The sequence below is a fragment of the Legionella genomosp. 1 genome (assembly GCF_900640215.1).
Taxonomy (GTDB): Bacteria; Pseudomonadota; Gammaproteobacteria; order Legionellales; family Legionellaceae; genus Legionella_C; species Legionella_C quinlivanii_A.
The window spans coordinates 57672-115342 of the sequence record NZ_CAAAJH010000008.1 but is presented as its reverse complement, the minus strand read 5'-3'; the positions used below and the strand labels follow the sequence as shown (position 1 = coordinate 115342).

Here is a 57671-nt window from a genome sequence, read left to right as displayed (position 1 = left end):
TAAAGATGGAGATATTGATCTGGAGGAACTGCGCAGCAAAGTGGGTCCAAAAACAGCGGGTATTATGCTGACGAATCCCTCCACCCTCGGGCTGTTCATGAAGCAGATTAAGGAAATTGCAGCCATTGTTCACCAGGCCGGTGGTTTACTCTATTATGATGGCGCAAATTTAAACGCCATTCTGGGTCGTGTCAGACCGGGCGATATGGGATTCGACGTTATGCATTTAAACCTGCATAAAACCTTTGCCACGCCCCATGGCGGCGGCGGCCCTGGCTCTGGTCCTATTGCCGTCAACAAACGGCTTCTGCCCTATATGCCTATTCCTGTGGTTGTAAAATCCGATGATAAGTATCGCTGGGCTACCCGGGAAGACTATCCTCAGAGCATTGGCCGCCTTTCCTGTTTCATGGGCAATGCCGGCATCCTTCTGCGAGCGTATTTCTATATTTGTGTTCTGGGTAAAGAAGGCCTTTTACGTGTTTCAGAGTTTGCAAGTCTTAATGCCAACTATCTGTTGAGCGTGTTAAGTAAAGCCGGGTTTACCGCCGCTTATCCAGAACGTCGGGCAAGCCATGAGTTTATTCTGACGCTTAGTCAGGAAAAGAAAAACTTCGGCGTCACGGCAATGGATTTGGCAAAACGCCTGCTCGACTATGGTTTCCATGCACCGACTACCTATTTTCCCTTATTGATTCCTGAATGTTTATTGATTGAGCCCACCGAAACAGAATCCAAGGAAGATCTGGACAGCCTGGCAGCTGCCATGCATGCTATACGCGACGAAGCCCAGAAAAACCCGGAATTACTGAAAGGAGCACCTCATAATTTACCAGTCAAACGTTTGGATGATGTGCGGGCCGCCCGCGAACTTGATTTAAATTATTTCAAATATCATCAGGATAATGAATAAACTCCAGGTTCATAAGCACGTTATGGGAAATACCAAGGGGAGTTTGAGTCTCCCCTTGACCAGGTAAATTCATTATTTAACCTGATCGATTTGATCAGCGCTGTGGACTGCTGATTCAATGCTCATAAAGTATCTTCTTGCTTTCGCGACTTGCCCATTCACATAGCGAAGATGAGCTTTTAAAGAAGGTGGACTTATGTCAAAAATACAACTTATCTTGGCTTCTATAACTGCTCTCCTGTGTAAATCAGGATTTGCCCATGAGCAGTGGCTATTAACGGCTAGCGAAATAGAACAACTAAAAAAGATGCCTCCACCTTCTCTATTTACCCAGCTTACTTCAGTAAATATGGCTCTGAGTGGTTTGGCATTAATTTGCCTGACGGCATGGGTTATTTTTAATTATCGCTATCCCAAGCCATATAAAAAGGGATTTCCAAACACTCTGGGATTGGCCTTGTTAAGTTTGCGCTTCTGGACCGGACTAATGCTTTGCCTGTGCGCATTAGGGTTGATGCCAAAAATAGGACTTCCCTATTTCGATTCACCGACCTTGCTAGCTCCTGACCTCTTAATTTCGGCTGATTTGAATTTTGTCCGATGGTTAGAGTTAATTCTTGGTATTTCATTCATCGTTGGCTTTTACACCCGTTTAAGTTCAGTTTTATTCTTGGGCTTGCAAGTGTTTGCGGCTTGTTATTTTGGTAAAGACTATTTTCAATATCTTGGCTTTTATCTGGCAATAGCGCTGTTTTTACTTATTCATGGTGGGGGTAAGTATTCATTGGATAAAACAACTATTCAGATTTCATACCCCGCTTTATTTATCGCCCAACTTTTTACTGGATTAAATTTCATTTATTCTGCGATTTCTATCAAACTATTCGCGCCTAATCTGGATATTGCTATTATTGAAAACAGGAATGCCTTCACTTTTGGTATTCCTGTGCCCGAATTTGTTTTTATCATGCTTATTGTGGAATTGTTATTTGGCTTGTGCTTTCTGCTTGGATGGCGTCTACCGCTACTCTCAAGTCTGCTTTTGGGCCTCTTTATATTCCTGGGAATCAGCTTATCGGAAAATTTACTGGCGCATAGCTTTATATATGGGCTGCTGACACTTTTCTTTCTGCTTGGAGGAACTCCTCTGCAGAGCCGACAACTTAGATAAACGATATCTGTCAACACCTTATCTCAATGAATAACATCTATGAGAGATCATCTGCTTCAACTATTTGATAGGATGAATAGCTAAAGTGAAACACATTGAGTTTTTCTTTTTGACAAGGCTTTCGGTTCTTCTTCACATTCGCCCCGCCTAAAGTCTGGCTTGGAAATTTTTGAAGCATAACTATCTGTTTTTAAAAACAAAAGAAAATACTTTTCGGAGTGAGCAAAATGAGTTATAACAGAATGGGTGGTATTAATTCCAAAGGCTGGATATTCCCGGATAGAATCTCCAAAGCTCATCTTCCTTAATGGAAGCGAACAATGGATTTAGACTACCTTATGTTCTGTAACAGGGATTGGCAGGACATGTTTGTATATGGGGAACTATTAACTAATAAAAATAGCCCTGAGTAATTAGAAATTTCATGGAGTGAAAAATGAATAGTAAGGTATTTTCACAGCGTTTTAATTCGGAGTTAGCTGTTTTAGGTTTCCCCGAAGAACTCGCTGAAAAAATAAAAGCAGTATCAAAAGTGTTTGGCGTTACCCGCCATTTAGCAAATGCGATGATTTTCGGTCATCTGCTTCCTTCCAGTGAGCAGTTGGATAAAATTGCGCAGATTCTTGAAATTTGTCCTCAGTGGTTGAGTGGGGCAACCGATAGAAAAAAACCTTATCCAGTCAGGAAAGAAACTGAGACTGCATAAAAAAAGCAAATCGTATATAATTCAATTATTAGTTGACTGATGCCGTTAGCAACGGGTTTTAAAACAGGTTTCATCGATGGAATGCCTTAGTTATTGTGTAGCCAATAGTATTGATTTAACACGTCTTGATCACTATTTTAAAGCAAGCGTGAAAGGCTTTTCTGCGATTAAATCACGTGATGTGCTCAAACTGACGCCCTTCACAGGCGAACAGTATGTGATTTTCATATTTAAAAATGGAACCGTAGTTTCCTGGGGGATCAAACGGCATCAGATTGACAATTATATTGAATTGTTTAAATTATACGCCGATAAACCTGTCTCGTTTTTGGTCCGCGACGAGTTCAGCTATCGGATCAGCGACAAAATCGCCATCGAACCGCATGATTATTTTGATGTTGACTGCATCAGCATTGATGACAACAGTGATGACTTGAAATTAAGCTTGTCTTACGGTTTTTCACAATCGGTTAAGCTGCAGTATTTTGAAACTAAAATTGATGCACTCATTGAAAAGTACAACCCTCTGATTCAAAGCCTGTCGCATAAAGGGCAAATGCCAATCAGCCGTAATCAGATCCGCCAGGTCATAGGTGAAATCCTGGGCGCTAAAAGCGAAATGAATTTAATCAGTAATTTTCTTTATCACCCTAAATATTTCTGGCAACACCCGACACTGGAGGAGTATTACACGATGCTGGAGCGGTATTTACACATCCCACGCCGGGTGAATGCCTTAAATCATCGTCTCGATACAATCAATGAAATCTTTGATATGTTTAATGGCTATCTCGAAAACCGTCATTCGCACAGTCTGGAGATCATCATTATCTTCCTAATCGCGATAGAAATAATCTTCGGCGTTTTAAATATTCATTTCTAAATTTACTCATTGCAAATTTTTCTGGATTGGATAGCATTGTGCTTTCAATGCCCTCCCTTAATTCCAGCATTTATGAATACTATTCAAACCGCTCAAAACAATCCGGTCCGATTTTCCACCGAAGTCCTCGCGGGGATTACCAGCTTTTTAACAATGGTGTATATCGTATTTGTAAACCCCGTGGTTTTACATGATGCTGGAATGGATCAGGGCGCGGTATTTACAGCCACCTGCCTGGTGACTGCAATAACCACCTTGCTGACCGGAATACTAGCCAATGCGCCTATCGGGGTCGCACCCGGTATGGCACTGAATATTTATTTTTCCTACAGTGTCGTTCTGGGCATGGGGATCCCCTGGCAACAGGCACTGGCCATGGTTTTTGTATCCGGATTTTTGTTTTTGTTACTAAGTCTTACCCCATTACGAAAAATACTGGTTGATTCAATTCCGGATAATCTGCAGCTAGCTATTCTTATTGGGATTAGCTTTCTGATAGCACTTATTGCGCTGCAATCCAATCAGATTATCATCAGTAATGCGCATACTCTTTTACAGATGGGAAATCTGGCAAGACCTGAAGCCGGACTCTTCTTTCTCGGTTTTATTCTTATTTTAATCTTTGACTATTTTAAAATATCTGGTGCCATTATTTTGAGTATCCTCTCGATTAGCCTCATTTCATTACTTACAGGGATGGTGACCTGGCAAGGGCTCTTTGCGCTCCCTCCTTCTTTAGCACCTACTTTTATGAAACTTGATTTTTCTTCATTCAGCTCTACAACTACTTTAAAGGCAACCTTTACGTTTTTCCTAATCGCTTTGTTTGATGCAACGGGAACCTTAATTGGTCTTTTGAATCAATCCCTGTTTAAAGATCAGAAGGATCATCAGCAACGAATCGCCAATAGTTTGTCAGCGGATGCCGCAGGCTCGATGCTGGCTGGATTATTGGGCTCAGCCAGTACCTCTCCTTTTATCGAATCCGCCGCTGGTATTGAAGCAGGCGGGCGTACAGGATGGACAGCTGCGGTCATTGCCGCCGGTTTTTTATTAATGCTTTTTTTCTTTCCACTGGCCAGGATGATCCCGGTTTATGCGGTAGGTCCGGCTTTACTTTATGTTGCCTGCTGCATGATGAAGCATATGGTGGATCTGAAACTGACGGATATGACGGAAATTGCTCCCTGCATGCTCACAATTATTATGATCCCTCTGACTTCGTCAATTGCAGACGGGATTGGGGCGGGAATTATTTTATATACTCTGCTAAAGTTGCTTTCGAGACAAGCTATAAAACCTTTTTTAATCATTTTAAGTCTCACTTTTATGGTATTTTTTCTCCTGAGTTAGTCTGGGTCCCGCATAAAGCGGGGACGAGGAGCAGGAAGTATGACATAGAAGCATAAGGTATTAAGAGTGTCTTAATAATTCTGCTATATAGTTATATACAAGGACACACCTCGTAACGGATTATCATGAACAGACCTGTCGCTCTTCTCGATATCGATAAAACACTGCTTTTTAATGCAAATGATTTAAACGAAAACCTGCTGAATGCTTTAAATCGAAACGGCATTAAGGACATTTATTTGTTCTCAGATATGAGGTTTCGTGTCCTGGAAACCGAGGAGCGAATTGAATTAATAAAAAAACTGGAAGCCAAAGGATTTACTGTACATGGCATTATTACGCCCTGTGATCTGGTTTGGAATCAAATGACAAAGGAAAATGCTCATCGGTTTGATCAGCTGCTGGTTAAAGCCAGGGAGACTGGTGAAAAAGAATATCTTTATACCGATAATGAATTTGATGATTTTATCAGCAAGCTGCGGGAAGATAATCCTTTTCTTGACAACTTATTGAAATACCAGCCCGATAAAAATATTCCAGGGGCGGCGTTTCAGGCAGCAAGAAAAGATTTTGAAGAATTAACTGCCAAAGATGGTTCAGTTCCTATGCCTAACGGACTCTTGGAAAGAAGTACATTTGCCAAGGGGTTTGCTGATCGCCTTGCTAACCGAATGAACTATAAGCACACCAAAGCCTTAATGCTGGACTTATTTTTAAAATATAAACCGGACTGGGTAAGCGACATTTTTATTGCTGATGATTTAACCGCAGTGATTGAATCCATTAAGGAGTACAGGGAGCAGCAATCACCTGATTTGGCAATTGCCACCTTACTTGTAACCAACAAATTAAACAACCGCGATTTATATCCGGATCAATCCGCGGAAGAATACGATAATGCATTAGCGGCAATTGCGCTTCTCACAAGGATTGCCGCGCAAATAGACACGCTTGAGCAATCCAGTATTTTCTTAAGAAACCCGGAATTGAAGATAAAAGCATTCCAAAATCTTCGTAGTGAATTAGTAAACGCTTTCAATGGAAATACCGAAGCCATAGTGGGAGACCTTATCGAAAATTGGGAACACTCGCCACCGATCGCCGGGAACCAATTTAAAAATTTAACGGCCTCAGAGATTATGGCGCAACATAGAAACTTTTTTTTCTCGACTGATCGAAAAAATACGGAAACCAGTACCCAGATTTTTATTACTGACTTAAAAAAGGATTTTGGTTCAACCACCTTTAATAAAGACGCGGACAGCAGTTTATCTCATTGCCAGGGCGCTTAAGGGCAGGAGTAAGCCAACAGTAAAGGGCACATACAACTGTCTTTGCGAGCGTCAGCGAAGCAATCTACTTCCTGACTTTATTTTAGTTGATCTGGCGTCGCTGACGCTCGCAAAGACGTACAGATTTTATTTTTTCTTTTTAATCAAGTCATAGAAATGCAGGCTCAAAGTTCGTGCCTCACTGTGATCGACTATCGGGCAAGGATAATCCTCACCAATACGAAATCCTTTTTCCTTCGTTGCCTGCCAGGGTTTGTGGATTAATGCCGCTGGCAGCTTGTTCAATTCAGGCACCCAGGTTTTGATATACTCGCCTTGGGGATCAAATTTTTCACTCTGCAATATTGGATTAAAAATACGAAAATAAGGAGCGGCATCCGCCCCGCTGCCAGCCACCCATTGCCAGCTAGCTGAATTGCTAGCTAAATCAGCATCTAACAAAGTATCCTGAAACCAGTCAGCCCCCTTTCGCCAGTCAACCAGCAAATCCTTAACCAGAAAGGAAGCCACGACCATTCGTACGCGGTTATGCATGTAGCCTGTGTGCCAGAGCTCTCGCATGCCGGCATCCACTAAAGGATATCCAGTTTGGCCTTTCTGCCAGGCATGCAGTAAAGAGAGATCATCCTGCCAGGGAAATTCATCAAATGCTGGCTGAAAGTTTTGCTCCGGGAGCTTTGGGAAATGATAAAGCAGATAATAGGAAAATTCCCGCCAACCTATCTCGGCTAAAAACTGATTCACTGAGGCTGAGGGCAACGTTTGAGATTCCTGCATCTGCAGCACTTGTCTGTAAATCATCGTCGGACTAATTTCGCCAAAATGCAAGTGCGGTGACAAGCGCGAGGTTCCAATACGCGCCGGGCAATCTCTTTGCTCTTTATAAGTTGAAAGCCCCTCATCAAGAAAATCGTTCAAACGCGCCTGTGCGCCCATCTCTCCAGGTTGCCAGTAATCGGAAAACCCGGCAGCCCAATTGGGTTTGTCAGGAAGTAAATCCCAATCCTCAATAATTTCAGAAGCAACTTTGGGACAAGATGGGAATTGAGTAATGGCAATGTTATCGGGTAAATCCAGCTGCTTTTGAGCTTGCTTCCAATAGGCAGTGAATACCTTGAAATACCCTCCTTGCGTAGTCTGCAAAGTCCAGGGTTCAGCTAATAAACTGCCGTTACAGGAATGAACCTTAATGCCCCTGTCTTTCAGAATGGCTTTTATTTTCCGATCGCGCTCAATAGTGGCAGGCTCATAGCAACGATTCCAGTAAACAGCCTCCACCTGATGTTCCTCAATCAATTGCAATAGAATATCTAATGAGGTGCCGGTTTTGAGACATAATTTCAAATTTCTTTTTTCCAGCTCTTTCTGATGCGCCAGCAAGCTATGATGCAGCCACCAGTTTTGCGCACTACCCAAGACGACAGACGTTTCCTCATCCCGAATATATAGCGGAATTAAGCGGGCATTTTCACAGGCGGCGGCAAAGGCAGGATTGTCTTCGCAGCGTAAATCGGCACGAAACCACATGATAGCAGTTGTCATAATTTTCCTTGTTCATCATTGCTGGATATTTTAACTGTATTGCCCTACGCTTTGTAATAGTGATGTTTTTAATAGCATTATTTTTCTGCCTGGCCTATACAAGATAGCATTTTGGTCCTTGGAATAAATAGTATCTACACATCAGTGCTGGCTCAAGGGAATACAATGAACAAATTAATTTGCTTTATTTTCCTGATAGGTAGCAGTATGTCTGTTTTTGCAAAACCCGCTGAAGCAATTTTTGCTGGCGGCTGTTTTTGGTTTATGGAGGCGGATTTTTATCAACAGAAAGGAGTCCTTGCCACTGTCACTGGTTTTGATGGCGGCACAACACCAGAGCCGACATATGACGATGTCACCGCTGGACGTACTAATTATACTGAAGCTGTGCGTATCATTTATAATCCCGATCAGATAAGCTATAAGCAACTACTGGATTATTTCTGGCGCCATATTGATCCAACAACAAAAGACGCGCAATTCTGTGAACGCGGGCGTCAATACCGTGCAGCTATTTTTTACCTGAATGACAACCAAAAACGAATAGCCCTGCAAAGTAAAAAAGAGTTGGAAAAAAAATTTCCAAAAATTTACACTGAGATACTGCCTTCAACAACCTTCTATGCCGCAGAGGATTATCATCAGAATTATTCTCAGAAAAACCCGCTGCGATACCGCTACTATCGCTACCGCTGCGGCCGTGACAGCCGGCTGGAAGAAGTTTGGGGTAACCGCTAATTTTTATTAGAGCTTAACGATTAAGCGCACAGAGAATCTATGCAATGGAGATGTATGACAACACACAAGACCAGTTCCAAAATACGTAATTTTTTTAAAAAGCTCGGTCCAGGTCTGATTACTGGCGCCAGCGACGATGACCCCTCCGGCATCGCGACCTATTCTCAGGCGGGAGCCCAATTTGGTTTAAGCACTTTATGGACGGCCTTATTTACCTTTCCACTGATGACCGTCATTCAGGAAATGTGCGCCCGCATTGGCAAAGTCACTTGCAAGGGCTTGGCCAGTAACATTAAAGAGCAGTATCCCCGCCCACTTATATATTTTATTGCTCTGCTTACTGTGCCGGCAATTATTTTAAATATAAGTGCTGACATCGCGGGTATGGGGGCAGTCAGCCATCTGGTTATACCTCAAATCCCCGCTGCCATTTTTTCAATATTGTTTACTTTTCTTCTGGCCATAGGAATGGTTTTTTGTTCCTACCAGAAGATTGTCGCAGTTTTAAAATACTTGTGCTTATCGCTTTTCCTTTATTTGATTATTCCTTTTCTGGTAAATCCCAATGCCTGGCAGGTAATAAAGAATACCCTGATCCCTCATATTCAGTTTAACAAGCAATATCTGGGCATTCTGGTTGCGATATTAGGAACCACTATTTCACCTTATTTATTTTTTTGGCAAGCCACGATGGAGGCGGAGGAAAGCAGTAAAAAACAGTCTTCATTCATAACACGCTCATCGCTTACTGCTATGACCGGGGATGTCAGTTTTGGGATGTTCAGCTCCAATCTGGTGATGTATTTTATAATTCTAACCACGGGTACTGTACTGTACAAAGCCGGTATTAATGACATACAAACCGTGGAGCAGGCAGCCAAAGCGCTGGAACCCTTAGCCGGTGAATTATCCTACTTCCTGTTTGCGCTCGGCATCATTGGAACGGGGCTTTTAGCAATTCCGGTATTAAGCGGCTGTTTGTCCTATATGCTGACTACCCTTTTTGATTTGAAAAGCGGACTGGATAACTCCTTTTCCTCGGCAAAAGAATTTTATCTGATTATTATTGTTTCTTTAATCATCGCATTGCTTATCAATTTTACAGGTTTTAACCCCATCGAAGCCTTGTTAATGACCGCCATTCTGTATGGTTTAACAGCACCGGTACTCATACTGATTATTCTGCATATCGCTAATAACAAGAAGATAATGGGAAAATTTACCAATGGCTGGTTATCAAACCTGATTGGCATTTTGGCGTTTTTACTGATGTCGGCAGCCGCTTTATTATTGCTTTATCTGGAGTTTTTTAATTTATAATTAATAGTAACTCCCCCACGTCATCCCAAGCGCAGCGAGGGATCCCCCTGCAGTTGCACACACTAAAATATTGTCTGGTCGCGAGAAAAGAAGCATGGTTTGATTAATGAGTTGAATCCCGATGGTATAATTTATACCGATCGATATGCTAAAGACCGTGCCATTGCCGGGAGATCCCTCGCTGCGCTCGGGATGACGTAAAGCTAATATCTTCAGTCAGCCCTGTTTCCAGTCGGTTTTCTGCTGATTCTAGCGGGGTTAAGGTTATTGGTAATTCGAGAGACAATTCTGTCGACCCGTCGTTGCAGCATGATTTCAATCATGACAGTTTCATTCGGGTGAAGAATTTTGTGAATGTCGGCAATCCAGCAGCCTGTAATAGGCGAGCGCCTGATTACTGGCCTCCGGATGAGCCTTGATACGAAACCCGAGCTTACCTTGCATTTTTGGCGTATTAATACCGGCTTCCATGATATCGTAATCGAGAAAATAGGTTAATTTTCCCCGAGCATACTGGTTTCGTTGGCGATCTGCGAAAAAACCCGCAGGAAGTGCGTTTTCGCAATATTGAGGGCCGGCAGTCAGATAAAGATCATAATCGTCCAAATGATTGCCCCGATCGTCAATCAATCGAAATATAATCATGGAATAGCGATTGGTAATATACTCACGCTTATAAAGGGGCGTTCTCACCACCTCTCTGTGTTCACTTTCCTGAGTTTCTTTAGTTAATTTATCAAGCTCTTTTGCCAATGCATTATAAGAGTCACGACTTTTCACCTGAAGACATCGTAAAACCCAAATCGCCGTGGGATGCGTGGCAGCATTGGCCATCGTAATACTGCGGATGATGCCCATTTTTTTACCGGAATGCGAACATCCAGGGAGTATTCCCATTGCCATTGGCTGTGTGCGTCTCATTTTGGCGACGACAAGATTCTCGCCATTATTTCCCTCCTGATGCACTTTTAACAGACTATAATTCATGTTTGCAGCAGCGACACGAATAATGCCATCCGATCCGGCTTCTCCGGTATAAGAATTAACCGCATCATAGAGCTGGCGGTCAATACTTTGTCCTGTAAGCACAAAGGAATAAATGCCGTTTGCAGTGCAATCATAGTCAAGCCAGCTTTCATTAAGCTGCCAGCTCATCTCGCTTCCAAGTTCAAGCCAATCCAGTATATGCCGTCCCGGTTCAATTCCCTCAAAAAAGCTCTTTATACGGCCCAGACGCGATTTACCAAGTTGCGCCAGTGCCGAACCATGATTCGCGGGCGCCAGCATGATAAGATGACTTAGCGGGCATTTGGAAAGATTGTTTTTGTAGTATAAGTCCATCCATTTGCGAACCACAGGACCGCCTGTGGAGTGGGTGATACAGGCAAAACGCCCTCCATTGCGAAGTTTCTCAGCAACTTCATCACGCACGGCCTGATCAAAGGCGCGCGCAATATCGTCAACGGTCACCGTATCATCAAAACTAATATACTGTCCCAGATAAATATTCCCAACCTGAAGGCCCAGTTTTCCGTCTTTACTCTGACTTTCAAGCCATTGAGGAAGCTCTCCATAGGTATTGGTATGCGTAACACTCCAGCCGTGGAGAAAGATAACAACCATAACTTTCCTTAACTTATTGATCCTGAAAACACGCCTAGACTTTATGGCTGGCAATTATATAAATCATTTGTGGACGCAACAAGTTATTACTTGATTAACCATCACACCAGTAAGAGATTACTATGTGATCTTTAGTATGCAATGATGTATCATTCATTGTCATTTTGTATTGAAAAAATCATGCGCGAAATTTATCTACAACGCCTTGGGGTTTTTCTCGAGCGCATTAACCGTCTAAAGCTTGATGAGCCCTCACTATTAGCACAGATATCTATTTTTCAGAATCAACTTGCCAGTCCTGAGTTTCACAGTGAGGGCCTGGAACAACGTTTGCAGGAAATTGAACAGTTAACAAATAATCTATGCATCGCTAAAGAAGCATGTGACTATGTAAACCGCAGAATGAGGGCTGCAAACAAGCCCTTGTCTCCTGCTGGCATGCGTATCCTTGAGGACTTTCGTACAAAGATGAATGATACGCAGTTACGGCAAGTATTTAACCGCTTTAAAGAACGACGCGAACAAATAGAATATCCTGAGTTTGAGCAAACGGCATTTAGAAAGGGAACTGGCTATAACATGAGCATGTGGTATTACCATGCTCATAGCCGAAGCCCTGTCTTTGGGAATTGTTCTGAACAGGCAAACTGCGCTTTTGTTTTCCTGTATAGTCTGGCGCGGGAAGCAGCCAGTAATCATGTTGCTTCGCCAGTGCATAGCCTTTATCGTATTGACATTAAAAATGAGCGCGGCGGACATACCCTCCTGTTAATGAATCTTGAGCATGCCGGCTTATTTCCAAAAACCGCAGAAGAATTAATATCCTATTGTGCAAGCCTTCCAGCAACAGTAATTGTTATCGATCCCTGGAATAAAAAACGTCCTTATTATCCTGCGATTGAGATGAAACAATATATGCCCTCTTGCGGCCAAACGGGCCTGGTAAATATAGAATTCGGTTTGAAATTTAGCGCATTGGAAGAAGCAGAAATCAAGCCTCGTTTATAAAAACTGTTAATTGCTTGAGTCCACCAATGACATGCGAGATATTGCCTTAACATTAGCTTAATATTGCTCTGGTATTATTCAGTCGAAAATTGTAGCTGAATGGAACGCAATATGAAATCAGAAAAGCTCCTGGAAATTCTCAACAAAATACATGCCCCTTTCCAAATTCTAACCACCCTTTCTCAGGAAAATTTCACAGTGAATGAGTTAACTGAAGAAGGCGATTCTATTTTTCATCTATTGCTGCGAACAAAACATGCAAAACAATATGATTTTTATCAATTTCTTGAGCAACTGATTTCAGCAGGGGGAAATCCAAATGTTGTTGATCAGCAAGGGCGATCTTTTCTAACTTGTTATTTGGAAATTGGCTCGACTTATTCAGATGATACCTTGAAACATCTGCTTGAATCTGAATGCCTTGATATTCAGCAAAAAGTTGGCAGTGACGGCTATAGTCTTTTTGAGCTTGTTTGTAATTCAAGCTCTTACTCAATACGCGATTTATATAAGGTTTTATTAAGACATGAAAAGTTTGATCTTAATCAAAGAACCTCTAAGCATAACTCTGTATTGCTCCATCTGATTTGTGAACTGAAATTATCGAATGTGCAGCAGTTGGAAGCTATAGTGACTAACACAAAAACTGATATTAATGTTCAAAATCCAGATGGAAAAACAGCCCTCGCCTGCATTTTAACGGATGGGTCGTTCAAAGATATAGAGCTGCTAAAGCAATTCATTAAGCACCCCGCATTCAATATCAACATGCTGGATAATCAAGGTAATAACTATCTGCAGCTCGTCGTTCTTCATTGCAATGTACAGGCTGATGGCATTGCAAAATTACTGGTTCAGAGCGGAATTGATGTCACACATAAAAATAACGAGGGCAAATCAGTATTTGATCTGATTATTGAAAACAAAGCCAGGCGTTCAGAGTATGCCAATAATCAGTTGCTGCTTGAAACCCTTAAACTTCATCCCTCCTCCTTACTCGAAAGCTATAAAAACGGTAAAACAATATTGGCGGAGTTAATGAAAAGCTACGATTACAGCATTCAATCGCAGTTGAATACTTTATTAGATCGCTGCATTAACCTGCCGGCATTTAATATAAACACCCTGGATAATGAGGGGAATAATTATCTGCAACTGCTGGTTCGTTACAATAATAATCCCGGTGATGGTGCAAGACAATTGATTCAAAAAGGGGTTAATCCAGAGCATAAAAATCATGAGGGAAAAACAGTATTTGATTTGATTAAACTTAAAATCAGACGTGCAGAATTCATAATTGAAATTCTTAAGCTTAAGCCTTCTACACTGCTTGCCAGATATCTTAACGGCGAATCAATATTGGGAAGGCTGCTTAGAAAGCGGGATAATGCCGTCAGAGACGAATTCGCTGGTTTACTTGAGCTATGCAAGGGTCAGCCTGGCAGTAGTGAATTTATTAACAAACTAATCATAGACTGCATCGATGACTTCCAGAAGTTTCGGATATCTACTGAGGAAATGGATATCTTATTTGAGGGAATTCTGCGCGCAAAAATTGATATTGACATTGAATATATTCTCGTAATGACAGCGACTGGTTCTTCGAATATTCACAAGCAGGATATCGCAAATTATCTTAAAAAAATAAAACCTGATTTTGATTTTAATCAAATCTTCCGCTATATAGAAAACCTGACTGAAGAAGACTCGATAAAACGGCAACGAGGATTAGAGGTCTTTGAACTACTCGGCATATCAATTGATTGTTTTGACCCGACAGTTCTAGCCTGGGAAGAGCGATTTCTTCGCAGTAAAAAAGCAGATAAACTCGAAGCCGACTCAACAATGTTTGGTCATTTATTTTCACTGAATGGTTCTATACCAGTTAATAATAAACTTAAAAAATTAACTGGCTCGTTCACTTCTGAGACGACTCCTTTCATGGTTCATTTAATGAATGCCTATGTGTCACATTGTGAGAGCAGTGGAGCACATCATGAGCAGTTGGAAGCGATTAGGCAAGTAAGAAACATGACCGTCAAAGCGATGCGATATTTTTTTGCCGCTAACCCCTTTTTTGGCTATTCGCCAAAAGCAGGCCATTTTACAGACTCGATTTTATCAGATATTCAGAGTGGAGGGGTGGAAATAGTCACTGGATGGAAAGGGCATGCAATAGACCTCATCATTAAGCAAGATGACCTGTATCGCAATAACGCTGGCGGCTGCAGTACTGATGCCACCACAGAAGAATATAAAATAACCAGGCCCGATCAATTAACTGACACATTATTCAAAAGGCTTTTTCAGTATAATAGCAGAAAAGAAAATAAAACCTATATTCAACAGGATTTACATGAAATCCTCGGTTTGGAGTTCTCTCAGAGTCATGGTGATCATTTTCAAACAGTTGGAAATTGCGGACTCTACAGCCAGTTAATTGCTTTAAAAACCAAATATCGCCTGTTTTTACCCCAGGAGATTGCAGATCGAATTTATGAAGACAGTATCGAGTTTTTTGAACAGTTCTTTCTGAAAGAATATCTTTCATATTATGCTAAAAATGCAGCTCTGCCACATATTTTAATGCGTTTAATCAATCAGAAACTATTAGCTGAGAATAAGCTGGAACTGATAGAAACACTGATAAACAAGCATTTTACCTCTGCAACCAGCCAGGATATCCTGCAAACTGAATTCATGATTAAACGATGGCTATTGATTATCAATGACGAATCCACCGAACAATTCGACGAGCAACTGCAGCGCCTTTCCATTGTTCTTGACCCTGGCTCGAACCGGCGCCGACAAATTCTGGATCGCTTTCTTAAAAATCAGATCACTGCAGATGATTTGGATGAAATAAAATCATGGTCTTCTGAGGAACAAACGTTTCAGGGCTATCATCTGTTACATATTGCTGTATTGAATGACAATATATCCCTTGCCTCCTCTTTGCTGGCGCTATTCCCGAAAGCAGTGAATTTAAAAAACTGGTTTGATGATGAACCTCTGTGTCTGGTGAAGTCTGTGGAGATGATTAATCTTCTGGTAAATGCTGGAGCACGTGTGGACGAAGCCAAGCCTGATAATCCCCTGGACAATGCAGTAAGAAAGAATCGGCTGGATCTGGTTCTTGCCTTGCTTAAACATGGGGCAAAGTTCAGTAAACATACGGCATATTATGCCGCTACAAAAGATCCGAAGATTGTGGAAGCGATAATGGAGCATCATCCAGAGGCAATAAAAAAATGCACCCACAGCGGCCGCTCGGCTGTGCATGCGGCTGCAAATGGGGGCCATAACGAAAACCTGCGTTCCCTGATCTATTACGGTGGTGCACATCCTGCTGCAAGAGATGTTAATGGCATAACCCCCTTGTATCTGGCGCTTAAAAAAGACCGTAAGGACACTGCCGAATTGTTATTGAGTTATCCAGGCACCCTGTTCAAACCATATCGCGGCGATTCACTGACTAAAATGGTGAAAGAGGATGAGCCGTTAAGAGAGAAAATTAAGGCTGAGAAAAAACAACGTAAAACCGATGTTGAGCATTTCAAGCAATTTCAAAGCCCAAATCCAGAGATTGCGGAAGAAAAAATTGCTGAAGAAGACATTGCAGAAAAAAACATAAACTCTCTGATTATTGCAATTCGTAACCATGACCTGCATGCTATTCGCGGCGCTTTACATAGTTACCGGGAGATAAACGTATTTCAATCCAGCAATCTTTTTTGTACAAGCCCACTTGTGGAAGCCATGCACAATCTGGCTGGTACAAAAGGCGAGGAATACAATAAGAGATTTGAGCTGATCAAACTCCTGTTGAATACGCCAGGCATTGATATGAATAGCACTACATCCTCTACTGAGCCCCATTTGTTTTGGGCGACCTCTATCAATGATGTGAGGCTTCTTGAACTCTTTCTAAAAGACAAGAAACTTAACCCTAACCAACAGGACAATATTGGATACACCGCTCTCCATGATGCAGTAGAACGCGGCCATCTCGAGTGCGTTAAACGCCTGCTGCAAGATTCCAGAGTTGATAGCAGCATCGTGAACCATCAGGGCAAGACTGCTGCAGAATTACAAGGCTTCGGCGATTACAGGAAAGAGGATAGAATCAGAGAATGCCGCGAAGAGGTTGTCAGGCATCAGCAAGAGAATGCATTATCAACACGGTGTGGACCAGGAGGCTAGAATTATTTTTTAATAAGGGATTTAAAAATTAATCTGGCTATTACTTCCCTGATTTATAAAATGAGCCTAATTGATTTATCATTGCTGCTTTATTAGAAACATCCAAAGCATCCATCCAGGGCATGTAATTGTTACTTGTATCTAAATAAGTGACCGTTCTTTGCCCCATCAATGCTTTTAATTCTTTCAATAAATTGGAGCCAATCCCTTTAAATCGATGTACAGGATTTACAAACAGACAATTAATAAATACTTCCGATTCAAAATCCGTAAATAAGACAACGCCTGCAATGTTACTTTTTATTCTGGCAATAATCGCATATTTATAATTTTCCGGCTTAAGGATATACGCGGCTAAGTCGGCAGGTGTTATTAAAATTCGATTAGCCTTGATGAACGCAGCTATTTCATCAAAATCTTCAATGCGAGACAAGGAGTAACTTACTCTTGCTTTATAATTCAAATACGTGTCATCAAAAAACATAAATTGCAAAATAATCGCCCAGATGCATATATTTAAATGCATCGCTTGCCAAATGTACAGAACAATGATTCAACAGATCGCATATCATAAGCGATATAAAAATTAAAATTTTGGCAAAACAATAAACAATGCCTCCCTTGCCAAATTAAATTAATTTTCATTGAATTACCTTCAAGCTAATATATTGGCTATAAATTTGATAACAGAATCTATCCGCAGTTATCAAATACCGATTAAGTAAAATCCCTATCTTGAGCAGCTCAGTTATTAATGAATTCCATAAGATCCAAATAAACACCATTAGTCCATCCAAACCCAATTTCATTGCTAGTATAACTATATTTAATTGTATTAATGGTCTGAATATCTTGCGTTTCGACATTATATTTCTCAAACAGGGTTTGGTTTTTCTGATAACACTTATGGATGGTATCAACAAATCTTTTAGCGAGATCTCTAGCGTCTTTTTTGAATCCGTAACGCTTTAAGCCATGCACGGCAAAATAATGAAGTGGAGCCCAGCCAAATGGAGCATCCCATTGAGTTCCCACATCTCTAGTACTTGTTCTTAATCCTCCTTTGGCCAATAATAGAGGTAAATTTCTATGAACTGCAGACGCCTGCTTTTCCGAGGAAACCCCTGCCCATAGAGGATAAAAAGTAGTAGCGTAAACATAGTGACTAAATGTTTTCGATTTAAAATTATAATCGAAATATAATCCTTTTTCATCATCCCATAAATATTGATTAATTAATTGAGCACGTTTCTTCGCTCGATTTTTCCAAATTTCAGCTCTTTTTTTCTTATTTAGAATAGAATAAATAAGGCTTGCATCTTCCTCCATTTTATAGAGCAGTGTATTCAAATCAACCGGAACAAAATCTAAAATACCTGCGCCAAAAGGGCCAAACTTTGCTGTAATATCAAAACCTGACTCTCTCAGAGAACGATCTGAAACATAGAATAAATCCGTTAATGCATGTTTCTCTTGATCATAATAAAGAAAACGATCGGGTAAAGAATTAGTTTTAAAAAAATCCAGGACTTTCTGATAGTACTCTTCAGACTCCTCTGGACAGGCGCCTATACCGCTGGCATAGAATCTTGACAAACCTATTTCAGGGAGGAGATGTGGCGGCGTCACCCAATACCGATGAAGTTTTTCAATAGCAGGCAGTGTAGTTGCAAGCCATTTTTTGTCTTTTGTAGTCTGGTAATAAGCCAGAATCATTTCAGTAAGCAATGGAGGATTTGAACGCTCTAAATAATAGGTTCTATTCGCGTTTAAAATAGTTCCATAATGATTTATTTCATAAATCAGATTATTAACCATATTGCCAGCAAGCTGTATTTGCTTATCATGCAATAATCCTAATACTATAAAAAACTGTCCCATCCATACATTTCATTAAACCGCCCACCCGGCACTACATACGCATAGGGCAAATAAAGCAGGCCATGATCGCGAATTAATTTCGGATCCTCTGGCAAATATCTGATTTCGATTAAATTATTGTCTGCCAGTCCAGGTTTGATTGCCTGCGTGATCGTGTCAATATTTTCGTCTTTTGGAATATAGAGTATTATTTTTTGTGCTGTTAACTTGGTATCGTATACTGAATCATGAAGATTTTGGCTATTTCGTGCTAAAATTTGCCAACTACTGTTGATATAATGTTCAATTGAAAGTACCGAAGAACTTGCTCCAAGCCAACTGGAAACCAATTGACATCCTAATAAAACTAATGATATTGACATCACTTTTACTAGTCTCATTTTTTTCCTTTTTATTATTTATTTGAGATTTCTACTCCTAAAGAAAATTCTGGTGCGCAATTCGATATTGTAATTATTAATATCTTTGGGTACCAACATATTATTTTGCATTAGTTTTTCAGGCAGATGCAACCCACATTATACGATTGGACCAGGAATTTAAACCACCATGCTTATTTCGTTTCGTAAACTTGACGAGCTATAGATTAATCCCACATCATAACAACAGAAAACACTGCAATTGACAGGAGGTCAGAGATGCATGCTTTTTGGAAAAGTCGGTTCAGCGATAAGCACCATGAACCTGATGAGGAATTATTTATTGTCAATAATGTACCTTGCAAAAGAGAGAGTTGTGCCACATTAGTTAAAAGGCTATTACGCGCCAATGACACCATCGAGCTGGAAAAAAAGAAATTTATCAAAGAATCTGCAGGAGAAATCGAAAGAGGCAAATACTCTTTTAGTCTTAATATCTCAAGTAATTTAATCAATAAAACTTTGAACAGCCAGCAGTATCCGGAATTAATCAGATTGACAGTGGAAGCATTAGACAGCGGGCTCAGCGCCGAACTGGATTATGGTAATAATTTTGAACAGTTTAATGATCATATCAAAGCGTTTTATGACTTTACAGTAAGTCATCAGCTAGAGAAAGACTGTGTACTTTCTGATGAAATCAAGAGTTTTGTGGTGGCTTATTGCTGCCTGCAAGCTGACAGCATGGTTTTTACTCTCTCAAGAGCAATACCAAAAGAAGGAGACGTTTATTTTCAAAAATATGGCGATCGATGCTTTCCTCGATTATGTTCAAGGCGCTCTTTTGATAAGGAAGTGAGCAATCTGGAGGATGCTAAAGACTTTGCTCATTTCCTTTTACAGGAAATTCCTTTGTGGAAAAAAAACATTGAAACCAATAACCATCTGATACCAGACGCTGCTAGAAATGCCTTAACGACTGCGAACGACATGGAGAAGTTGGCAAAAAAATATTCAGTGATATTTTCTGATCAAATGATGAAAGAAGAAGAGCATAATGCAGGCATGAAGCTCGACTGATAAAAATGAAGACAGCACTCCTCTTTTTATGATTCACTCAAGCTGAAATCTTTTCAAGGGAAGGCTTGTCTTCTTTTCAAGCAGCACTGCGCCATCTGCAAATCATTTAGAAACTCATTACTCATCAAATAATTATATTCATGAATACGTGATTGGAACAGAGGATCTTCTGGATCTGTGGAAACCATTCCAGGATGGCACATAATTAGCCCCTGACAAGTGCTTTGCCGCAAGAATTGTTGGAAATAATGCCGATAATGTTTTGCTTTCGAAAAGTTATAACTGCCAGAAAAACTGGTATGAGTCGCAATTTGTTGAATTTGTAATTGCTTGTAAAAATACTGCCCCCCAAATAAAGTAATTATTTGCTGTTTAATAAAATGTGGTGCAATAAAAGCAGCCTGCCAGTTCACATGGCTATGCCGGCAATAACTGGATAGCTTTCGCTTGCGGTAGACAGCAAGAAAGGCATCTCTCACCAGGGGAAATTGCTGACAATGCTGATGTCCATCAATAAAATCGGGCTGCCTCCCTATCGTTTCAATAAAGCAATCCAGCTGCGCATTGATTTCCGCCTGCACCCGGTTAATATCAAGCTTTCTCATATAGCTCTGAAGAAAAAGCCAGCCCAAGCCTCTAAAATTATGGCCATATTGATGGCGCCATGTCTGACTTAAGGCATGACCAAAGCTAAGATTCAGATGCAAACCCAGATACACTTCATTGCAGCTCTGCTTTAAAGAAGCCGCAGAATGCGTCCAGTGCCCGGAATTGACCATACAGCTAATGACATTAATTCTCCCGCTGGCAGCCAATCGCCTAATCCCTTCAGAAATAGCCTCATTTTGTCCATAATCATCGGCACATAAGAGTATTTCCCTAAAACCCATGCTCAATTGTCTCCTGGGTTATTTCCTCTTTGATGTAATAAAGCGGCCGATTTTTAGTTTCCACCAAAATGCGGCTGATATATTCGGAAATTATCGCCAGAAACAGGAACAATACGGAAAACAAAATCGATATAAAGAAAAGGATGGAAACAAGCCCTTCGCTGCCGGAAGGATTGAATAATTTGCCTATTAATGTAAATCCTGCATAAACCATCATGGCAAGACTAATCAGAAAAGACAAAACCGACATGGCACGCAAGGGACGTGCAGAGAAAGAAATAATGGAGTCTAAAGATAAATTGATTAATTTCTTTAAGTTGTATTTACTGGTTCCTCCCTGCCGTGGCGGACAGTGGAAAGGAATCGTTGCCGTTTTAAATCCGACATAGGCAAAAAGCATCAGTAAGTGACGATTACTTTCCTTCATTTTTTTCAGGGAGTCGACCACTTTACGGCTTAGCAGACGAAAATTTCCAGTGTCCTCCTGCATATCAAAACCGGTCATTTTACTGGTGAGCCGATAAAATATTTTCGCCAGAAAACGCTTTAAGCGAGGTTCATGTGCTCGATTGACACGCCGGGCACAGACTACATCGTAACCTTCAGCTGCTTTCGCCATCATCTCAGGTATCAACTCGGGTGGATGCTGGAGATCAGTATCCATTAAAATCACATAGTCGCCAACGGCATGATCCAGACCAGCTGTTGAGGCTATTTCATGCCCATAATTGCGCGAAAATGCAAGCAGACGAATATTTTTATTGCTTTTGATAAAGGGAGCGCAACAGGCCAAACTGCGATCAGTTGACCCATCGTCAACCAGAATGACTTCATAGTCAGTAAAATGGCGTTGTAACACAGCCAGCGTTTTTTTAAGGAATCTCTCAATGATTGCTTCTTCATTATACATCGGAGCAATCACAGAAATTTTGTCATGAAAAATCATAGTACTAACAGCCGCCGACTCTATACTAAATCAACCCAGAGTGACTTTATAATGGTCAGCGCAATTTGAGATTGCGCTTCATCGCCCTGTGTTTGCCATAATACTCCAAGGTAGACAAAGCAAACAAGGCTGGCCACAGCCACTGAAAGAAGAACACGATGGTGACTTTCCGCCTTTTTCTCAGGACGCAGTAAAAGAGCTAAAACCAGCATCATGGCCAATAATAATGCAGTCAGTAATATAATTCCTGAAACACTTTGAGGCAGCCAATGGAAAAAGGAGAATACTGACAGAGGAAAATACCCATCCCTGAACATTGGAAATACCAGCTCAAACAGAGCGTTATGGATAAAATCAGGAATGTAGTCAATAAAACTCAGCAAACCAGTAACCAACATGGAGATGATACACAAGCCGCTGGCAACTCCCAAATAGAAGAGTCTCTGCCTGTCCCTTAAATCTTGCAGTAACTGGGCAATCGGCAATAGCATAAAGATCACCAGCGGCGTAATATGGCGTGGTCCCGTGGACCATCCCCAGCCATCGTAAGAAAAAGACGCCGTAAAATAGCTGTAACTAAGAAATGTGATAATGGTGAACCCAAAAAGAGCACGGTCATTAGCGGGCATTCGTTTGATTTGTTTCCACTGAATATAAAGTCCCGGGAATGCCAGAAGAAGAAAAGGCGCTAAAACAAATAAGCCACGCAACGGCGAAAAGAATGAATTCAGAAGCGCCTCGCCATTAGGAAGAAAAACGCCGCCCACACCACTGCCATGAACCGAGCGATAAGCCGGTTCGACAATGTGGCTATAGCCGCTCTCGAATGGGCTGCCAAAGCAAAACCAGTGATAAGCCATTAACATCGCCAAAAATGGAGCAGCTCCCAGACTTACCAGCACCGCGATGTGAAACAACTTATAGAAACCTTCCTTTACTGTATTCATACTCGTCAGGCAACTGAGTGTTGCATAAAACAAAATCGCCACCAGGCCAAACCCCGCAGGATACTCCGCCATCAGCGCCGCCCCGCCCGCCATTCCTGCAATCAGAACTCCTTTAAGCGGCCATTCATTGCGTAAATAACGCCATAAAGCGTAAAAAGCCAGGAAAAGCAGATTGGCTGCAGTCTGATGGCTCATAAATTGTAAAGAGTAGCTAAAGGCCAGTGTGCCCAAAGCGTAAGTGGCCACTACTGCGCTAGTCACGGGCGCAGACACATAGCTTAGAAGAAAGCGGTAAAGTAAAATCAATATACCAAGCGTTGGTAAAATAGTAACAAACAAACGGGCCCAGTAAACCAGCACTGAGAAGTCCATCTCCTGCTCTGCAAAGTAGATTTTTTTTAACACTTCATAGACAGGAACCGCAGCGATTCCCAGCAGAGGAGCCTTGGTTGAGTAATAATGGCCATCATGAAAAGACAAATCGCCTACCGTTCCATACTGCTTTATCACCTCATTGATGCTCAGCTTATGATGATCAACAATGGCAATTGTTTCGGCGAGGCGGGATATCTCATTAGGCGGAGCCCATTTAGGTAAATAGGGAAATGTAAAAAGGTACAGCCCGCAAACCAGAACAAACAACATCCGAATTTGTAACGACATTTATTCTTCCTGATAATGGATAGTTTCTGCTAACTATTTAGCCCACAACGTGCTGATATAATATACCATTTTTTGATTTTCCTGCTCATTAAATTGTAATAGCCAGAGTCCCGTAAAATATATAAAACCCAGAAGACCAATGATCATCATCGTTGTTTTTAAGTCCACCTCAGATCCCTTCAAAAAGCAGCGAATCACCGAGTAAGCGGCGAGAACCAGTAAAAAAAACAATAAAATCCCTGATAGGGGATTGGATAAAATCCCAATCCAGTCAAGCACATTGGGTGGCAGATAACCGCTAGTAAACAAGGGAATAACTAAACCAAATAAAGCATTATCCCCAATTAAAGGGATGTAATTGATAAAACTTAGCATTCCTACGTTCAGAATCGATAACGCACATAAAGCAATTGCTATTGCGAACCATCGGGAGCCGGACTGCCGTAAGTGCTCTAAAAACATAGCAACCGGCAATAGAAGAAATACAACCAGGGGCGTCAGATGACGCGGTCCTGTAGCCATTTGCCAGGATTCATAAGAAAAAGAGGAGGTGAAATAGGTATACAAAAATAATAACAGGACCGTAAACCATAGCAGTGCCTGCTCTTTTGTACCGTTCACTTGCCGTCTTAGTAGCAGGATTCCCGGCAGTGCTAACAAAAGAAAAGGCGACAGGGTGAACAATCCACAAAGGGGCGAAAAAAACGAGCCTGCAAAGGCTGTCAGGTCCGGCAATCGGATTCCCAGAAATCCGCCCCTGTGAAATTCCCGAGATGCGATATCGACAAGATGCTGATATCCGGAGTCAAACGGTCCAGCGAAACACGTTGCATGATAGATCATCAGCCCTGCCAGGAGGGGGAATGAACCGATCACAATACAGCCGAACCTTTTTAATTCGTTCATCCAGCATAAATCAGTTGCCTTTAAGCGAGCGAACATTAAATAACCCGCTATTCCAAGAATACCTAAAACGCTTGTATATTCTGTCATCAGTGCGGCACCGCAAGCTAACCCACTTAGCAGCAAAGCTTTCATTGAACCTGAGCGCAAGTGATACCAGATGCAGTAGAAAGCCAGAAAAAGAAAAGTGGCAGCCAATTGATGGCTCATAAACAATAGGGAATAACTAAAAGCGAGAGATCCCAAGGCATAAGTCGTGACCACCCCTTCTGCAATAACAGCGGATACATAATGCAGTAGAAAGCGTCGCAGGAGCAATATCAATCCTAACGTAGGTAAAAGCGTTACAAAAACACGAGCCCAGTACACCAGAGTCACTTCATCATCACTGGAGCTGATGGATTTGAGAGCCCCGTAAACAGGAACCGCAGCAAAAGATAGGAATGGTGCCTTGCTGGGATAATAAAATCCCTCATAAAAAGACAGATCGCCGAGCATCCCATGAGTTTTAAGGACTTCATTCACGCTCAGCTTGTGATTATCCACAATTGCGATGGCTTGCCAGAGCCGGCATAGTTCATTGGGTGAGCGCATATTGGGGTGATAGGAAAACGGCAGGAAGTAAAGCAGGACAATAAAAAAATACAAAACACGAAATCCTGTCAGACTTGATTCATGCAACACGCCGCCACCCAGGCACTTCTTCTCGAACGCCTTCAATGGTTCTGCAATCAACTCCGGTGAACAACCCATTCAACCATCTTCCTGCACAGAATAGCCTTCAGTCCGGACGAACACCTAAGCCGCGCCCTGAATATTGACTCCAATACTACCAGCCGGTATTTGCGGAGGAATGGCCGCAGCAATCCAGCTAATACCTCCATCAACTGTATGATAAGCCAGAGCAGTATTGTTGCCATTAGTTCCCAGCGCAACACAATGTATTCCGTCGGCATAGCAAGCTACATCATTCAGTACTGATAGTGAGACTACATTTCCTCCGAAAAAGCTTGAAGCTGTCCAGCTAGCACCGCCATTGGAGGTGGTAAAGCCTACAGGAATGGAGGATGATCCGGATATTGTTTGTGTGCCCACCGTACTACATAATTGACCTGTAACATCACAGGAAACCCCATTTAATACAATGCCTGCTATTAGAGGAAGCGTCAAACTGTTCCAGGAAGTTCCACCGTCAACAGTCAGGAATGCCATTGGGAAATTATCAGTCCCCATTCCGGAGGGTTGAATACTAAAGCCCGCGGCTATGCAGCGCATGGCACTGGTATCACAGGCAATGCTGTTAAGCTGTCCGTTAGATGGAAATATATTGGCGCTGCTCCATGTTGCAGCGCCGTCCAGCGTAACATAACTCACCGGACTTATCGTCGTGCTGGGAGTCACCGCCTGCGAACTACCCACCGCAATACAGTGGAGCCCGGTGGCCGCGTCGCAGGCAACGCCATTTAAACCATCCAGATTATTGCTTGCAATCGCCTGAGTGGCCGTTTGATTCCAGTCATCTCCCCCATTGATCGAGCTTAAGCTCAAAGGCGCTGTGGTCAGGGGATTAATCTGGGGAGCGTATTTACCCACTGTCAGACAATCAATGATCTGACCATCGCAGGCCGGGCTTGAGAGAATGTACCCCGTCCCGGGCGGCGTAGTATTAAATGCTGAGGGTTGCCATATATCGGCAGTGGCTGGAGAAACATAGTAGCCCATCGAGGCACTGCTAGTATTCATCGAATTACCTATCTGACCTACGGCGACACAAGTCTGCCCAGGCAGATCACAGGCGACATCCTCCAGAGAAGTGAGCAGTAAAACAGAATCATTCACCGGTATCAGTCCTCCCCCTGTCCAGGTATTTCCATTGTCGGAGGAACTGTAGGCAACGGGTGCAGCTATACCTCCCACAAGCCGTCGTCCAACAGCTCTGAAGGTCTTTACAAAACTGCTGCAGCTTACCACTACATTAGTGACCGCCGTGTTGCTAATTGTACCTATGCCATTGCTGACTGTACAAATCTGTGTCGCAGGCTGCGCTCGCACTGTAACCGCATAGGGAGTTCCTGCCGACAATACCGCCGGGAAGGTAAACAGGCCATTGGCATTAATGAACAATGGGTCGCTGCCATTGTTTTGCAATACCAGCGAGCTGCCGCTAGCCAAACCATTCACGTTCCCGCCCACAGTCAGTGCTTGCGGGGGAACTGGAGGTGGCGGAGGAGGCGGTGTGTTATTATTTTTCAGGGTAATTCTTACCGGATTCAGGTTACTCACGGAAAAAATACAATATCCATTCGCTATGAGGCGACACTCCAGACCCAGATTGGCAAGGCTAAATCCGGGGGTATTAATTTTAATACCGGCAGAAGGATACAGATGATTAGGAACGGTCGTGGCGATACTCAGACTCAAAGCCGAAACATTATAATTCTGGCAAGACAAAGGAGCGACGCCATTTAGACAAAGAGTAATATTAACAGTGGCAGTTTCGCCACTGGCCGCTATATTAAAAAATAACCCGGGAATTGCCAGGCAGCTCTGGCTACACAAACCTGCTATTAGAAAACCAATCAGCGTCAATACTTTCTTCATTTCATAGTCCTGATGAGATTAAAGAGTCACTGCACAAACGATCGCATTGGCATGGCCATGACCCGTATTTAAGGTATTTAATAATTGATCAGTTAGTCGGTTGAATCGTCCCTGCCCGAGATAAAAATACCGATATCCGCATTCCAGAGGCAGCTGACCAAACACGTTATTCCATTTGATACCAACTCCCGCCATTGCACTCAACACTGTACTGGTTCGTCCTGAGAAAGCATAATCAGGCAAGGTGATACCACCATCAAGAGAGGTCTCGTTAAAACGGCTGGTTTTGTTGAAATTTGGCCCTACTCCGGCATCAAGGGTGAGTGCATAGTTGTCGCTAAAACTGGTAATATCCGTTTTGGCAGCCAGATAGACAGGCCAATTACTGACTGAATAACGATAGGCCAGATTCGTAAATAATTGCTCCTGTGTGACAATCCCGCTCACTGAAGTACGCGAAAAGTAAACTGTATTCACACCCACAGAAACATTGAACTGTTCGCGCTCAAGCGCGTTGAAGTAGATACCAAGACCGGCAAGCCCTTTAAAGCGGGAATGATCGCTTACCGAAAAATGATCCCCCACCAGATCGACAATGTTAATATCCTGCGCACGCCCGAATGAGGGCCAGAAACCGCCAGCCTGAATTATTACCTTAGGATGGTAAGAGGAAGAAGGAGGTACTGAACTGCCCATATTGCCGGCAATTGCGCCATGAAAGGAACTCATCAGGCAAATGCTCAATAAGCAATGAAAAATTTTTTTTACAGCCATTCATGATCTCCCTATACTCAGCAAACAGCAATATATCAAAGCAATCTCCGATATTGAAGAGAAATAATATTAATTCTGTTTTGTATTCCGAATAGAATGAGGAAGCTTGAATAAATAACGAAAATAATTAAGAAATGCCAAACCTGTATACGTTACCGGAATATATTTGAATCCCCTTTTTATCAAAAAGAGGGTAACCCTGGCGGCAAAATCAGCACTCATAAAACCTCTTCCCATAGACGAAGTAAAGCGGGAATAAATCATATGCCGATACAAAATATCCTGTTCATGGAAATAAACGCGAGCCGCCCTGGCAAAATTTCGTTTGGAGCTCGCATAGTCTTTTATCTTTTTTCTTCCAAAGCAAGGCTGTATTTCAATCTCTGAACCAACCGCCCATACTTCCGCAGGGTAAAGCGCAGGCAATTTTACCTGTTTATACAGTTCAATTATTGCAATAAATGAATCACAGTTTGCTTGCTGGGCAAATTGATATTTTGAGCCATGACAAAGCACCAGGATATCAGCAGTCTTTAGCAGAGGCACTATTTTTTCATAATCTTCATAGTGGTAGTCGACTCCAAAACGCGGTGTAGTCACTAATGCCCCGGCTTTCTCGAGCTGCTGTTTAAGTGCGCTCCCCAAAGCACCACTGGCCCCGGTTAACATAATTTTTTTTCTGGCAATCTGACAGCCGCTTCCCAGAAAATAATCGATTAACCGGCTCACTGAACCGAAATATTTCTCCGGAAAAACATGGTGCAAGGCATGATACTCAGGTGTTACCAATAAACCATTTGAACAGGCAGGCAGACGCTTTACCGGCGAATGATTTCTATCCACCCCTCTCCTGTATACGGACAAAAGAAAAAACCATGCTTCAATAACTATGGTGCTAAAAACAGCCGAGGCTGAAAAAAAGAAGAGGCAAAATAAGCAAGCGATAATCTGAATGAGAAACTCAGGTATTGCATGATAAATTAAATTGTCAGGCCATAAATTGGCATTGATTTCCAGTCGCGAATTTAAAAACTGATGATGTACAAGATGCCATCGCCCTATTCGCCTCAATACGCTGTTAGTGGATTTCAGGCATAAATGAAAGACTACATGGATAAAATCAAAAAAAAGCGTGCTCAGACCGACGATAATCAGCACTTGAATAGCATATTCGAGCAAAAGCAGACCTTTAAGCATTTTGATGGTCAGGTATGGAGAAAGACGCGGCTAATATAGTATAAATACTGTTTTGCAGAAACTATTAAAGCTACACAATAATTATGAGCATTCGATCGGCCGTAATCATCATTCCGACGTTCAATGAATCCGCAACCATTGAAAAAACACTCCATCAGGTTTTCCAGTCAGTATCAAGCTCTGCGCTGATTTTTTATGTTTTGGTTTTTGACAGTGGCTCGATAGACCAAACCAGGGAAATCGTGCTGCGACTGCAAAGCATTTATCCTCGCCTTTATTTGAAGACAGAACCCTGCAAAACAGGACTGGGCTCAGCGTATATGCAAGCAATGCGTTATGCACTGAGCGACATAGGGGCGGACATAATAATTGAGTTTGATGCCGATCTTTCTCACCAGCCTCATTATTTGCTGCCTATGATTGAGCAGTTAGCGGTTTATGATGTAGTTGTAGGAAGCCGCTATGTTGCCGGCGGCAGTATTCCGTCTGGCTGGAGCTGGTACAGACGACTCTTATCCAAAGCAGGAAACTGGTTATGTCAGACCGTATTGACCAGCAAATACAAAGACTTTACCAGTGGCTTTCGGGTTAGCCGCTCGCATGTATTAAACAAGGCTCTGCCCAGGCAATTTATCTCCAATAATTTTGCCTATAAGCTGGAATTATTTTGGTCCCTGCATAAAACGCAGGCCAAAATCATGGAGTATCCTATTGATTTTATTGATAGGTCAAAGGGAAGAAGCAAGCTCCCTGCTAACAGTATTCTCGACAGTTTGCGGGTTTTATTCATCCTGCTGGTCACCCCTCGATGAATGATATCCTTGGTAAAAACCAAATAATACTTTAAACAATTACCAGGAAAATTGTCGCTTTAGATACACACTTTTCAGCGGCAATGTTTATAATTTATAAATTAGAATCTGAACACGGAGTACCGTATGCTTCTCAGAACCTATCAGCTCACTGAAATGCAAATGGATGCATTGACTGATCTCAAAAACAGATGCAAGGCCATTGATGGCGGACTGCCAAGTTTCTACCCGCATATCCTGAGGCAGAAACGAGAAACAGCCAATAATATCCTGTATTATGTCGATAACCGACTGGTTGCTTTTTTAAGCACCTACTTTTTTTATGAGGATGCTTGCGAAGTGAGTGTACTGGTAGAGCCAGATTCTCGCCGCCAGGGCTTGGCCAGCAAATTGCTTTTTAATATTTTGCCGCTTCTCCAGTCAAAAAAAATGAAGCGTCTTATTTTTTCAATGGGGCATAAGTTCAATGACTCATGGCTTGGTCCTCTGGGATTTAACTATCAGCAGAGCGATTATCACATGCTAAGACAAAGTTATGAGCCCATCCTTGTAAACCATTCCACGCTTTCTTTTAGAAAAGCGGTTTTTGATGACGCCGAATTATTGTGCGAAATTGACAATTCCGCCTTTAAAATGGATGTTCCCAGTAATGTTGAGCGCTTTATTCAGATAATGAATGATCCGGATTACAGCATCTATCTGGCAATAAAGGACGAGCAGCCAATCGGCAAAGCGCATATTCACTGGCAAAATGAAAAAGCCACTTTTTCGGACATTGCCATTTTACCGGAATTCCAGGGACAGGGGCTCGGAAGCACCCTTCTGGCTTATTGCATTAACAAGGCGTTGATGCAGGAAATATACAAACTAACGCTTGACGTTGAAACCACTAATCAAAACGCATTAAATCTCTATCTGCGGCATGATTTTAAAATCGCCAGCGTTTTTGATTATTGGGTCATTAATATAGAAAAGATACAGACTTTACTGGAAAGAGGTCATTTCAGCGACGATTCCTGCTGATTTCGAGAATTCAGCTTGACAGATTTTCAACGGCCACTTTAGTATTGCCTTTTACGCTTATGGATAGCGCCTAAGGGTGTGGCATGAAAAAACGTGTGGTCATTACGGGGATGGATCTTGTCTCCTCTATAGGTTGTGGTTTAGACGCTTTTTGGGAGGCTGCAGTGGCAGGCCGCTGTGGTATTCGGCGGATTCAGCATTACGATCCCAGCCCATACCCCACCCAGATTGGGGGAGAAGTGACTGATTTGTCACTGGATCATCTGCCCCAGTTTGACAAAAGCAAACGTTATCCACGCGCAGCGCAGTATGCCCTCTATTGCGCTCACCATGCTATTGAGCGCGCAGGGCTCACGCCTGAGGAATTATCTCTTGCCGGTACATTTATAGGCACCAGTGTAGGCGGTACGCCGGAATTGGAAAGCGCTTATGAAGCCTTTTATAAAGAAAGCTGGAGAAAAATACCTGCTTTGAGCGTTATTCGCGGCATGCCCAATTCCATTGCCAATTTTGTGGCAATCGCTTTTGGTCTTGGCGGCCCAAATTCCACTATTTCCAATGCCTGTGTGTCCTCGGCGGAAGCCATTGGCACTGCTTATCAGCACATTGCACATGGCAGGCTTGCGCTTGCTTTGTGTGGCGGAACCGAATCGCTGTTATGGGAATCGATTATGGCAGCCTGGTGCAAGCTGCGAGTCATGTCAACCCAAAATGACCAACCTCATTTATCATGCCGGCCTTTTGATAAAGACCGGGATGGCATGGTGATGGCCGATGGCGCCGGTATTCTGGTTCTCGAAGAATTGCAACACGCCAAGGCACGAGGCGCCACCATCTATGCGGAAATTATTGGTTTTGGCGCCAGTTGTGATGCCTACCATGTAACTGCTCCGCATACAAAAGGGCAAACCCGGGCGATTGAAACAGCACTTGCCGATGCCAGATTATCAGTAGGTGATGTGCAATATATCAATGCACATGGCACAGGAACCCAGTTAAATGACCTGACCGAAACTGAAACCATCAAAGCAGTTTTTGGTGAACGAGCCTATGAAATCCCTATCACTGCCCAAAAGGCAATGACGGGACACGCCATCGGTGCAGCCGGAGCAATGGAAATTATCGCAACCACCCTGAGCCTGCAGCAGGATATTCTTTTGCCCACTATTAACCTTCACAATACGGACCCGGCCTGTGATTTGGATTATGTGGCAAACCAGGCGCGTCCCAAACGCATTGATATCGCCCTCTCGAACCATTTTGCGTTTGGTGGAGCCAATGCAGCCCTCTTGTTAAGAAGAGCCTATTGATGTCCTTAGCCTCTACAGCTTAGAGGCTAATCTCAAACAATCCACCAGAGCCATGTCTGCCGCCAAATTCGGTCACTCCGTAAAGCTTGTCGGCAGCCAGGCATAATCCCGAGCCAGGATTCATTGGTTGTCCATTAGCGCCTGTAAAAACATGCAGTACTTCAAACCGTGATTTGGGCTCTTCCAGGTCTAATTTGAAGATGGTTCCATAATTGGACTTGGTCGAACCAAAATAATTGGTCGCGCCAAAAAGTGTTTTACCATCCGGGCTAAGAATTAAAGCTTGCGGATGGATCCCGTCATGAACGCTAAACTCATGCAAAACGCTGGACGAACAGGATTCATCGGATAAATCAATCTTGAAAATGATTCCTGAATTATTCCAGTGGCTGGTCTTATAAGCAATCCCATAAATAGCCTGCGTTTTTTCATTTAAGATAATTTTTTCAGGAATACCGCCATTTCGAGAGCCTGCTTCATTGTTGCAATCAAACGAATGTAAATGCTTAAAATGGGGTTCACTTGAATCAGCATTCTCTATCTTAAACAGACTGCCGCATTTTTTACTGCCGCCCAAGCTGGTAATTCCATATAAGTCATGGCCATTCTGACTTAGTGCCAGGCTTGCAGCCGGTGCCGAACCGTTTTCATCTTCCTGACCTTTGAAGGCATGAATGACTTCATAGGCAGGCTGCAAGGAATTATCAAGACTGATTCGATAAATAACACCGGAAGTAGAGCGTGGCTCATTCGCAAGCCCTCCAGATTCAGCGGCACCGTAAAGAAACTGCTCATCAGGGCTTAAGACTAACCCGCCTTTCAAATCATAGCCTTCTGCATAGCGTGTTTCGATGTCGGCCTCATGGAGAACTTGAAAGAAATGCCCATCGGTGCTCATTTTAAAAACATCGCCCTGTAAAAAGCCATTGCGCACTCCATAAAGAAATTGCTGTTGCTTATCCAGCGTCAATTCCCCGGTGAAGTTTAAACGCGCCCCGTCGCGCTGTTTACCTGCTTCCTGCAATATCCCCAGTTCATCCTTCGCAGATTTCAGTTTGAATTGATAGATAAAGGAATCTGTATGACCATACAAGGTTTGATCCTTGCTGATGATTAAGGCATTTTGCGGGGCGCTGCCCAGGTAATAGTCAAAAGAATACAACATCGAGAACGGATATTCCTGACTAATCGCACTACCCCCGTGTAAAAACAAAAATAAACTAGCCCATTGAATCACAGCACATCTCATAAGAATTCCTGGAATACAGTGAAGAATCTAAGTCATAGATCCTAAACATTTTTTTTTTCAAGATATAGAGCTTATAAGATATTTAGACAAGATCTTTGAATTCCGACCTGTTCAGTAAAAAAACCCTCTCTCTAACTCTCTCCCAGGGGGAGAGAGGACTTTAAGGAAGATTCCTTTTAAGAGAAAATCCCCTCTCCCAAGTTGTGAGAGAGGGCCACTGCCATTAAGTTAAGCTCAATTGTATATTAAAGTGTCATCCCCGCGAAAGGCGGGGATCCATCTCTGAGCTTGCCACAATGCCGACTGAGGAATAGATTCCCGCCTTTCGCGGGAATGACAGAAGTCCTTAACTATGGCAGTGAGGGCCAGGGTGAGGGTTAATTATAAACCCCCTTCTGCCTGGCTATTTTTGAATAGTAATGCTTTCAATCACCACAGGAGTGACCGGTTTATCCTGTGAATCGGTCGCCGTCTGACTGATCTTGTCAGCGACGTCTTGTCCTGCTGTGACCTGGCCGAATACATTGTAACCGCCTTGCAGAGTGGGAGTTGGTGCAACGGTAATAAAAAATTGACTGCCATTCGTATTTGGGCCGGCATTAGCCATTGCCAGTACACCTGGCTTGTCAAAACTGGCATTGGTGTTTTCATTATCAAACTGATAGCCAGGCCCACCGGTGCCGTTGCCAAGGGGATCACCACCCTGGATCATAAAACCGGCAATCACGCGATGGAAGGTTAATCCATCATAAAAAGGTCGTTTGACCATTTCACCGGTTTTGGGATCTTTAAATTCTTTTGTACCGGTTGCCAATCCTACAAAATTAGCGACGGTGTTGGGTGCCTGTTCTGAAAATAATTCGCAGGTAATGGTTCCCTGAGAGGTTTTAATAATCGCAGTTTCTGCATGTGCGGATAGTATGCCTGCCATTAAAGTCAATCCGGCAAATAAGGACACGGTGTTCTTCATAAAAAATCTCCCTGTGTTGCATGTGTTTTAAGATGCAGGGTTTAAATCAACCCGCTCTGTTTCGATTAGCAAATATTGTTTCGATAAATCACTCAAAACCTTACTCCCATTCTCGCTGATAAAACAATTGAGTCAACGGCTTTCTTTGGCGCAGCCTTTTTTCTTGCTCCATATCTCCCGTTCAACTAATTAAAATTTGTGCAGACTAGCCAGTTCTACAGCCAAAAAATGAGAAGTCAGCAGAACTTAAAATCTAAACCACGACAAAACTCTGCAATAGCGTTATAATTCCAAACATTTTGCGTGATTGGTAGAATAATCAATGAATGTTACGTTGTCAGAGTTAGCTCAAAAGCTGAATGGTACTGTTTTGGGTGATATGACTATTCCAATATCTCAGCTATCACCTATTGATAATATCATCCCTGGCGCTCTGGTTTTTGCTGAAGGAAAAGACAACCTCTATCTTGCCGAGCAATCGGAAGCTGCTGCCGTTTTAGTTAACCGGCAGACCAGCAGTGCATCCAAGACATTGCTGCAGGTCGATAATCCGTTAAAAGCCTTTATTGAGCTAATCCATTTGTTTTATCCTGCGCCCAGATTACAAGCCAGTATCCACTCAAGCGCTGTCATTGATAAAACAGCGGTTATCGGGAAAGATGTGGTGATTGGGCCGTTTGTAGTAGTAGGCGCGGGCTCAGTGATTGGCGATCGCTCTATCCTTAAAAGCCATGTTCATGTAGGGCAATCAGTAAAAATAGGTACTGATACCGTAATTCATCCTCAAGTCACTATTTACGATCACTCCGTAGTGGGCAATCGAGTAAGCATCCATGCTTCAACAGTGATTGGGTCTGATGGTTTCGGCTATACTTTTACAGATGGCGAGCACCTTAAGATTCCCCATGTCGGCAATGTAATTATTGAAGACGATGTCGAAATTGGCGCCAACTCGGTGGTTGACAGAGCGACACTTGGCTCGACGGTAGTGGGTAAAGGAAGCAAAATTGATAATTTGGTTCAGGTTGCCCATTCAGTTAAACTTGGAAAAAACAATATCCTTTGTGCGTTTACTGGCATTGCCGGCAGCACTATCAGCGGAAATAATGTAATTTTTGCGGCTAACGTCGGCGTTAGCGATCACGTGCGCATTGACGATGGGGTAATCCTTGCCGCCAGAGCAGGCGTTCCACCGCGAAAACATTTAAAGCAGGGTAATATATATCTTGGTAATCCTGCCCGTCCCAAGGATAAAGCCATTGAGCAGGAACTGTCGGTCACTCGAATACCAATCATGCGTAAAAATCTTAAGGCGCTTAGTGAAAAAGTAAATGCATTAGATGAGCGGCTTAACCAATATGAGAACAACGATGAATGATCCTTTAATTCTTGTCGATGGATCTTCCTATTTTTTTCGAGCATTCCATGCTCTTCCACCTTTGACAAATTCCAAAGGCCTGCCCACCGGCGCGGTTTACGGTGTGGCGAATATGATTAAGCGTTTGTTGAAAGACTATCCCAGTTCGCAGTTTGCGGTAGTCTTTGACGCCAAAGGCAAAACATTTCGCGATGACTGGTATCCGGAATATAAGGCGCACCGAGCGCCGATGCCTAATGATCTGTATTGCCAGTTTGATCCGCTGTGCAGCCTTCTTGAAGCGATGGGCATCCCGATGCTGACCATTGAGGGGGTTGAAGCGGATGATGTGATTGGCACTCTGGCCCGATTGGCCACCGAGCAGAATATTTCCGTTATTGTTTCGACCAGCGATAAAGACATGGCGCAATTAGTCAATGCCAACGTGACCCTGGTGAACACCATGACTGGACAGATCCTGGATATCGAGGGAGTTAAGGCCAAATTCGGAGTGACTCCTGAGCAAATCATTGATTATCTTACCCTCATCGGCGATAGCATTGATAATGTTCCAGGGGTGAATAAATGCGGACCAAAGACAGCGGTAAAATGGCTTGAGCAATTTAAGACCCTGGATAACCTCATTGCTCAGGCTGACAGCATAAGCGGCAAAATTGGCGAAAATTTAAGAGAGAGCCTGGCTCATCTGCCTTTGTCCAAGCGCCTGGTAACCATTAAAACAGATGTTGAATTACCGGTGGTGTTAAGCGATTTGCGCATTGTCAAAGCAAATGATAGCCGTTTAATCGAATTAATACGGGAACTGGAATTCAAAGGCTGGCTGAAAGAACTGCTTCAACAAAGCGAAGCCAATGCAATGGAGAGTGGTGAGGAAAGCCTTAAACCCAATTTTGAGATTATTACCTCTGAAGAAAAACTCAAAGCCTTGTTAGGCCAACTGGCTAATTGCAAACGATTTTGTATTAATACAGAAACAAAAACAAATCAATTCATTAATGCAGAAATTACGGGCATTTCCATTGCAATCGAGGCCTCGGATGCGGTTTATATACCGATTGCCCACCAGGAGAGCGGTACACAATTATCACTGCAAAGCGTTCTTGCAGGTTTGAAGCCCATTTTGGAAAACCCGCTGATTGCCAAACTTGGACATAATCTGAAAGAGGATTATACGATTTTTAAGCACTATGGTATTACCCTGCAAGGCATTGCCTTTGATACCATGCTTGAATCCTATATTTTAAACAGCTCAGCCGGAACTCATGATCTGGATTCGCTGTCTCTTAAATTTCTTGGTCACAAGCCGCTTGGTCTTGAAGCGATTGCTGGAAAAGGCGCCCGGCAATTGAGTTTTGATTTAATTCCAATTGAAAAAGCAGCTTACTATGCCGCGGAAAATGCCAGCTTGAATTTAAAACTCCATGAAATCCTTTACGGAATGATGGATCAGCCGCTTAGAAGCGTTTTCAACGAAATTGAAATCCCCTTGCTCACCGTGCTGGCAGATATCGAGAGAAAAGGCGTTTTAATTGACACCCATGCCTTGGCTGAGCATGGCTTACGTTTAAAGGCACGTATTCTTGAATTGGAGACCGAGGCTATTGCCATTGCAGGAAGCCCTTTTAATCTTAACTCGCCCAAGCAATTGCAGGAAATATTATTTGAGCAGTTGAAACTGCCTGCCATCAGTAAAACCCCAACCGGCCAACCCTCAACAGCGGAGGCCGTTTTACAGGAATTGGCTTACGATTATCGCCTGCCAGCCATAATTCTTGAATACCGCAGTTTAAGTAAACTGGTGTCCACTTATATTGATGCCCTGCCTAAATGGATTAATGCAGACAGCGGACGTGTGCATACTTCTTATAATCAGGCCGTGGCTGCAACCGGTCGCCTATCGTCAAGTGATCCTAATTTACAGAATATTCCTATCCGTAATGAAGAAGGCCGGCTTATCCGAACTGCCTTCATTGCGCCTCCTGACCATGTGATCCTCGCTGCCGATTATTCGCAAATTGAATTAAGAATCATGGCGCATTTGTCCCAGGATGATAGTCTGTTAACCGCCTTTGCCAATAATTGGGACATTCATAATGCCACTGCCAGTGAAATTTTCCAGGTGCCGCTGGATGAAGTAACCCAGGAACAGCGCCGTCGTACCAAGGCGGTCAATTTTGGCTTGATTTATGGCATGTCGTCTTTCGGTCTCGCCAAACAATTAGGTATTGATCGGCAGGATGCGCAATATTATATGGATTGCTATTTTAAACGGTATCCCGGTGTTCTCGAATACATGGAAAGGACGCGTCGTCTCGCGCATCAGCAAGGCTATGTTGAAACCCTCTTTGGCCGACGGCTTCATCTTCAGGAAATCAACTCCAGAAACCTCACCCGCCAGCGGGCAGCAGAACGTATCGCCATTAATGCACCCATGCAGGGAACCGCCGCTGATATTATTAAAAAAGCAATGCTGGCTATTATCCAATGGCAAAATGACACCGCCAATACTGATTTTCAGATGATCATGCAAGTTCATGACGAACTGGTCTTTGAGGTCAGGGAGGAATGCATCGAATCCGCCCGGGAAACTATCTGTACCCTGATGGAAAATGTGGTTTCCTTATCTGTTCCTTTAAAAGTTTCCGCCGGTGTGGGGAAAAATTGGGGCGAGGCGCATTAATCGCCTGTAATGACAATTTAAAAGCGCAGGCGTATAATTTTGCAATTACCTGCCTTTTGAGTTGCCAAATGAGTCTATTTTCTACTAAAAACAAATTATCCCATTCGAAAATAGCAGCCTTTGCGAAGGCATTCGATGCCTGGATGGATGGTAACCGTCACTCCAACCAATCGCATATCGATTTATTGTTCAAATGGCTGGATAGCCATGAACATACCAAATTAGTAAAAAGACACCGCGATTTTTTAGCCTTGGCACAGGAAGTAGCGGCATTAGGCTATTCAACGGCTATGGATGTGCCAATTTCCGAAGAAGATTTTGCAAACAGGAAAATTGCTGATTCTTTTGAGCGCTGGCTTGCGAAGAATAATCAGCCGCTGATGACGAGTGCAGATTATTTATTAACCTGGATAAAGGAAGGAGATGGTGCAGAGTATATCAGGGATCGGCAACACTTTCTGCAATTAGTCCAGACATTAGCTAGAAGAGGTTATAAACATTCATTAGACCTCCCTACTGCAGCAGCTGATTTTGAGAAGATTTATAACTCAAGAACTCCATTTTTCGTAATAGCGAAGCAGTTGCTCATAAATCATATAAAGCAGTATACAAAAAAACATCAGGCGGCGAATGTCAGTATGTCTAATGCATTCTTTTTAACGCCTGATCATAAGCTATCATCAACTAAACTGGAATTGGCTGTCGATTTAATACGCGAGCTTAGACATTTGACTAGTATGGGTGATGATAAAGTGCATCTGAAGATACTACAAAACCTGCTGACAAAATATGAGGCAATGTCACAAGCATATAATGGCGATGTTAATCGTCATCGCGGTAGTTTTGAACAAAATATGGATGCAGCCAGATCATTAATAGGGAAATTTTATGACAAATTGCAGTCTGCACAATTACAATTATTGAATGTTCCCTGTAGTAGCGACCCTCTTAATCAGCTTCGCTACCAAACGGCTCAGTACTTTGCAAAAAAACTCGAGGTAGCTCCCAAACAGGATTTCCTGATTCGCCAGCTTTCTTCTAAAGATCTTTCTGCAGAGAAAGAGAAGTATGTGATACAGGCTTTACAAGAATGCGAAGAAGCCGTTAGGGCAAGTGCTAGAGGTGGTAATGACTCGGAATATTTAGCAAAAGAGAAAATAACTCGATTGCAGCAGCTCATTCTTGGAAAAGATCAGGCAGCTCTCAGTGAAATGCCATTGATAAACTGTCTCTTACCAAAATATGGCATGAGTTTCTAAGCCGCCACGCTCGCTTACTGGGCGCGGGGCAAGTTATGCCTTGAGACCTTTCCCCTTAGACGGGCTGGTATCGGCAGGGACATTGCCACCTTGGATTGGCAGTTGGCAGAATAGGTTTTTAAGGTGTGACTAATCCGCTCTGTTGAAACCATTTTCGGCCAGCAATTCACCTCAGATAGTTTTAATCGGTACTGGGCAAATACCCCTGAAAACGCAGCGCGCATCGCAGGTGAATTAGTCCATACAACGAGAGGCACGGCTTTATTGGCCTGCAGCAGACTATCGGCCACGGCAGGGCCGTTACAAGCCAGGCCATCGCCAGCTCCCAAATCGCCGTCCAGAATAATCAAATCGGGGGTTGATTGAGACAAATAATGATTAAGATCAGAACTGCTTGCACAGACGGTTATGCTAACCTGCGGATTAACTTCCTGCAGTAAGCGCGTTAAGCAATATGCGTTAAAGGCGTGATCTTCAACAATTATCACTTGCATGATAACTCCCTTTCTCCATTCCTTTAAAGTATACGATCGAAAACTTAACGGAAGCTTAAGGATTGAAGGAGCGGCTTGGGATTTTATCAGGAGGGGATAAAAGTTATATTGGCTTTTACCCTTTGTTAAGTTGTAGAAATCGCGCAATCATTGCATTAACCTGCTCTGGTACTTCAAGGGTTGCCCAGCATTTGGATCCTATCACTTTACCAATCTCAAATTGAGGCGCTTCCTGCCGTAATTTTTGATATCTGCAATGATGCTCATCGGTGATAATACATAATGCGGGACAAGAAATCTGGCTTAATTTACCTGTAGAATGCCTATCCCATTCGATTAAGCCTTTAAACATTTTCTGCAGTGCTTTTTTTTCAACCTGATTAAAGGCATCTGCCGCTATTTTCCTAGTTGATTCCTTCGCATCAATAAACAGGGCATTGACCAGATCATCAACAAATTCTTCATAATTTGCCGTGTCCAGGGCAGTGATAAACTCCTCAATTTCCTCGATAAATTTTTCATCCATAAAAATCGGCGGATCGATAAGGATAATGTGTTTGATGGGCAGATTATGACTAAGCACAGTATCAAACACTATATCTGCACCATTGTTAAGGCCAATTAAGCAGATATTATCGAGCGATAGTTCTCGGCAAACCTTATTTATTAAAGCGGATAAATCAGCCATCTCGTAGCTTGCGATTCCCTCACTGCCGCTATGGCCAGGCAGATCAAGCCAGACGATATTACCAAACTGCTTCAGTAACTCTACCTGGTAGCTAAAAAAATGATGATTCCCACCGGCATTATGAATCAAAACAAAGTTCAGCTTACCATTGCCATCAATACGTTCATGCGGCCTCATCATTTATCCTTTCGCTATACCCAGGCAATTTAGTGATAAAATCTGCTCCCATTATTTGCGATGGCGTTTTGTAGCCTGCGCTTATCTCTGTTTTCAGTAAGTGCTCAACAATAGCCAGACTGCCCGTGACGGTGAGTGCGTATCCATTCGCTGTAGCAAATCTTAATGTTTTAATATCGCCCCTGGCATTCTTTACCTCTCCCCAGACATAGGTGAGTTGCTTTTGTAACTGCTCATTATCAGGCCCTTTTTGCCCGGCGGCCCTCGATTTCAGAAAATTCTGCACCCACTTGAAGCCTAATAACCATCGCAGATAATTGAGCCTCTTTAGCATCGATACTCGCTTTGGACTCATTGGGATATAGACTTCAATATTGGGTATTCTGGTGGTATGAAAGGCAGTGCTTACATCTCCCCAGGGAATGGTCGTTGCCAGTTTCTCCCCTCGGCCAAAATCAATCGTCCGCGTTTTCCAGGCGAGAGGAACGGTTTGTATTAACCCATTCACCCGAGCTCTACCCCCTAATGCTAATCCTTCTACCGCAGTTTTTGCCGTTCCCGGAGACAGGCCTGATTTTGAGTCAAACCCGAGAGCCAAATAGTTGGCATCAGCAAGCTGTTGCTTTAACTGGGCGGCGAGACAGTCTGTCGGTATCACATCAAAACCAACACCTGGACAAAGTATAATATTCGCGGCTTTTGCTGAACTATCCTGTTTCTGCGCATATTCAAAAACAGAAATTTCACCGGTAATGTCTAAATAGTGGACTCTTGATTGAATACAGGCGTTGATCATTGCCTGACTAGTGGAAGAAAAGGGACCCGCACAATTTAAAACCAGTTTTACGTCAGCGAGTTGTGTACAGAGATTCTGTTGATCGCTTAAATCGAAAACCCGGCTCTGAAGTCCCAGGTCTTTCGCAAACTCAGTGATGGAATGTGAGTCGCGCCCAGCCAGAATGGGATTTAAACCTCTTGATTTGGCTTCTCTTGCTATTAGCTTCCCGCTATATCCATTCGCCCCATAAATCATCCAGTTGAGCATTTTAATTCCTTTTTCAAGCATCTTTGGATACCGCGAACAAGTCGCGGTACGTAGGCTAATGAAGATAGGTGCACAAAAAACCGTCTTTGCGAGCGTCAGCGAAGCAATCCAATGCTCCTAACTGTGTGTTCAAGACTTACTCTGGATTGCTTCACTTCGTTCGCAAAGACGACATATTTCCTATTTATCCACCGACACTTCGAACCAGCATAACTGCCTATTACCAGCCAGTCACTTCTGCAATCGCATCACCCAGTTCTGCAGGTGAGCGGACGGTTCTTACTCCTGCAGCTTCCAGCGCTGCAAATTTCTCAGCTGCAGTGCCTTTTCCACCAGAAATGATAGCGCCAGCATGCCCCATACGCTTTCCAGCAGGTGCAGTAACCCCGGCAATATAGGAAACCACTGGCTTGCTGACATTGGATTTAATAAACTCTGCCGCTTCTTCTTCAGCAGAACCACCAATCTCGCCCACCATGATAATTGCTTCGGTTTGCTCGTCATGCTCAAACAGATTCAAGGCATCAATAAAACTGGTTCCAGGAATTGGATCGCCGCCAATACCGATACAGGTGCTCTGACCGAATCCCTTATCTGTTGTTTGTTTCACTGCTTCATAAGTCAGTGTACCAGAGCGAGAAACGATACCGACTCTTCCAGGTAAATGAATTGAACCCGGCATAATACCGATTTTACATTGGCCAGGGGTAATAATTCCTGGGCAGTTAGGCCCGATTAAACGGGATTGGGTATTGTTTTCCAGATACACTTTCACATCCAGCATGTCCAGTACGGGAACCCCTTCAGTGATACAGACGATCAGTTTTACGCCCGCATCGGCTGCTTCGAGAATGGAGTCTTTGCAGAATGGAGCCGGAACATAGATCACACTGGCATCAGCCTGTGTTGCCTCCATCGCTTCCCTGACGGTATTAAATACCGGTAAATCTAAATGGCTCTGACCGCCTTTTCCAGGGGTTACCCCACCCACCATTCTGGTTCCATAGGCAATTGCCTGCTCGGAGTGAAAGGTTCCCTGCTTGCCGGTGAAACCCTGGCAAATTACTTTGGTTTCTTTATTAACTAATACGCTCATGCTGACCTCAAACTGGTTCTAATAATTTTCTTCTGAATTCATTGAACTGAAACCCTGATACGCTCTGCGTATCAAGGTTTCAGATATTCGTAAATCAGGCCACTGCGGCTACGATTTTTTTAGCGGCATCGGTTAAACTGTCCGCTGCAATCACATTCAGATCACTTTTGTTCAGGATTTCTGCACCTAACTGCGCATTATTACCTTCAAGGCGCACAACAACGGGTACTTTAACATCAACTTCTTTTACTGCGGCAATGATCCCCTCAGCAATCAAATCACAGCGCACAATACCGCCGAAAATGTTGACCAGAATACCTTTGACCTGTTCATCAGAAAGAATAATTTTAAATGCTTCGCTGACTCTTTCCTTAGTGGCGCCACCGCCGACATCAAGGAAGTTTGCGGGTTCACCGCCATGCAGTTTGATAACGTCCATGGTGGCCATCGCAAGACCCGCCCCGTTAACCATACAGCCAATCGAGCCATCCAGCGGAATATAATTAAGCTCCCAGTTGGTCGCATGATTTTCTCTTTCGTCTTCCTGTGAAGTGTCGCGCATTGCCTTCAGTCTTGGCTGACGATACAGCGCATTACCATCAAGATTAATTTTGCCATCCAGACATAACAAATTGCCTGATTTGGTCACAACCAGCGGATTGATTTCCAGCAGGCTTAAATCACAATCAACAAACATTTTCCCAAGTCCAATCATTAACTGGGTGAACTGCTTAATCTGATTATCATCAAGTCCCAGTTTAAAACCGATTTCACGGCCCTGGAAAGGCATAATACCGACCAGAGGATCCATGATGACCTTGAAAATTTTCTCAGGTGTCTCATGCGCTACTTTTTCAATTTCCACGCCGCCTTCTGTAGAAGCCATGAAGACTACTCGCTGTGTGGAACGATCAATTACTGCGCCCAGGTAGAGTTCGCGTCCGATGTCACAGGTTTCTTCAATTAGCAGGGCATTAACCGGCTGACCTTTGGCATCAGTCTGATAGGTTACTAAACGCGTGCCTAACAGGGCTTTCGCCGCATTGGCCAATTCATCACGGCTGGAAACCAGCTTGACACCACCTGCCTTTCCACGCCCCCCGGCATGAACCTGCGCTTTCACTACTGCTTTGGGAGTGGATAACATATCCAGAGCCTGAACCGCTTCTTCAACTGTGTAGACCACATGTCCCCGAGGAACTGGCAAACCGTAATTATTAAATAGCTCCTTTGCCTGATATTCATGTAAATTCATTGCAACACCTTATAAAAAAAACAGACCTGCATACCGCAGGTCAGCCTGGTTAATGGATTGTGAGTAGACTCTATACATTCAGCAGCAAGCGTGCAGGATCTTCAAGTAACTCTTTCACGGTCACTAAAAACTGTACCGACTCCTTACCATCAATTAAGCGATGATCATAGGATAAGGCCACATACATCATTGGGCGGATGACAACCTGGCCCTTTTCAGCAATGGGGCGCTCTTCAATCTTGTGCATACCCAGAATGGCAGTTTGCGGTGGATTAATAATGGGTGTGGCCAGCAGCGAGCCGAAAACACCGCCGTTTGTTATGGTAAAGGTTCCGCCCTGCATTTCTTCCATGCTGAGCTTGCCCTGTCTGGCTCTGCCAGCAGAGTCGTTAATTGCCTTTTCAATTTCGGCCATGCTCATTTGATCAGCATCGCGCACTACAGGAACAACTAATCCTCTATCAGTGGAAACCGCAATACCCACATCATAAAAGCCATGATAAACAATGTCCTGACCATCGATAGATGCATTAACTGCCGGGAACAATTTTAATGCTTCAACAACTGCCTTGGTAAAAAAGGACATGAATCCCAATTTAACACCGTGTTTTTTCTCAAACTGATCTTTGTATTGGTTGCGTAGATCCATGACGCCTTTCAAATTCACTTCGTTGAAGGTCGTTAACATGGCCGCATTATGCTGTGCCTGGACCAGACGTTCAGCAATTTTAGCGCGCAGGCGAGTCATGGGCACACGGCGTTCTTCTCTTGCCCCCATTGCAGCAGCTGGTTGCTGGCTTGCAGCAGCGCTTGCAGGTTGAGCAGATTTGGCTCGATTGGATTCAATAAATGAAACCACATCTTCTTTGGTCAGACGGCCATCTTTACCGCTGCCGGTCACTTGCTGCGCCTGCAAGTCATGCTCAGACAGCATGCGTCTTACTGCGGGACCTGTGGCTTTGTCTTCCTGCGGCTCGGCCTGAGCTGCAGGCTCTGCTTTGGCTGGTGCAGCAGGGGCTGGTGCTGCGGCTTCCCCTGCTTCAATTTTAGCCAGGATTTGGCTGGCTGTAACCGTATCCCCTTCTTTGAACAGGATTTCCGTTAGTACGCCATCCATTGGAGCCGGAACTTCAAGAACAACCTTATCAGTCTCCAAATCTACAAGATTTTCATCGCGGCTGACCCTGTCGCCTGCTTTTTTATGCCAGGCTGCAATGGTGGCATCAGCAACCGATTCTGGCAGCGTCGGTACTTTCACTTCAATAGACATGGTGTGTCCTTCTAAACTAATTGTTATTTTCTCCAGCGGCTATACCGCTGGACCTATCATTTTTAATTACTTAATGCCGCTTGTACCAGTTCTTGTTGTTGCTTGGCATGAAGCAAGGGGCTGCCTACTGCAGGAGAAGCTGCAAAGCTTCTGCCGGCGTAGCTCAATGTTTGCTCCGGGCTCAGACAGTCTTTGATGTTGTGCTGGGAAGAGAACCAGACCCCTTGATTTTGAGGTTCTTCCTGACACCAGACAATTGCTTTTGCATTCGGGAATTTGGCAAGCTCGTTTCCTAGCGCTTTTTTAGGGAAAGGATAGAGTTGCTCAACTCGAATGATTGCAACACTCTCAATTTTCTCGTCACGGCGTTTTTGCAACAGATCATAATAAACTTTTCCGCAACATAATACTATTTTTGTAACTTTGGCCGGATCCATTGTATCCACTTCGGGGATTACTGTGTGGAACTTTCCTTCCGAGAGATCAGAAAGCGGGGATACTGCGAGCTTATGACGTAATAAACTTTTAGGCGTCATTACGATTAAGGGCTTACGGAAGTTTCGAATCATTTGCCGGCGCAGTAAATGGAACATTTGTGCCGGTGTGGTAGGTGTGCAGACCTGTATATTATGCTGGGCGCAAAGCTGCATATACCGTTCAAGACGGGCTGATGAATGCTCAGGTCCCTGGCCTTCGTAACCATGCGGTAACAGCATCACCAGACCGCATAAGCGTCCCCATTTCTGCTCGCCAGAACTGATGAACTGATCAATTACAACCTGCGCACCATTGGCAAAATCACCAAACTGCGCTTCCCACAATACCAGTGAGGTTGGCTCGGAAGAGGCATAACCATACTCAAATGCAAGGACGGCTTCTTCTGAGAGCACCGAATCGATTACCACGAAGTTTCGTTCAGCATCGGTCGACAGGGTTTCCAGAGGAACATAAGAATCCCCTGTTTTAACATCATGCAAAACCGCATGGCGATGAGCAAAAGTACCACGACCGCAATCCTGACCGGAGAGACGCACCTTATAGCCATCATTAAGCAGACTGGCATAGGCCATTGTTTCCGCATAACCCCAGTTCATGGGGATTTCATTAGCAGTCATCTTCTGACGTTCAGCCATCAGTTTGCTGACTACCGGATGCAATTCAAACCCTTCAGGTAATTGCTGAATTTTATCGGAAAGCATTTTAATATCGGCAGGACTTATTGTTGTATCGGCTTTATCAGTCCATTTGGCATTCACATAAGGCGACCAGTCAATCGATATGTTTCCTTCGTAATCACCGTGTACCAGTTCAACAACCGGTTGACCCTGATCGAGACGGTTGCGATAATTTTCCATGGCTTCGTCTACTTGCTCCCTGGAAATAATTTGCTCATTTATGAGTTGGTCGGCATAAATTTCTCTCAAAGGACGCATGCTCTTTATTTTTTGATACATCGTCGGCTGCGTAACCGACGGCTCATCAGCTTCGTTATGTCCATGGCGGCGATAACAGACTAAATCAATGACCACATCGCGTTTAAACTTCATACGAAAATCAAAGGCTATCTGGGTCGCAAAAACCACGGCTTCCGGATCATCGCCATTCACATGAATGATCGGCGCCTGAACCATTTTAGCCACATCCGTACAATAAAGCGTGGAACGGGCATCGAGAGGATTGCTGGTTGTAAACCCAATCTGATTATTAATGACGATATGGACTGTACCGCCAGTCGAATAACCGCGTGCCTGTGAGAAGTTGAAGGTTTCCATTACGACACCCTGGCCGGCAAAGGCTGCGTCGCCATGTATGACCACTGGAACCACTTTGTCCTTTTTTTCCAAATCATTACGGCGTCTTAAGCGGGCGCGAACTGAACCTTCTACAACTGGCCCAATGATTTCAAGATGCGAGGGATTAAATGCAAGAGCCAGATGAACAATTGCCCCGCTTTCGGTACGAATATCAGAAGAAAAGCCCATGTGATATTTCACATCACCAGTCAGCTCTGATTTAACCTTGCCTTCAAACTCCTGAAATAAGGCATCAGGGGCTTTTCCGAGCACATTCACCAGCACGTTGAGACGGCCGCGATGTGCCATGCCGATGATGACTTCATTGGTTTTAAACTCACCGGCCTGGTGGATGATTTCTTTCATCATCGGTATTAATGAATCCCCGCCTTCAAGCGAAAAACGCTTTTGTCCGACATAGCGCGTACCCAGGTAACGCTCGAGTCCATCTGCGGCAATCAAATCGTTGAGGATTTTTTTCTTTTGTTCATTATCAAATTGAGGACGACCGCGGCTGGACTCCATTTTTTTCTGCAGCCACTCGGTTTCTTCATTATCCGAAATATGCATGTACTCAATACCGATACTGCCGCTGTAGGTATCACGTAATGCCTTGTAGAGATCTTTCAGAGGCATTTCAGAGCCATTGAAATTATTACCGACATAAAAGCTGCGGTTCAGATCGCTCTCGGTAAGATGATGATAACCTAGTTCAAGGCTCGGTACAGAGATACGCTCGGCCATATCAAGAGGATCAAGCCTGGCCGCATGGTGGCCATAGGCACGATACGCATTGACGAGATGAGCTATCTGATATTGCTTGCTGTCTTCAGAGCTGACAACCGCTGTTTTCTTTCGGCTTGCGTTTTGCAAAAAGTAATCTCGAACTTCACGGTGCGCTACATCCTGACCATTACCTCTATTTTCCGCAGCCATTTTGCTAAAAACAGCTTGCCAATCAGCAGGAACGGAATCAGGATCCTGAAGATAATCTTCATAAAGCCCATCCACATAGGCCATACTGCCGCCTGAAAGATAGCCTAAAGCCCATTCATTTTGCAAATCACTAGCACTCATTTTTCACTCTCCAAAGGGAAATGCTCTGCTCAATCACATCGTTCGCTGCATGCGTCGCCTGTTCTGATTAATCAGAGCTATCAGAATCTTATCAAGTTTCCTCTGTTAACATTTGCTTGCGAATATCAGAAATCGCTTGCGTCGGATTGAGTCCCTTCGGACACACATTGGCGCAATTCATAATCGAACGACAACGAAAAACGCTAAATGGATCCTGTAATTTATCCAACCGTTTAATAGTAGCTGTATCTCTACTGTCTGCAAGAAAACGCCGCGCCTGTAGTAATCCGGCTGGACCAACAAACTTATCTGGATTCCACCAGAATGACGGGCAGGAACTGGTGCAGCAAGCGCATAAAATGCACTCATACAAACCATCCAGCTTGGAACGCTCCTCCGGAGTCTGCAGCCGCTCACGAGCAGGCGCCACCTCATCATTTTGCAGATAAGGTTCAATACGCTCGTATTGCTGATAAAATTGCGACATATCAACAACCAGGTCACGGATAACCGGGAAGCCCGGCAGAGGTCGAATCACAATTTTATCGGTTTTTAATTGTGACAACGAAGTGATGCAGGCTAATCCATTCGTGCCATTAATATTCATTCCGTCTGATCCGCAAACGCCTTCACGGCAGGAACGACGATATGTAATCGTTTCGTCCTGCTCCGCTTTAAGCCTTTCCAGTAAAGTTAACAGCATGGGATCACTCTTGACGGGGATCTCCATTTTAAATTCCTGCATATAAGGCTTGCTATCAACCTCAGGATTGTAACGATAGAGATGCAGGCTCAATGTTCTGCTTGCCGACATAATATATCCTCTTAATAAACACGTTCTTTGGGTTGAAACGGCTCTACATATTTCGGCTTCACATTAACCGGCCGATAATCAATGAGGTTCTCTTCACCAAAATATAGCGTATGTTTAATCCAGTTCGCATCATCACGCTTTGGAAAGTCTTCACGGCTATGCGCTCCGCGGCTTTCTGTGCGCGCGAGTGCTGATTGCGCTGTCGCATAGGCCGTAGCCATTAAATTGTCCAGCTCAAGCGCTGAAATCAATTCTGTATTAAATACTTTGCTCTTGTCTTTGATACAGGCATTTTCCAGACGTGCTTTCAATGCATCGAGACGATGCAGTCCTTCAGCCATCACCTGGCCAGTTCTGAACACACCAAAATCTTCCTGCATCACCCGCTGCATTTCTGCGCGCAGTACCGCCGGTGAATCACCCTCTTTTGCATCTTGCCAGCGCTGATAACGAGCCAGCGACATGGCGACATCATCATCGGTTACATAAGGCATATCCGGCAATTGATTCGATTGCCATAATTCTTCTACATGCAATCCAGCAGCCCGGCCAAAAACAACCAGGTCAAGCAATGAGTTACCGCCAAGACGATTTGCGCCATGCACGGAGACACAGGCACATTCACCCACAGCGTACAAGCCTTCAACGATTTGATCCATACCGTTGCGATGTGTCAGAACCTGCCCATGAATGTTGGTTGGAATTCCGCCCATGCTGTAATGGCAGGTGGGTACAACAGGAATTGGCTCGACAATCGGATCCACACCTGCAAACTTGATTGACAGCTCGCGAATGCCTGGCAGGCGGGCTTTAATTAAATCGGCACCAAGGTGGTCAAGCTTTAATTTTACATAATCTACACCCTGGGGATCAAAGCCCTTGCCGGCACGAATTTCCAGTGCCATCGCCCGGGCGACCACATCACGGGAAGCCAGATCCTTGACGCGTGGCGCATAGCGCTCCATGAAGCGCTCGCCATCTTTATTGATCAGATAACCGCCTTCACCGCGGCAACCTTCAGTGACCAGTGTTCCTGCGCCAGCAATACCGGTTGGATGAAATTGCCACATTTCCATATCCTGCAGGGGGATTCCAGCGCGCAGCGCCATTCCAAATCCATCGCCAGTATTGATATAGGCATTTGTGGTTGATTGATAGATACGTCCAGCACCGCCGGTTGCCAGAATACAGATACGGGTCTGGTAGAATACAACTTCACCAGTCTCGATGCAGATTGCGGTTACACCAGCTATCCTGCCCTGCGCATCTTTTACCAGATCAAGGGCATACCATTCGCTGAATACATGTGTTTTGGCACGCAGGTTTTGCTGATACAGCGTATGTAAAAGCGCATGACCTGTCCGGTCAGCGGCAGCGCAAGTTCGAGCGGCCTGTTCACCGCCGAAGTTTTTTGATTGCCCGCCAAACTGACGCTGGTAAATACGGCCATTGTCCATACGGGAGAATGGCAGCCCCATATGTTCTAATTCGTACACTGCTTCAGGCCCGGTCTTGCACAGGTATTCGATACAGTCCTGATCGCCGATATAGTCTGCTCCCTTGACGGTATCATACATATGCCAGCGCCAATCGTCTTCATCCGCATTGCCGAGGGCCGCGGTAATTCCTCCCTGCGCCGATACTGTATGTGATCGGGTTGGAAAGACCTTTGATAATAAAGCCACTTTCAATCCTGAATTGGCGAGCTGAAGGGCGGCGCGCATACCTGCACCGCCAGCGCCAATAATTACCGCATCAAATTTATTACGAGCTAAGGCCATTTATAGTCCCCAGAAAATCATGAAGCCCCAGATAAACTGGGCGGATAACCAACCTGCAACCAATAATTGGACACTGAGCCGCAGAACCGTACATTTTATGTAGTCAGTAGTAACAGTCCATATTCCTATCCAGGCATGCAGAGAGAATGCAACCAATGCCAGTAAACTGGCTACTTTGAACCAGCTGCTTTGAGCCCAGGCATGCCATTCGGTGTAACTAAACGGCGAATGGATGAGCAGAAATGCCAGAATAAAAACCATATAGGCAGCAAAATAAACCGCACTGACTCTTTGAATTAACCAATCCCGTAGACCATTTCCGGTCAAACTGGTGACATTTGTTACCATATACATATCCCCAGAAGAAGTGAAAAGATGACCGACGCACTAATGACTAAAATCGCCCCGCGCCGCCCGGATTCCAGGTGTTCTCCATAACCTAAATCCATCAGCATATGTCGTATGCCTGCAAGAAAATGATAAATTAATGCTGCGCCCAGCCCCCAGAACACCAGTTTTGAAAATGGATGGGCCATCATCTCTCCCACTTTGCGAAATGACTCTTCGCTCTGGAGGGATAAATCTATAAAATAGAATGCGACTGGCATCAACACAAATAATAGTATTCCGGAAATGCGGTGTAAAATCGATGCGATTGCCATCGGTGGATATTTTAAAGACCCCAAATCAAGATTTATCGGTCGTTTTTGTTTCACTTATTAGCCATCCTTAAAATTAGAGACAATAATCAACGCTGAATTATCAAAACTCAAGCCAAAACCTCGCAAAGTATACCACTCTGTTTTTTTGAAGCAATTCCACTCTTTGTGAAAGAATGATAATTTTCACAGGAAACTCCTTGCTTTGGTAGGGGTTCTCCTGCTAAAACAGGTAATTTCATTTAATATCATCCTACATGTGGATTCGATGCTTTGCCGCCTGCCTTTATGACTGCCTGATTCTCAGCGCTCTCAGTTTTATTTTGACAGGGATTGCTGTATTTCTGAATCATGGCCAGGCGATCATGCCAGGCAATCACTATCTACAACTCGCCTTATCGTTGCTTTTCTTTTTTTATTACTTCGTTTCTCTGCGTTCCGGAGGACAGACTATCGGGATGCGAAGCTGGAAATTACGCCTGGTTAAGAAAGGTGAAAAGCAATGGCGACTGATTAAACTTTGAGTTACAGCTCCGCAAATTAAGGAGAAATCCCCTCTCTCTAACTCTCACTGCCATTAAGGCAAGGGATTATGTCATTCCCGCGAAGGCGGGAATCCATTCCTCAATTGGCATTATGGCTAGCTCAGAGAGGGGGATCCCCGCCTTCGCGGGGAGGACAGTTTATATACAACTGAGCTTAACTTAATGGCAGTGTCTCTAACTCTCTCTACTGAAAGGGGAGAGAGGATCTTAAGAAAACATGCCTCTGCGAAGCTCATGCGCAATGGAAAATTTATCTCTTCATACCTGGAGTGCCCGCCTGCGGGTGTTTTCGATAAACATCACGCGGGGTGCCTTCAGGATAACCATAGCCCTTGGCGGCCAATACTTTGACATTTTGCAAATAGCGTTCGCCCCAGGCACCGGGGTCGAAATTGGTTACAACCACATTGTAACTGAGATTGATTACAGACTCGAAAGCCTTTCGCTGGCCCAGCTCATGACCACCAAAAGCAATTTGTACTTCTGTTTCCTGATCAATACCACCCGACTTTAATCGTTCGATTAGCAGGAAGATCATTTTTTCTATGGTGTAATACAGTTTGCACATCGACATGCCCGCCTCATACATATCCTCTGCCTTTGACGTGGTCATTTTATGGCCGAAGTCATGGATATTGTAAACGAATTCACGCTCTTGCGAGTTGGGCAGTAATTCAGGCTCGATAACTAAAGGAGGTATTACCGGATCAATAATAGGACTAATAATATACAATTCAAAATTAGCCCAATGCCACCAGAGTTGATAGACCTGTTCTACTAATGCTATAGGGTCCATATCCTGGGCATTTTTAATTTCCTGGCGAATGTCATCCCCAATCAAAAAGCCATCAGAATTATTTGCTTCAGCCATAATTTACACCAGTTCACTATCTATAGACTATCTTAGCTCAATTTAAGGATAGGTGTATCCCTGATAAATAGAAAAAAATTTGTAAATCCTGGCAGCAGTCAACAAACAGTGGTGAATCGCAAGCTATTAGTTTGGAGCGACATACTGATAGTAAACGGGTGGAGTGGCTTTACACTTGAAACAACTGCTCTGACAGGCTGACTTTTCCTGACAGCAGGCAATCACTCCTTTGCGCAGCCACAGATCAAGCATAGGCTGCAGTGCGCCAATATCGACGCCTAATAATCTTGCCAATTGCTGATTACTGGCTACTTTCTCTTTTTTAAAATACTCAAGAATTTGCATAAGCATGTTTATTTTTCCTAACCCCCTGCCAGCGAAGGTAACTGATAAATCCAGTCATGAACAGCGCCAAACCTGTAATCCAGCTAATTGTCTGATACGGATGCTGACCGAATCGCGCCAATTGATAAAATAAAACCGCTGCTGTGTAAGCCACTACAAAAGACCAGATCACTGAAAACCACATTAACTGGCGATTGGCTTCCTGACGAATAGCTGCCATTGTGGACACACAGGGTATATATAAAAGGATAAACAATAAATAGGCAAATGCACCGGCTTTTCCATCAAAACGCTCGGCCATCATGCCATACATTGAATGAGAAAGCTCGTTATCAGGCGCGCTTGCCAGAATGGGATTAATCAACGCCTGCCCGAGATTGGCCAGATTTTCAGGAATTGACCAGAAGGCCGATTGCAGTGAGCCCAGGAGATCAAAGCCGTCAAGCGCCGATTGTCCTACGTGACCCAGTTGTGCATAAAGAGAGTTTAAAGAGCCGACTACCACCTCTTTTGCCAGCATGCCTGTCAGGAGTCCCACCGTGGCCGGCCAGTTTTCCTGGGTTAGCCCCATGGGCGCAAACAGCGGCGTCAGCCATTGACCCAGCAAGGACAAAACGGAATGCGTATCGGCCTCATTACTGCTAATGCCGCCACTGACTGTCAGGGCATTTAAACCGCCCAATAAAATGCAAACAGGAATAATGACCCGCCCGGCGCGCACAATAAAATGTTTCAAGCGAAAGCCGGTCTCTCTGAGCAGGCGGCGTAATGAAGGCTTATGATAAACGGGCAGCTCCAGAACCAAAGGCGATGCCTGCCCCTGCAAAGTGGTTTTACGTAGCAATAACCCGGTTAATACCGCCATCAAAATACCAATAAGATATAATGCAAAAACGACATTTTGCCCCCCGCTGGGAAAAAACGCGGCAACAAACACCGCATAAATCGCCAGACGGGCGCTGCAGGACATAAAAGGGCTCATTAATACTGTTAATAAGCGATCTCGCTCGGAATCCAGGGTTCTTGCCGCCATAATAGCAGGCACGTTGCAGCCGAATCCGACAATCATCGGTACAAAGGATTTACCCGGCAGGCCCAAAAGGCGCATCAGTTTATCGACCACAAATGCCGCTCTCGCCATATAACCGGATGCTTCCAGCAGCGAGAGAAAAAAGAACATCGAGGCAATCACCGGAATAAAGGTCAGTGTGGTATTAATTCCCACCCCAATGCCGTTGGCAATCAAGGCTATTAACCATTGTGGTGTATGTATTTGCGCCAATAACCAGGCACTGCCCTGCACAAAAAGAGTATCGGTAGTAATGTCAAAGAAGTCCTGAAATGCCCCGCCGACATTGATAGCAAATAAAAACATCAGATACATGACGGCGAGAAATACAGGAAAACCCAGAAATCGGTTTAATACAAAACGATCCAGCCGGGCGGTGAAATGCTCGCTGGCATCACTCTTTTTCTGCTGAACGCTGTTCACAATCTCATGAATAAGCTGATAGCGGGCATCCGCCAGGCTGATGTCATAGTCCGCCAGGGAGCCAGCCTCTGAAAAACAGACGCCACCCTCAAGACTCCTCAAGGCGTGGTAATGAGCCAAATGCGGCATCAGCTGCTTATCATCAATAAGGTGCCGGGTGAAATCCTGTAATTCCTTTTCTGCGTCCGCAGGCAGAGACAAGGTTAAGGGCTTACAGGATCCTTTGTGATCCATAATTTGCGCTTCGAGCGCCCTGAAGCCGACTTTTTTATGGGATTGCAAGGGAACGACTGGGCAACCCAGACGTTTTGACAACTGTTCTATCTGTATGCTTACGCCTTGTTGTTCTGCAATATCAGTCATATTCAAAGCGACTATGAGCGGCTTGCCCAACTCAAGTAATTGGCTGGTTAAATATAAATGGCGCTCAAGATGGCTGGCATCGATCACGTTCACAATTAAATCGGCAGGCAATTCCATAACCGCCCGCGAGGCAATTTGCTCATCCTGGCTGGCTTCCCCTGCTGCGGCTGACAGACTGTAAATGCCTGGTAAGTCGGTGATGGCAATGGACTCATCCCGCACTTTAAATGAGCCGGTTTTCTTTTCAACCGTAACACCAGGCCAGTTGCCAATGCGCTGATTTTCACCGGTTAAGCCATTGAACAATGTTGTTTTACCGCAATTGGGATTACCCACCAATAAAATATGCATTATGCCTTCTCCAGAAGCAGATAACGCGCTTCTTCCCGACGCAAACTAATCGATGTGCCACGAACCTCAACTTGTACAGGACAACCCAGGGGAGCCACACGAATAATTTTTAATTCCGCGCCGCGCGTGATACCTAAAGAAAGCAGCCTGCGCCGATAGGAGGGCTCAGTGATGCCAAAATCAAGCAAACGCACACAATCACCTTTTTTTAAATCATCTATTCGCATCTAAGTTTACAAATTGACAGCAATAAAATTAATTCTAACATAAATGATATCGATAATCATTCTCATTTGAATTTTTATTATAAACCAGGAAAATTTCTTATTTAATCCAAACTGGATAAGTGTCGACTTGATCGCCCCTTTCGCCGCTGCAGATAATCTTCCGACTGCATTTCTTCAAGCCGGCTTAAGGTGCGCTTGAATGGCTGGGTCATTTCACCGCTGTGGTAAAGTTCGCTTAGAGGTACTTCAGCCGATAGGATCAGGCGGATACCGCGGTCGTACATCACATCAATGAAATGGATGAATAAAATGGCGTAAATAGTATCCCGTTCACTGAACTTAGGTATTGAACTCACAAAAACCGTGTCAAACTGTTCGGCAATTTCCAGATAATCCAGCTGGCTTCGCGGTAAATTGCAGATTACTCTGAAGTCAAACCAGATTTGCACCTCTGCTTTCATGAGATAGGGAATGTCACGATTCTGAATCTGCAGAGCGCCCGCCTCTTGAAAATGCGGGTCCAATTCAATGAATTGCTTCTCCATTAATGACTGAGTGGCCGGTGTTAATGGGTAGAGATAGGTTTCTACATGCTTTTGCCGGCCCAGGCGATAATCACGGCGTTCTCTGAGCTCAATAATCTGGCAATGGGTTTTAATTGCCGCAATGGCCGGTAAAAAGCGAGCTCTGTGCACTCCCTTCCAATAAAGCTTGTCCGGCGGGCTATTGGAAGTTGCCACCAGGATAATTCCCTGCTCAAACAGGGCCTGCAATAACTCGCCGAGGATCATCGCATAAGCGATATCGTCCACCATAAATTCATCGAAGCATAATACTCTTGTGGAGCGGGCAATATCGCTGGCTATCCGCTGCAAAGGATTTTTTATGCCTTGCAGGGCGCGCAGGCGTTTATCGACCTGCTGCATAAAATGATGAAAATGAAAACGGAGTTTTTCTTTAATAGAAAGATTTTCGTAAAACATATCCATTAAAAAGGTTTTACCGACTCCTACTGAACCATACATATACAACCCCGTAAGAGGCGCTTTCCAGCGTGAAAATAGTGAAAATTTTTTCGGGGCGCTTAGCTCGGTACTTAATTTCTCAAGCAGAAGTAAAACATCACGCTGCAGCGGATCGTTTTCAATATCACCGGTCTGAATAGCTCGGTCATACTGTTCAAGCAGGCTCATAACCTATTTCTCTTGCAATTAACAGCTGCTTTAAGGCAGCCTTTAGTTCCAGCAGTTTTCCATGAAAAAAATGCCCGGTATCCGCAAACCGTATTAATTCAATCTGCGGCTCCCTGGCGGCAAAATCCAAAACGAGGGATAAGGGGACCACATCGTCCTCGTCGCCCTGGAAAATAGTCCAGTCATGAGGCTTGAACAGAGAATAATCGTAGTGATGCACCGGCGGCGCAATGCTGATTAATAAACGATGCGGGCAATACGCCGCACTGCGGTAAGTAACAAATGAGCCGAAGGAAAACCCCGCCAGAATCACTTCAGCATTGGGTACAGCTTCCCGATATAATTGAATCAGCTTCAGCATATCCTCGCTTTCGCCAATGCCTTCATCATATTTGCCCTTTGACTCACCCACACCGCGAAAATTGAAGCGGATACTGGGAATACCCCGCTCTCTGAAAGCA

At 43.9% G+C, this 57671-nt stretch carries 48 protein-coding genes and 2 pseudogenes (2 of these 50 cut by a window edge); 18 read left to right on the top strand and 32 right to left on the bottom strand.

What is annotated here, in order from left to right:
• Together gcvPB and E1O89_RS09405 are read left to right on the top strand one after the other, a co-directional pair.
• On the top strand, nt 1–913 hold the 3' portion of the coding sequence (gene gcvPB, locus E1O89_RS09410; RefSeq protein ID WP_133139942.1) for an aminomethyl-transferring glycine dehydrogenase subunit GcvPB. 551 nt of this gene lie to the left of the window's left edge; 913 of the gene's 1464 nt are visible here — the last part of the coding sequence; the start codon falls outside the window, past its left edge; its stop codon occupies nt 911–913.
• A 196-nt stretch (nt 914–1109) separates the two neighbouring features.
• Nucleotides 1110–2084 (top strand): DoxX family protein, encoded by a 975-nt coding sequence (locus tag E1O89_RS09405; RefSeq protein WP_133139941.1) that lies wholly within the window; start codon nt 1110–1112, stop codon nt 2082–2084.
• Between the two features lie 37 nt (nt 2085–2121).
• On the opposite strand, the gene E1O89_RS15440 is transcribed toward E1O89_RS09405, so the two are convergent.
• Complete coding sequence (locus tag E1O89_RS15440; RefSeq protein ID WP_165483116.1) at nt 2122–2262, bottom strand: hypothetical protein; 141 nt, start codon at nt 2260–2262, stop codon at nt 2122–2124.
• 258 nt (nt 2263–2520) lie between these two features.
• Here E1O89_RS15440 and E1O89_RS09400 point away from each other — a divergent pair, with 258 nt between their 5' ends.
• The 4 genes from E1O89_RS09400 to E1O89_RS09385 all read left to right on the top strand — a co-directional run bounded on the left by E1O89_RS09400 (nt 2521) and on the right by E1O89_RS09385 (nt 6318).
• Entirely contained in the window at nt 2521–2790 is a 270-nt protein-coding gene (locus tag E1O89_RS09400) for a hypothetical protein (RefSeq protein ID WP_112219447.1), read from the top strand.
• Between the two features lie 76 nt (nt 2791–2866).
• Nucleotides 2867–3673 (top strand): RMD1 family protein, encoded by an 807-nt coding sequence (locus E1O89_RS09395; protein WP_112219448.1) that lies wholly within the window; start codon nt 2867–2869, stop codon nt 3671–3673.
• A 72-nt stretch (nt 3674–3745) separates the two neighbouring features.
• Nucleotides 3746–5026, top strand: coding sequence for an NCS2 family permease (locus E1O89_RS09390; protein WP_133139940.1), 1281 nt, complete (start codon nt 3746–3748; stop codon nt 5024–5026).
• A 125-nt stretch (nt 5027–5151) separates the two neighbouring features.
• Entirely contained in the window at nt 5152–6318 is a 1167-nt protein-coding gene (locus tag E1O89_RS09385) for a hypothetical protein (protein ID WP_133139939.1), read from the top strand.
• 126 nt (nt 6319–6444) lie between these two features.
• Here E1O89_RS09385 and E1O89_RS09380 read toward each other — a convergent pair whose 3' ends face one another.
• Nucleotides 6445–7860, bottom strand: a complete 1416-nt coding sequence (locus tag E1O89_RS09380; RefSeq protein WP_133139938.1) for a cryptochrome/photolyase family protein — start codon at nt 7858–7860, stop codon at nt 6445–6447.
• Between the two features lie 165 nt (nt 7861–8025).
• Between E1O89_RS09380 and msrA the strand changes: the two genes are divergently transcribed.
• Nucleotides 8026–8598: a peptide-methionine (S)-S-oxide reductase MsrA gene (gene msrA / locus E1O89_RS09375; RefSeq protein ID WP_133139937.1), complete on the top strand. Its 573-nt coding sequence runs from the start codon at nt 8026–8028 to the stop codon at nt 8596–8598.
• A 54-nt stretch (nt 8599–8652) separates the two neighbouring features.
• On the top strand, nt 8653–9918 hold the full coding sequence (locus E1O89_RS09370) for an NRAMP family divalent metal transporter (RefSeq protein WP_133139936.1): 1266 nt from the start codon (nt 8653–8655) through the stop codon (nt 9916–9918).
• Between the two features lie 212 nt (nt 9919–10130).
• Here E1O89_RS09370 and plaB read toward each other — a convergent pair.
• Nucleotides 10131–11541 (bottom strand): annotated as a pseudogene (gene plaB, locus E1O89_RS09365) (phospholipase PlaB).
• Nucleotides 11542–11721: 180 nt separating this feature from the next.
• Here plaB and E1O89_RS09360 point away from each other — a divergent pair.
• Nucleotides 11722–12549 carry a hypothetical protein gene (locus E1O89_RS09360; RefSeq protein ID WP_133139935.1) on the top strand — a complete coding sequence of 276 codons (828 nt, stop codon included), beginning with the start codon at nt 11722–11724 and terminating at the stop codon, nt 12547–12549.
• 111 nt (nt 12550–12660) lie between these two features.
• Nucleotides 12661–16752 carry an ankyrin repeat domain-containing protein gene (locus E1O89_RS09355; protein WP_165483115.1) on the top strand — a complete coding sequence of 1364 codons (4092 nt, stop codon included), beginning with the start codon at nt 12661–12663 and terminating at the stop codon, nt 16750–16752.
• A gap of 40 nt (nt 16753–16792) precedes the next feature.
• Here the strand turns inward: E1O89_RS09355 and E1O89_RS09350 are convergent, their stop codons facing one another.
• Both E1O89_RS09350 and E1O89_RS09345 read right to left on the bottom strand, forming a co-directional pair.
• On the bottom strand, nt 16793–17236 hold the full coding sequence (locus tag E1O89_RS09350; protein ID WP_133139970.1) for a GNAT family N-acetyltransferase: 444 nt from the start codon (nt 17234–17236) through the stop codon (nt 16793–16795).
• Nucleotides 17237–17496: 260 nt separating this feature from the next.
• Nucleotides 17497–18995 (bottom strand): annotated as a pseudogene (locus E1O89_RS09345) (trehalase family glycosidase).
• Nucleotides 18996–19271: 276 nt separating this feature from the next.
• Between E1O89_RS09345 and E1O89_RS09340 the strand changes: the two are divergent.
• Nucleotides 19272–20072: a hypothetical protein gene (locus E1O89_RS09340; RefSeq protein ID WP_133139933.1), complete on the top strand. Its 801-nt coding sequence runs from the start codon at nt 19272–19274 to the stop codon at nt 20070–20072.
• Between the two features lie 53 nt (nt 20073–20125).
• On the opposite strand, the gene E1O89_RS09335 is transcribed toward E1O89_RS09340, so the two are convergent.
• The 8 genes from E1O89_RS09335 to E1O89_RS15790 all read right to left on the bottom strand — a co-directional run bounded on the left by E1O89_RS09335 (nt 20126) and on the right by E1O89_RS15790 (nt 29118).
• A complete protein-coding gene (locus E1O89_RS09335; RefSeq protein WP_133139932.1) occupies nt 20126–20962 on the bottom strand; it encodes a ChbG/HpnK family deacetylase in 837 nt (278 codons plus the stop codon).
• A complete protein-coding gene (locus E1O89_RS09330) occupies nt 20952–21908 on the bottom strand; it encodes a glycosyltransferase family 2 protein (RefSeq protein WP_133139931.1) in 957 nt (318 codons plus the stop codon). Before E1O89_RS09330 ends, E1O89_RS09335 begins: the two co-directional genes overlap by 11 nt.
• 20 nt (nt 21909–21928) lie before the next feature.
• Nucleotides 21929–23518 carry a hypothetical protein gene (locus E1O89_RS09325; protein ID WP_133139930.1) on the bottom strand — a complete coding sequence of 530 codons (1590 nt, stop codon included), beginning with the start codon at nt 23516–23518 and terminating at the stop codon, nt 21929–21931.
• Between the two features lie 33 nt (nt 23519–23551).
• Nucleotides 23552–25174: a hypothetical protein gene (locus E1O89_RS09320; protein ID WP_133139929.1), complete on the bottom strand. Its 1623-nt coding sequence runs from the start codon at nt 25172–25174 to the stop codon at nt 23552–23554.
• Between the two features lie 45 nt (nt 25175–25219).
• Nucleotides 25220–27022: a WD40/YVTN/BNR-like repeat-containing protein gene (locus E1O89_RS09315; protein WP_133139928.1), complete on the bottom strand. Its 1803-nt coding sequence runs from the start codon at nt 27020–27022 to the stop codon at nt 25220–25222.
• 18 nt (nt 27023–27040) lie between these two features.
• Nucleotides 27041–27796, bottom strand: a complete 756-nt coding sequence (locus tag E1O89_RS09310; protein ID WP_133139927.1) for a hypothetical protein — start codon at nt 27794–27796, stop codon at nt 27041–27043.
• Between the two features lie 69 nt (nt 27797–27865).
• Entirely contained in the window at nt 27866–28993 is a 1128-nt protein-coding gene (locus E1O89_RS09305; protein ID WP_133139926.1) for a sterol desaturase family protein, read from the bottom strand.
• Between the two features lie 8 nt (nt 28994–29001).
• Nucleotides 29002–29118, bottom strand: coding sequence for a hypothetical protein (locus E1O89_RS15790; protein WP_410054767.1), 117 nt, complete (start codon nt 29116–29118; stop codon nt 29002–29004).
• Between E1O89_RS15790 and E1O89_RS09300 the strand changes: the two genes are divergently transcribed.
• From E1O89_RS09300 to E1O89_RS09290, 3 genes are all read left to right on the top strand, one after another.
• The gene (locus E1O89_RS09300; protein ID WP_133139925.1) at nt 29077–29805 is read left to right on the top strand and encodes a polyprenol monophosphomannose synthase; all 729 of its coding nucleotides are present in this window, start codon (nt 29077–29079) and stop codon (nt 29803–29805) included. The two genes, E1O89_RS15790 and E1O89_RS09300, sit on opposite strands and share 42 nt — an antisense overlap.
• A gap of 126 nt (nt 29806–29931) precedes the next feature.
• The gene (locus E1O89_RS09295; protein ID WP_133139924.1) at nt 29932–30828 is read left to right on the top strand and encodes a GNAT family N-acetyltransferase; all 897 of its coding nucleotides are present in this window, start codon (nt 29932–29934) and stop codon (nt 30826–30828) included.
• Nucleotides 30829–30911: 83 nt separating this feature from the next.
• Nucleotides 30912–32138, top strand: coding sequence for a beta-ketoacyl-[acyl-carrier-protein] synthase family protein (locus E1O89_RS09290; RefSeq protein ID WP_133139923.1), 1227 nt, complete (start codon nt 30912–30914; stop codon nt 32136–32138).
• A gap of 19 nt (nt 32139–32157) precedes the next feature.
• On the opposite strand, the gene E1O89_RS09285 is transcribed toward E1O89_RS09290, so the two are convergent.
• The gene (locus E1O89_RS09285; RefSeq protein ID WP_133139922.1) at nt 32158–33387 is read right to left on the bottom strand and encodes a choice-of-anchor tandem repeat GloVer-containing protein; all 1230 of its coding nucleotides are present in this window, start codon (nt 33385–33387) and stop codon (nt 32158–32160) included.
• 403 nt (nt 33388–33790) lie between these two features.
• Nucleotides 33791–34357, bottom strand: coding sequence for a peptidylprolyl isomerase (locus E1O89_RS09280; RefSeq protein WP_133139921.1), 567 nt, complete (start codon nt 34355–34357; stop codon nt 33791–33793).
• A 322-nt stretch (nt 34358–34679) separates the two neighbouring features.
• On the opposite strand from E1O89_RS09280, the gene lpxD reads away from it, so the two are divergent.
• The 3 genes from lpxD (at nt 34680) to E1O89_RS09265 (ending at nt 39674) form a co-directional block, all read left to right on the top strand.
• Entirely contained in the window at nt 34680–35735 is a 1056-nt protein-coding gene (gene lpxD / locus E1O89_RS09275) for a UDP-3-O-(3-hydroxymyristoyl)glucosamine N-acyltransferase (RefSeq protein ID WP_133139920.1), read from the top strand.
• The gene (gene polA / locus E1O89_RS09270; RefSeq protein WP_133139919.1) at nt 35728–38415 is read left to right on the top strand and encodes a DNA polymerase I; all 2688 of its coding nucleotides are present in this window, start codon (nt 35728–35730) and stop codon (nt 38413–38415) included. The genes lpxD and polA overlap by 8 nt, the downstream gene beginning before the upstream one ends.
• Before the next feature lie 68 nt (nt 38416–38483).
• A complete protein-coding gene (locus E1O89_RS09265; RefSeq protein ID WP_133139918.1) occupies nt 38484–39674 on the top strand; it encodes a hypothetical protein in 1191 nt (396 codons plus the stop codon).
• Between the two features lie 14 nt (nt 39675–39688).
• On the opposite strand, the gene E1O89_RS09260 is transcribed toward E1O89_RS09265, so the two are convergent.
• The 11 genes from E1O89_RS09260 to sdhC form a co-directional block, all read right to left on the bottom strand.
• Nucleotides 39689–40168: a response regulator gene (locus E1O89_RS09260; RefSeq protein WP_133139917.1), complete on the bottom strand. Its 480-nt coding sequence runs from the start codon at nt 40166–40168 to the stop codon at nt 39689–39691.
• Between the two features lie 115 nt (nt 40169–40283).
• Nucleotides 40284–41036, bottom strand: coding sequence for an alpha/beta fold hydrolase (locus E1O89_RS09255; protein ID WP_133139916.1), 753 nt, complete (start codon nt 41034–41036; stop codon nt 40284–40286).
• On the bottom strand, nt 41020–42078 hold the full coding sequence (locus E1O89_RS09250) for a saccharopine dehydrogenase family protein (RefSeq protein ID WP_133139915.1): 1059 nt from the start codon (nt 42076–42078) through the stop codon (nt 41020–41022). Before E1O89_RS09250 ends, E1O89_RS09255 begins: the two co-directional genes overlap by 17 nt.
• Nucleotides 42079–42298: 220 nt before the next feature.
• Nucleotides 42299–43174, bottom strand: a complete 876-nt coding sequence (gene sucD, locus E1O89_RS09245; RefSeq protein ID WP_133139914.1) for a succinate--CoA ligase subunit alpha — start codon at nt 43172–43174, stop codon at nt 42299–42301.
• 94 nt (nt 43175–43268) lie between these two features.
• Complete coding sequence (sucC, locus tag E1O89_RS09240; RefSeq protein ID WP_112219480.1) at nt 43269–44429, bottom strand: ADP-forming succinate--CoA ligase subunit beta; 1161 nt, start codon at nt 44427–44429, stop codon at nt 43269–43271.
• Nucleotides 44430–44499: 70 nt separating this feature from the next.
• Nucleotides 44500–45699, bottom strand: a complete 1200-nt coding sequence (gene odhB, locus E1O89_RS09235; protein WP_133139913.1) for a 2-oxoglutarate dehydrogenase complex dihydrolipoyllysine-residue succinyltransferase — start codon at nt 45697–45699, stop codon at nt 44500–44502.
• Between the two features lie 62 nt (nt 45700–45761).
• Nucleotides 45762–48569 carry a 2-oxoglutarate dehydrogenase E1 component gene (locus E1O89_RS09230; RefSeq protein WP_133139912.1) on the bottom strand — a complete coding sequence of 936 codons (2808 nt, stop codon included), beginning with the start codon at nt 48567–48569 and terminating at the stop codon, nt 45762–45764.
• 91 nt (nt 48570–48660) lie between these two features.
• Nucleotides 48661–49383 carry a succinate dehydrogenase iron-sulfur subunit gene (locus tag E1O89_RS09225; protein WP_133139911.1) on the bottom strand — a complete coding sequence of 241 codons (723 nt, stop codon included), beginning with the start codon at nt 49381–49383 and terminating at the stop codon, nt 48661–48663.
• Between the two features lie 11 nt (nt 49384–49394).
• On the bottom strand, nt 49395–51164 hold the full coding sequence (sdhA, locus tag E1O89_RS09220; RefSeq protein ID WP_058507095.1) for a succinate dehydrogenase flavoprotein subunit: 1770 nt from the start codon (nt 51162–51164) through the stop codon (nt 49395–49397).
• A complete protein-coding gene (gene sdhD, locus E1O89_RS09215; RefSeq protein WP_112219484.1) occupies nt 51165–51512 on the bottom strand; it encodes a succinate dehydrogenase, hydrophobic membrane anchor protein in 348 nt (115 codons plus the stop codon). It abuts the gene before it with no gap.
• Nucleotides 51506–51880, bottom strand: coding sequence for a succinate dehydrogenase, cytochrome b556 subunit (gene sdhC, locus E1O89_RS09210; RefSeq protein WP_112219485.1), 375 nt, complete (start codon nt 51878–51880; stop codon nt 51506–51508). The genes sdhD and sdhC overlap by 7 nt, the downstream gene beginning before the upstream one ends.
• A gap of 200 nt (nt 51881–52080) precedes the next feature.
• On the opposite strand from sdhC, the gene E1O89_RS09205 reads away from it, so the two are divergent.
• On the top strand, nt 52081–52347 hold the full coding sequence (locus tag E1O89_RS09205) for an RDD family protein (RefSeq protein ID WP_133139910.1): 267 nt from the start codon (nt 52081–52083) through the stop codon (nt 52345–52347).
• 271 nt (nt 52348–52618) lie between these two features.
• On the opposite strand, the gene E1O89_RS09200 is transcribed toward E1O89_RS09205, so the two are convergent.
• From E1O89_RS09200 to E1O89_RS09175, 6 genes are all read right to left on the bottom strand, one after another.
• Nucleotides 52619–53239: a virulence factor gene (locus E1O89_RS09200; RefSeq protein ID WP_112219487.1), complete on the bottom strand. Its 621-nt coding sequence runs from the start codon at nt 53237–53239 to the stop codon at nt 52619–52621.
• Nucleotides 53240–53365: 126 nt separating this feature from the next.
• Nucleotides 53366–53590: a FeoC-like transcriptional regulator gene (locus E1O89_RS09195; RefSeq protein ID WP_058507090.1), complete on the bottom strand. Its 225-nt coding sequence runs from the start codon at nt 53588–53590 to the stop codon at nt 53366–53368.
• Nucleotides 53571–55793 (bottom strand): Fe(2+) transporter permease subunit FeoB, encoded by a 2223-nt coding sequence (feoB, locus tag E1O89_RS09190; RefSeq protein WP_133139909.1) that lies wholly within the window; start codon nt 55791–55793, stop codon nt 53571–53573. Before feoB ends, E1O89_RS09195 begins: the two co-directional genes overlap by 20 nt.
• Nucleotides 55790–56017 (bottom strand): ferrous iron transport protein A, encoded by a 228-nt coding sequence (locus E1O89_RS09185; RefSeq protein WP_058507088.1) that lies wholly within the window; start codon nt 56015–56017, stop codon nt 55790–55792. Before E1O89_RS09185 ends, feoB begins: the two co-directional genes overlap by 4 nt.
• Before the next feature lie 101 nt (nt 56018–56118).
• The gene (gene zapE, locus E1O89_RS09180; protein ID WP_133139908.1) at nt 56119–57210 is read right to left on the bottom strand and encodes a cell division protein ZapE; all 1092 of its coding nucleotides are present in this window, start codon (nt 57208–57210) and stop codon (nt 56119–56121) included.
• Nucleotides 57197–57671: the 3' portion of an alpha/beta hydrolase gene (locus E1O89_RS09175; RefSeq protein WP_133139907.1), read on the bottom strand. The gene runs 188 nt beyond the window's last position; only the last 475 of its 663 coding nucleotides appear in the window; its start codon lies beyond the right edge, outside the window — the gene reads right to left on this strand; its stop codon occupies nt 57197–57199. The genes zapE and E1O89_RS09175 overlap by 14 nt, the downstream gene beginning before the upstream one ends.

Excerpts from the sequence above, each read along its gene's own strand:
- E1O89_RS09340 (WP_133139933.1), top strand. The coding sequence starts at position 19,272 with ATGCATGCTTTTTGGAAAAGTCGGTTCAGCGATAAGCACCATGAACCT.
- E1O89_RS09310 (WP_133139927.1), bottom strand. The coding sequence starts at position 27,796 with ATGGCTGTAAAAAAAATTTTTCATTGCTTATTGAGCATTTGCCTGATG.
- E1O89_RS09285 (WP_133139922.1), bottom strand. The coding sequence starts at position 33,387 with ATGAGATGTGCTGTGATTCAATGGGCTAGTTTATTTTTGTTTTTACAC.
- E1O89_RS09355 (WP_165483115.1), top strand. The coding sequence starts at position 12,661 with ATGAAATCAGAAAAGCTCCTGGAAATTCTCAACAAAATACATGCCCCT.
- E1O89_RS09400 (WP_112219447.1), top strand. The coding sequence starts at position 2,521 with ATGAATAGTAAGGTATTTTCACAGCGTTTTAATTCGGAGTTAGCTGTT.
- sdhD (WP_112219484.1), bottom strand. The coding sequence starts at position 51,512 with ATGGTAACAAATGTCACCAGTTTGACCGGAAATGGTCTACGGGATTGG.
- E1O89_RS09305 (WP_133139926.1), bottom strand. The coding sequence starts at position 28,993 with ATGCTTAAAGGTCTGCTTTTGCTCGAATATGCTATTCAAGTGCTGATT.
- E1O89_RS15440 (WP_165483116.1), bottom strand. The coding sequence starts at position 2,262 with ATGCTTCAAAAATTTCCAAGCCAGACTTTAGGCGGGGCGAATGTGAAG.
- polA (WP_133139919.1), top strand. The coding sequence starts at position 35,728 with ATGAATGATCCTTTAATTCTTGTCGATGGATCTTCCTATTTTTTTCGA.
- E1O89_RS09200 (WP_112219487.1), bottom strand. The coding sequence starts at position 53,239 with ATGGCTGAAGCAAATAATTCTGATGGCTTTTTGATTGGGGATGACATT.
- E1O89_RS09390 (WP_133139940.1), top strand. The coding sequence starts at position 3,746 with ATGAATACTATTCAAACCGCTCAAAACAATCCGGTCCGATTTTCCACC.
- E1O89_RS09370 (WP_133139936.1), top strand. The coding sequence starts at position 8,653 with ATGACAACACACAAGACCAGTTCCAAAATACGTAATTTTTTTAAAAAG.
- E1O89_RS09360 (WP_133139935.1), top strand. The coding sequence starts at position 11,722 with ATGCGCGAAATTTATCTACAACGCCTTGGGGTTTTTCTCGAGCGCATT.
- E1O89_RS09395 (WP_112219448.1), top strand. The coding sequence starts at position 2,867 with ATGGAATGCCTTAGTTATTGTGTAGCCAATAGTATTGATTTAACACGT.
- E1O89_RS09280 (WP_133139921.1), bottom strand. The coding sequence starts at position 34,357 with ATGAAGAACACCGTGTCCTTATTTGCCGGATTGACTTTAATGGCAGGC.
- E1O89_RS09205 (WP_133139910.1), top strand. The coding sequence starts at position 52,081 with ATGTGGATTCGATGCTTTGCCGCCTGCCTTTATGACTGCCTGATTCTC.
- E1O89_RS09300 (WP_133139925.1), top strand. The coding sequence starts at position 29,077 with ATGAGCATTCGATCGGCCGTAATCATCATTCCGACGTTCAATGAATCC.
- E1O89_RS09320 (WP_133139929.1), bottom strand. The coding sequence starts at position 25,174 with ATGGGTTGTTCACCGGAGTTGATTGCAGAACCATTGAAGGCGTTCGAG.
- E1O89_RS09255 (WP_133139916.1), bottom strand. The coding sequence starts at position 41,036 with ATGATGAGGCCGCATGAACGTATTGATGGCAATGGTAAGCTGAACTTT.
- E1O89_RS09265 (WP_133139918.1), top strand. The coding sequence starts at position 38,484 with ATGAGTCTATTTTCTACTAAAAACAAATTATCCCATTCGAAAATAGCA.
- E1O89_RS09330 (WP_133139931.1), bottom strand. The coding sequence starts at position 21,908 with ATGATTTTTCATGACAAAATTTCTGTGATTGCTCCGATGTATAATGAA.
- E1O89_RS09405 (WP_133139941.1), top strand. The coding sequence starts at position 1,110 with ATGTCAAAAATACAACTTATCTTGGCTTCTATAACTGCTCTCCTGTGT.
- E1O89_RS09325 (WP_133139930.1), bottom strand. The coding sequence starts at position 23,518 with ATGTCGTTACAAATTCGGATGTTGTTTGTTCTGGTTTGCGGGCTGTAC.
- E1O89_RS09225 (WP_133139911.1), bottom strand. The coding sequence starts at position 49,383 with ATGTCGGCAAGCAGAACATTGAGCCTGCATCTCTATCGTTACAATCCT.
- sdhA (WP_058507095.1), bottom strand. The coding sequence starts at position 51,164 with ATGGCCTTAGCTCGTAATAAATTTGATGCGGTAATTATTGGCGCTGGC.
- lpxD (WP_133139920.1), top strand. The coding sequence starts at position 34,680 with ATGAATGTTACGTTGTCAGAGTTAGCTCAAAAGCTGAATGGTACTGTT.
- E1O89_RS09185 (WP_058507088.1), bottom strand. The coding sequence starts at position 56,017 with ATGCGAATAGATGATTTAAAAAAAGGTGATTGTGTGCGTTTGCTTGAT.
- E1O89_RS09335 (WP_133139932.1), bottom strand. The coding sequence starts at position 20,962 with ATGGGTTTTAGGGAAATACTCTTATGTGCCGATGATTATGGACAAAAT.
- msrA (WP_133139937.1), top strand. The coding sequence starts at position 8,026 with ATGAACAAATTAATTTGCTTTATTTTCCTGATAGGTAGCAGTATGTCT.
- E1O89_RS09260 (WP_133139917.1), bottom strand. The coding sequence starts at position 40,168 with ATGCAAGTGATAATTGTTGAAGATCACGCCTTTAACGCATATTGCTTA.
- E1O89_RS09250 (WP_133139915.1), bottom strand. The coding sequence starts at position 42,078 with ATGCTCAACTGGATGATTTATGGGGCGAATGGATATAGCGGGAAGCTA.
- sucC (WP_112219480.1), bottom strand. The coding sequence starts at position 44,429 with ATGAATTTACATGAATATCAGGCAAAGGAGCTATTTAATAATTACGGT.
- E1O89_RS09350 (WP_133139970.1), bottom strand. The coding sequence starts at position 17,236 with ATGTTTTTTGATGACACGTATTTGAATTATAAAGCAAGAGTAAGTTAC.
- E1O89_RS09295 (WP_133139924.1), top strand. The coding sequence starts at position 29,932 with ATGCTTCTCAGAACCTATCAGCTCACTGAAATGCAAATGGATGCATTG.
- E1O89_RS09385 (WP_133139939.1), top strand. The coding sequence starts at position 5,152 with ATGAACAGACCTGTCGCTCTTCTCGATATCGATAAAACACTGCTTTTT.
- E1O89_RS09290 (WP_133139923.1), top strand. The coding sequence starts at position 30,912 with ATGAAAAAACGTGTGGTCATTACGGGGATGGATCTTGTCTCCTCTATA.
- E1O89_RS09380 (WP_133139938.1), bottom strand. The coding sequence starts at position 7,860 with ATGACAACTGCTATCATGTGGTTTCGTGCCGATTTACGCTGCGAAGAC.
- odhB (WP_133139913.1), bottom strand. The coding sequence starts at position 45,699 with ATGTCTATTGAAGTGAAAGTACCGACGCTGCCAGAATCGGTTGCTGAT.
- E1O89_RS09195 (WP_058507090.1), bottom strand. The coding sequence starts at position 53,590 with ATGCTTATGCAAATTCTTGAGTATTTTAAAAAAGAGAAAGTAGCCAGT.
- sucD (WP_133139914.1), bottom strand. The coding sequence starts at position 43,174 with ATGAGCGTATTAGTTAATAAAGAAACCAAAGTAATTTGCCAGGGTTTC.
- E1O89_RS09230 (WP_133139912.1), bottom strand. The coding sequence starts at position 48,569 with ATGAGTGCTAGTGATTTGCAAAATGAATGGGCTTTAGGCTATCTTTCA.
- zapE (WP_133139908.1), bottom strand. The coding sequence starts at position 57,210 with ATGAGCCTGCTTGAACAGTATGACCGAGCTATTCAGACCGGTGATATT.
- E1O89_RS09315 (WP_133139928.1), bottom strand. The coding sequence starts at position 27,022 with ATGAAGAAAGTATTGACGCTGATTGGTTTTCTAATAGCAGGTTTGTGT.